Origin of the sequence: Streptomyces fumanus, from assembly GCF_014655295.1 — a bacterium.
Classification (GTDB): Bacteria; Actinomycetota; Actinomycetes; order Streptomycetales; family Streptomycetaceae; genus Streptomyces; species Streptomyces fumanus.
The window spans coordinates 335,610-391,633 of sequence record NZ_BNBI01000009.1; the positions used below are offsets into that span (position 1 = coordinate 335,610).

Sequence of the window (56,024 nt, forward strand, 5' to 3'; positions counted from 1 at the left end):
TTGACGCCCTTGGCCTTGTACGGGTCGGGCTTGCGCAGCTTGCGGATGTTCGCCGCGACCTCGCCGACCTTCTGCTTGTCGATGCCCTCGACCGAGAAACGGGTCGGGGTCTCCACCTTGAAGGTGATGCCCTCGGGGGCCTCGACGAGGATCGGGTGGCTGTAGCCGAGGGAGAACTCCAGGTTCGAACCCTTGGCGACCACGCGGTAACCGACACCGCTGATCTCGAGCTTCTTCACGTAACCCTGGGTCACGCCGGTGATCATGTTCGCCACCAGCGTGCGCGACAGGCCGTGCAGGGCCTTGCTCTGACGCTCGTCGTTGGGGCGGGTGACGTTCAGAACGCCGTCCTCACCCTTGGCGATCTCGATCGGCGCCACGACGGTGTGGGTCAGCGAGCCCTTGGGCCCCTTGACCGAGACCGTCCGGCCGTCGATGGTGACGTCCACGCCGGCGGGAACCGCGATGGGGAGCTTGCCGATGCGCGACATAGCTGTTTCCTCCGTTCCCTTCTGCTACCAGACGTAGGCGAGGACTTCCCCACCCACGCCCTTCTTGCCGGCCTGCTTGTCGGTGAGGAGCCCGTGCGACGTGGAGATGATCGCCACGCCGAGGCCGCCCAGCACCTTCGGCAGGTTGGTGGACTTCGCGTACACCCGGAGGCCGGGCTTGGAGATCCGCTTGATGCCCGCGATGGAGCGCTCACGGTTGGGGCCGAACTTCAGCTCCAGGACGAGGTTCTTGCCGACCTCGGCGTCCTCGACCTTCCAGCCCGTGATGAAGCCCTCCTGCTGGAGGATCTCCGCGATGTGAGACTTGATCTTCGAGTGCGGCATCGCCACGGAGTCGTGGTACGCCGAGTTCGCGTTCCGCAGACGCGTCAGCATGTCTGCGATCGGATCAGTCATGGTCATGAATTGGCCTTCGGCCTCTCTCGCCGGGGTTTCCTGGTGCGCCATCCCTCTCCCCGATCCGAGACGGGACGGGTGCGGCGCGGTGGACCTACGGCGTAGTAAGTCGTACGGGCGCGGCAGGCGCCCAACCCCACCAGCCTAAGCCATGCGGGGGTGGGCCTCCTGCCGTCCCATTGCTTACCGAGAGCCCTGGGAGTCCGGAACTACCGGATTACCAGGAGCTCTTGGTCACGCCCGGCAGCTCGCCACGGTGAGCCATCTCACGAAGGCACACGCGGCACAGGCCGAACTTGCGGTAGACGGAGTGCGGGCGGCCGCAGCGCTGGCAGCGGGTGTACGCGCGCACACCGAACTTGGGCTTGCGAGCAGCCTTGGCAATCAGAGCCTTCTTCGCCATCTCGCTCACGCCTCCTTGAACGGGAAGCCGAGGTGACGAAGGAGGGCGCGGCCCTCGTCGTCGTTGGTCGCCGTGGTGACCACGGTGATGTCCATACCCCGGACGCGGTCGATCTTGTCCTGGTCGATCTCGTGGAACATGACCTGCTCCGTGAGACCGAAGGTGTAGTTGCCCCGGCCGTCGAACTGCTTGGGGGACAGGCCGCGGAAGTCACGGATGCGCGGGAGCGCCAGCGACAGGGTGCGGTCCAGGAACTCCCACATGCGGTCGCCACGAAGGGTGACGTGGGCACCGATCGGCTGGCCCTCGCGCAGCTTGAACTGCGCGATGGACTTGCGGGCCTTGGTGACGGCCGGCTTCTGACCGGTGATCGTGGTGAGGTCGCGGATGGCGCCCTCGATCAGCTTGGAGTCGCGGGCGGCGTCGCCCACACCCATGTTGACCACGATCTTGACGAGGCCGGGGACCTGCATGACGTTCTCGTACTTGAACTCGTCACGCAGCTTGCCCGCGATCTCCTCGCGGTACTTCGTCTTCAGACGCGGAGTGGTGGTGGTAGCCATCAGATGTCCTCACCCGTCCGCTTGGCAACGCGGATCTTGTTGCCCTCTTCGTCGAAGCGGTAACCGACGCGGGTCACGACCTTCTGACCGTCCTTCTCCACGACGAGCTGAACGTTGCTCACGTGAATGGGGGCCTCGGTGGTGACGATGCCGCCGGCCTGCGAACCACGAGCCGTGGGACCGGCCTTGGTGTGCTTCTTGACCCGGTTGACACCCTCGACCAGGACCCGGTCCTCGCGGGGGAAGGCCGCGATGACCTTGCCCTGCTTGCCCTTGTCCTTACCGGTGATGACCTGGACCAGGTCGCCCTTCTTGATCTTCATGCTCACAGCACCTCCGGCGCGAGGGAGATGATCTTCATGAACTTCTTCTCGCGCAGCTCACGGCCGACCGGGCCGAAGATACGGGTGCCGCGAGGGTCGCCGTCGTTCTTCAGAATGACGGCGGCGTTCTCGTCGAAGCGGATGTACGAGCCGTCCGGACGGCGGCGCTCCTTGACGGTGCGAACGATGACCGCCTTGACGACGTCACCCTTCTTCACGTTGCCACCGGGGATCGCGTCCTTGACGGTGGCGACGATGACGTCACCGATACCCGCGTAGCGGCGACCGGAGCCACCGAGCACACGGATGCAGAGGATCTCCTTCGCACCCGTGTTGTCGGCGACACGCAGTCGCGACTCCTGCTGGATCACGTCTATCTCCTGATCGTCTGCCGGTTCCCCGGGGGCCGTTCGAGAACGGCCCCCGGAGCCTGGCGGAACTGACCTGCGGGGTTTGCCCCGCAGGAATTACTTGGCCTTCTCGAGGATCTCGACGACGCGCCAGCGCTTGGTCGCGGACAGCGGCCGGGTCTCCATCAGGAGGACGCGGTCGCCGACACCCGCGGCGTTCTGCTCGTCGTGCGCCTTGAGCTTGTTCGTACGGCGGATGACCTTGCCGTACAGGGCGTGCTTGACGCGGTCCTCGACGGCGACGACGACGGTCTTGTCCATCTTGTCGCTGACGACGTAACCCTCGCGCGTCTTGCGGAAGCCGCGCGCGTCAGTGTTCTGCTCAGTCACGTTGTTCTCGCTCATGCGTTCTCCACCGTTTCGATGCCCAGCTCGCGCTCGCGCATCAGGGTGTAGATCCGCGCGATGTCCTTACGGACGGCCTTCAGCCGGCCGTGGTTCTCGAGCTGACCGGTCGCCGCCTGGAAACGGAGGTTGAACAGCTCTTCCTTGGCCTCGCGGAGCTTGTTGAGCAGCTCCTCGTTGCCCAGCTCGCGCAGCTCGGACGCCTTGGTACCGGCCGACATCACGCTTCACCTGCCTCGCGCTTGACGATCTTGCACTTCATCGGCAGCTTGTGAGCCGCACGGGTCAGGGCCTCGCGCGCGATCTTCTCGTTGGGGTACGACAGCTCGAACATGACGCGTCCGGGCTTGACGTTGGCCACCCACCACTCCGGCGAACCCTTACCGGAACCCATGCGGGTCTCGGCGGGCTTCTTGGTGAGGGGGCGGTCCGGGTAGATGTTGATCCAGACCTTGCCGCCACGCTTGATGTGGCGGGTCATGGCGATACGAGCCGCCTCGATCTGTCGGTTCGTGACGTACGCCGGGGTCAGCGCCTGGATACCGTACTCGCCGAACGCGACCTGCGTGCCACCCTTGGCCATACCACTGCGCTTGGGGTGGTGCTGCTTGCGGTGCTTGACCCTACGGGGGATCAGCATGTCGGTCAGCCCTCCGTTCCGGTGCTCTCAGCCGGAGCGGCAGCGGCGGGCGCCTCGGCCTTGGGGGCCTCGGCGGCCGGAGCCGTCTGCTGCTGCGGCTTGCGCCCGCGACGCTCGCCACCGCGGCCACCACGGGCCGGGCGGTCGTTGCCACCACGGGCCGGGCGGTTGCCGGCACGGGCGGCGGCGTTCTCGGCGCGGACCTCGGCGATGTTCTTGACGTCGCCCTTGTAGATCCAGACCTTCACGCCGATGCGGCCGAAGGTCGTCTTGGCCTCGAAGAAGCCGTAGTCCACGTTCGCGCGGAGCGTGTGCAGGGGCACGCGGCCCTCGCGGTAGAACTCCGAGCGGGACATCTCGGCGCCGCCGAGGCGGCCACCGCACTGGATCTTGATGCCCTTGGCGCCGGCCTTCATGGCGGACTGCATGCTCTTGCGCATGGCCCGGCGGAAGGAGACGCGGGAGGAGAGCTGCTCGGCGACGGCCTGGGCCACGAGCTGAGCGTCGGTCTCCGGGTTCTTGACCTCGAGGATGTTGAGCTGGACCTGCTTGCCGGTCAGCTTCTCCAGGTCACCGCGGATGCGGTCGGCCTCGGCGCCGCGGCGGCCGATGACGATGCCCGGACGCGCCGTGTGGATGTCCACGCGGACACGGTCACGGGTGCGCTCGATCTCGACCTTGGAGATGCCGGCGCGCTCCATGCCGGACGTCATCATCCGGCGGATGGCGACGTCTTCCTTGACGTAGTCCTTGTACAGCTTGTCGGCGTACCAACGCGACTTGAAGTCGGTCGTGACACCGAGCCGGAACCCGTGCGGGTTTACCTTCTGGCCCATTACCGGGTTCCTTCCTTGCTGCTGACGACCACGGTGATGTGGCTGGTCCGCTTGCGGATCCGGTAGGCGCGGCCCTGGGCGCGCGGCCGGAACCGCTTCAGGGTCGGGCCCTCGTCGACGTACGCCTCGGAGACGTAGAGGCTGTCGACATCGGTGTGGTCGTAGTTGTGCGCGGCGTTGGCGATGGCGCTGTCGAGCACCTTGCCGACCGGCACGCTCGCGGCCTGCGGGGCGAAACGCAGGACCGCCTGAGCCTCCGTGGCGTCCATGCCACGGATGAGGTCCACCACGCGGCGGGCCTTCATGGGCGTGACGCGGATGTACCGCGCCTGGGCCCTGGCTTCCATGGTCGTCCTTCCAGTGTCTGTCATGGTCATTCCACCCCGCCTTAGCGGCGCTTCGACTTCCGGTCGTCCTTCACGTGACCCCGGAAGGTGCGCGTCGGCGAGAACTCGCCGAGCTTGTGGCCGACCATCGACTCGGTGACGAACACCGGAATGTGGGTCTTGCCGTTGTGCACCGCGATCGTGTGGCCGAGCATGGCCGGGACGATCATCGAGCGACGGGACCAGGTCTTGATGACGTTCTTGGTACCGGCTTCGTTCTGCGCGTCCACCTTCTTGATCAGGTGGTCGTCGACGAAGGGTCCCTTCTTCAAGCTACGAGGCATCTCAACCCGTCCTTAGCGCTTCTTGTTCGTCTTGCGGCGGCGGACGATGTACTTGTTCGACGCCTTCTTGGGCGAACGAGTACGGCCTTCCTTCTTGCCCCACGGGGACACGGGGTGGCGGCCACCGGAGGTCCGGCCCTCACCACCACCGTGCGGGTGGTCCACCGGGTTCATGACCACACCGCGGACGGTCGGGCGGACGCCCAGCCACCGCTTGCGGCCGGCCTTGCCCCAGTTGATGTTGCTCTGCTCGGCGTTTCCGACCTCGCCGACGGTGGCGCGGCAGCGCACGTCGACCAGGCGGATCTCACCGGAGGGCATGCGCAGGTGGGCGTAGACGCCCTCCTTCGCCAGCAACTGCACGGAGGCACCGGCGGAGCGGGCGAACTTGGCGCCGCCACCGGGGCGCAGCTCGATCGCGTGGATCGTGGTACCCACCGGGATGTTGCGCAGGGCCAGGTTGTTGCCCGGCTTGATGTCGGCCCCGGGGCCGTTCTCCACGGTGTCGCCCTGGTGCAGGTTGCGCGGGGCGAGGATGTAGCGCTTCTCGCCGTCGGCGTAGTGCAGCAGCGCGATGCGCGCGGTGCGGTTGGGGTCGTACTCGATGTGCGCGACCTTCGCCGGCACGCCGTCCTTGTCGTGACGACGGAAGTCGATCACGCGGTAGGCGCGCTTGTGTCCGCCACCCTGGTGGCGAACGGTCACACGACCGGCGTTGTTACGGCCGCCCTTGCTGTGCAGCGGGCGAACCAGCGACTTCTCCGGCGTGGACCGCGTGACCTCGACGAAGTCGGCGACGCTGGCGCCACGACGGCCAGGAGTCGTCGGCTTGTACTTGCGGATTCCCATTGTCTCTCAGTCCTCGGAAGTGATTTCCGAAATCTGGACGATCCCGACCGCTTACGCGGTCGGACCGCCGAAGATGTCGATACGGTCGCCCTCGGCAAGGGTCACGATCGCGCGCTTGGTGGCCGCGCGCTGGCCGAAGCCGGTGCGGGTGCGCTTGCGCTTGCCCTGGCGGTTGATCGTGTTGACCCCGGTGACCTTGACCGAGAAGACCGACTGCACGGCCTCCTTGATCTGGGTCTTGTTGGCCCGCGGGTCGACGATGAACGTGTACTTGTTCTCGTCGATGAGCGCGTAGCTCTTCTCGGACACGACCGGCTTCAGCAGCACGTCACGGGGGTCCGTGTACGCCTTGCTGGCCGGGGTGACGACGGTGTTCTTGCCCTCGGTGGCGTGGCGGCGGGCCTTCTTCAGGCGCGCTTCCTTGGCCTTCTTGGCAGCCTTCGAGGCGATAGCGGGGTGACGGATGGCCATCAGACCTCGCTCCCTTCGGTGTCGGTGGCCTTCGGGCCGGACACGAAGGACTCGAACGCGGCCTGGGTGAAGACCACGTCGTCCGAGACGAGAACGTCGTACGTGTTGAGCTGGCCCGGCTCCAGGATGTGGACCTGGGGCAGGTTGCGGGCGGACAGCCACGCGGCCTCGTCGGAGCGGTCGACGACCAGGAGCAGGTTCTTGCGCTCGCTGATCTTGCCGAACAGGCTCTTGGCGGCCTTGGTGGAGGGGGTCTCGCCCTCGACCACGCCGGAGACGACGTGGATGCGGTTGTGACGCGCCCGGTCGGTGAGGGCGTGCCGCAGGGCGGCGGCCTTCATCTTCTTCGGGGTCCGCTGCGAGTAGTCGCGCGGCACGGGACCGTGCACGACGCCACCACCGGCGAACTGCGGCGCGCGGGTCGAGCCCTGGCGGGCGCGACCGGTGCCCTTCTGGCGGTACGGCTTCTTGCCACCGCCGCGGACCTCGCCACGCGTCTTGGTCTTGTGGGTGCCCTGGCGGGCAGCGGCGAGCTGGGCGACGACGACCTGGTGGATCAGCGGGATGCTGACCTTCTCAACGCCGAAGATCTCCGCGGGGAGCTCGACGGTACCGGCCTTGTCGCCAGCCGGCGAAAGGATGTCAACAGTGCTCATCGGTTACCTCAGGCCCCCTTGGCCGCGGTGCGGACCAGGACGAGGCCGCCGTTCGGACCGGGAACCGCGCCCTTGATGAGCAGCAGACCCTTCTCCGCGTCAACGGCGTGGACGGTCAGGTTCTGGGTGGTGACCCGCTCGTTGCCCATGCGACCCGCCATGCGGAGGCCCTTGAACACGCGGCCCGGGGTGGCGCAGCCACCGATGGAGCCCGGCGAGCGGTGCTTGCGCTGGGTGCCGTGTCCGGCGCCGAGGCCACCGAAGTTGTGGCGCTTCATGACACCGGCGAAGCCCTTGCCCTTGCTCTTGCCGGTCACGTCGACCTTCACGCCGGCCTCGAACACCTCGGCGGTGACTTCCTGGCCCAGCGTGTACTCGGAGGCGTCCGACGTGCGGATCTCGACGAGGTGACGACGGGGGGTGACGTCGGCCTTGGCGAAGTGGCCCTTGAGGGGCTTGTTCACCTTGCGCGGGTCGATCTCGCCGAAGGCGATCTGGACGGACTCGTAGCCGTCGACGTCGTTCGTGCGGACCTGGGTGACGACATTGGGCCCGGCCTTGACGACGGTGACGGGAACAACGCGGTTGTTCTCGTCCCACACCTGCGTCATGCCGAGCTTCTCGCCCAGGATGCCCTTGATCTGCTTAGCCATCGTTCAGATCACCGGCCTCAGAGCTTGATCTCGATGTCGACACCGGCCGGGAGGTCGAGTCGCATCAGAGAGTCAACGGTCTTGGGGGTCGGGTCGAGGATGTCGATCAGGCGCTTGTGCGTGCGCATCTCGAAGTGCTCGCGCGAGTCCTTGTACTTGTGCGGCGACTTGATGACGCAGTACACGTTCTTCTCAGTGGGCAGCGGCACCGGGCCCGCGACCGACGCACCAGTACGGGTCACCGTCTCGACGATCTTCTTCGCCGAAGAGTCGATGACCTCGTGGTCGTAGGCCTTGAGCCGGATGCGGATCTTCTGTCCCGCCATGGCTACTTCGTAGTCCTGTCTCTTCTCACGCTCTGGAACCCGGAGTTTCCTGCCGTTCGCCTTCCGACCCACGCGGTCGGGCGTGTCGCGCTCCCGCTGACACAGATGTCCCTTGTTCGAACATCCCTGCGATGGGGAGTGCGGGCCCTTCCGGAACCGCGGACCAGGGGCGAAAGCCCACCGGGCGCCTGGCCGGTACCCCGCTCACGCTTCCCGGAAGATTCCCGTACGTCCGCCCCTGATGAGGAGCGACGAGTACTGTGGGACTCGCTTCCGGTCCCCCCGGCGGGAGGCGCGCAGCATCGGCACTCGACCGAGCAACCCCGCTAGTCTGCCATACGGGGCATGGCGGACGCCAATCGGGCGCTAGAGATTACCCCGGGGGTGACGTAGGTCAAACCATGGGCCGGCCGGCGCCGGTCGCACCCGTCAGCGGGGGGGCGCGGCGATCAGTCCGCCAGGGTCCAGACGTGCGAGTCCTGCGGCGGAGCCGGTCGAATCTCCCATTCCGAGAGATCCTCCACCGAATCGCCATGCGGAAGCCTTCCGTCCTTGGGCAGGAAGTACAGCCCATAGGCCCAGTACTCCGGCTCTTCATGACACATGATGTCCGGGTAGGGATCGATATCGGCCCCCTCATACGCCGCATTGATACGCGCCACAGCTTCGGCCCGGGAAATCCCGAACCGGGTGACCAACTCGTCCGCGATCTCCCTGAAGAACCGCAGCATTCCTTCGTCAAGCACCGTCAGGAATTCCTCTGTAGTTTTCACGGACCCAGCCTCCGTAGCAAAGAATCATCGAACAGTTGGGCGGCGCGTTCCGAGTAGAGCCCCATCTGATGCCCCTTGAACTCCCCCTCGGCGCCCTTCACGAAGGGTCCCGGGTTCATCACCATGGGCCCCTCGACCATCTCATAGCCGTGCATGTCCGCGCCGGTCCGGTCGCGGCGATGACGTCTGATGAAAGCAGCCAGCTCGTCACTCGGCCCGTCGAAGATCTTACTGTTGAGCTTGTCCAACTCGCTCTTCGGCACCCGGAAGTGCAGCACTGCGGGAATGTCGTTGTTTCTGCCCGCCAATCGGTGCGCCCACCTCAGAGCCTGCCTCGGGCTGTTCGTCACATAGAAACCCCCGAATCCGAAATCCATCGGCCTCGGCGAAATGACAGGGTTAATCCCGTTGGCGATGATGTTGTCCGCCGCGCTTCCATAGGTGCCGTGGTACAGATCCACCGTGCACGGCGCCTTCAGCCCCAGTGGGTCTTTCCACTGCAGTGGGTTTTTTACGTACGCGTGGTGATTCGGGGACGGTGTGCGGCCCAGCGGGTCGGGGCTCAGGTAGCGGGCCGTGGCGGGCTCGTAGTAGCGGTGGTGGTTGTAGTGGAGCCCGGTCTCCGCGTCGTAGTACTGGCCCGGGAACCGTAGCGGGCAGTCGACGGGGCGGTCGCGGGCCGCCTCCAGGGGGACGCCCCACAGGGTCGATGGCTGGGTCCAGACGGTGGTGCCGTCGGTGTCGAGCAGTTCGGTCGGTGTGCCCAGGAGGTCGGTGACGATGGCGTAGAAGCGTTCGTCGATCTCGTCCTGGGGGGTGTCCGGTCCGACGGGGCCGGTCGCGCGGACGCGCTGGCTGACGGGGGTCGGGCCGTCCGTCCAGTCCCAGGACGTGCTGACTGTGCCGTCCGTCTGCTCGGCGAGGTCGTCCTGGTCCCAGAAGTAGCGCGTCTGCTCGACGACGGTCGTGCCGTCGTCCGCCAGCAGTCGCTTCGCCACCCGCCGGCCGACCGGGTCGTAGACATAGCGCCAGTGGCGGCCGTCCGGGGTCAGGACGTCCGTGAGCTGGTCCTCCGCGTTCCAGGTGTAGCGCCACTCGCGTCTGCCGCCGGACAGCAGCCTGGTGATCCGCCGGACCACCCGTCCCTGGGCGTCGTGGTGGTAGCGCGTACGGCCGGCCCGCTCGATGAGGGTCCCCGAGTAGCTGCGCTCGCCGGGACCGGGGTCGTTCTCTCGTACGGGGGCCGAGGTCTCGAAGGCGACGAGGTTGCCGAGGATGTCGTACCGGTAGTCCTCGTCCCAGCCCGCCCCGCCTCGCGCGGCGGTCACCCGGCCGGCCCGGTCGAGGGCGAAGGTGCGCTCCCCGTGCCGGGAGTCCGTCACGGCCGTCAGGGCGCCGTCGGCCCGGTGCTGGAAGAGCTGCCGCCTGGTCTCCCCGGCCCGCGTGACGACGGTCTGCGTCGTGCGCAGCCGCTCCGCGTCCCACTCATGGGTCAGCCGCGCCGCAGCGCCGAGCGCCCGCTCGATCTCGCGGCCCGCCACGTCGTACTGGAAGTCGACCCGGTGCTCGCCGGCCCATTGCGCCATCGCGCGCCGGTCGAGTTCGTACGTCCAGCGGGTGACCGCGCCGCTGGGGGTCCGGCGGGCAGTGCGGCGTCCGGTGGGGTCGTACTCGGACCTGACCTCGTGCCCGTTCCACGCCTCCGCGAGCAGCCGGCCGGCCGGATCGTACTCGCGGGTGAGTTCGACGTCCGCGTTGCGGGCCCGGACGAGCCTGCCGAGCGGGTCGTACGCGTAGGCGGTGGTGCCGCCGGCCTTCATGGCGACGACGTTGCCGAGCACGTCGTGGCGGAGCCTGGTGGTCTGTCCGGCCCCGTTGGTGCGTTCGACCAACTGGCCCGCGGCGTCGTAGCGGTAGGTCAGCGTGCGGCCGTTGAAGTCCGTCTCGGAGACGAGCCGGCCGATGCCGTCGTACTCGTAGCTCCAGCGCTGCCCCGCGGCGTTGGTGACGCTTCTGAGCCGCAGTTCGGTGTCGTAGGCGAAGCGCTCCAGCGTCCCGTCCTCGTCCTCGCGCAGGGTGCAGAGGTCGAAGTGGGTGTTCTCGTATCTGGTGCGGCGGCCGTTCGAGGAGCGGTACTCCAAGGGGTTGCCCTCGGCGTCGTACGACCACTGCTCGACGGTCCCGTCGGGCAGGTGGCGCCACGCGATGCGGCCCTCCAGGGTCCAGCCGACGCGTGTGACCTGCCCGAAGGTGTCGGTGAGCGCGGTGATCCGGCCGAACGCGTCCCGCACGAAGGCGCTGGTCGCTCCCAGCGCGTCGGTGGTGCCGACGACGAGACCGGCCGCGTCGTTGACGAGGGTCTGCCGGCGGGTGCCCAGCGGATCGGTGACGCCGGTGACCGCGCCGCGTTCGTCGAAGGTGACGGACGTGGTCGCGCCCAGCGGGTCGACGACCGCGATCCGGTTGCCCCGGTCGTCGTAGACCGACTCCCAGGTGCTGCCGTCCGGCTGCGTCACCCTGGTGACCTGGCCGTGCTCGTCGTACTCCCGGCGGATGACGCCGCCGTCGGGGCGCGTGATCCCGGTGACGTTGCCGTGCCGGTCGTGGTGGTAGCGGGTGGTGCGGCCGAGTTGGTCCGTGAGCTCCACCAGTTGCCCGTCCGCGTCCCACCTCCGGGTGACCGTGTGTCCCAGCGGGTCCGTCTCCCGGACCGGCAGGAGGTCCTCGGTGAAGGTGTAGGCGATCGAGTGGCCGAGGGAGTCCGTGGCCACGGTGGTGCGGGTCTCGTCGTCGTAGGCGTAGGAGTAGGCCAGTACGCCGCTGTCTCCGCCGGTACGGACGCAGCGGCCGGTGTCGTCGTACGTGTAGCGGTACCAGTCACCGGTCCTGCTCCGCCAGCCGGTGATCCGCTGCGCCGCGTCGTAGCGGTAGCGCTGGGGCACGGCGGAGGAGTCGACGGCACCGGTGAGCCGGCCGGTCCCGTCGTACTCGTAGCCGACCAGTCGTGGCTGGTCGGGGGCGCTGAGCAGGGTCAGGGCGGTGATGCGGCCGGAGGCGGTGGTGACGCCGATCCGGTATCCGCCGTGGTGGACCAGCTCGCTCGGTGACCCGTCCGCCCGGTAGCGCACCTCGATGGAGTTGCCGTTGCGGTCGGTGACGCCGACGAGCGGGAGTTCCGCCTCCCGGCCGCCCGGGACCCGCCCGAAGCGCAGGGTCGTACGGCTCTCGGGCTGCCGCAGCAGGATGTCGGCGTCCGGTGAGCCGTCCCAGCTCAGCCGCCAGTCGGGGCCGAAGACCGGCCGCATCTGCGCACCGGGTTCCGGGATCGCGTAGTACAGCACGGTCCCGTCGGCCCCGATGAACCGGATGCCGTCCGTGTCGAGCAGCAGGCGCTGGTCCAGGGTGGAGGTCCAGCTCGCGCCGAACCAGCGGCCCGCCGTCACTCCGCTGCGGTGGCTTCGTTCCAGTACGAGGGGCAGTACGCCGGGCAGGGCCACGTCGGTGATCGACATGACCATCTGGCCGGTGGCCATGTCGATCGGGTCGCCGCAGGTGAAGAGGTTCTTCATCGACCGGCCCAGACCCTTCAGGCGCGGTCCCATCCCCCTCAGGCCCAGGGCCATGCCCTTGAGCCCGGTCCTGCCCAGGGCCTTGAGCCCCTTGGCCAGTCCCCCGAGCGTCGTCAGCCCCTTCATCCCGGGTACGCAGTCCAGTGCCGCCAGTCCCACGTCCCACAGGGACGCCTGGCCTCTGGAGTATTTGTGGAGGGTGTCGGCGAGGACCACCAGGGCCGCCACCAGGACGATCGCGCCGAGGATCGGGCCGCCGATGATCATCGCGATGATGCCGACGACGGCGACGACGACCTTGCAGACGGCGACAATGGTGTCCCAGTTGTCGGTGAACCAGTCGCCGGCCTCCTCCCACCAGGACCGGTTCCGGATGCCCGCGTCCGATGCCTCGTCGATCTTCGTCTTGGCCTCGCGGGCGGCCTCCTCGCGCATCTTCCGCGCGTCCTCGGCCATCTTCTTCGCCGCGGCCAGCGCGTCCTCGGCGTCGTCGACGGCCGACCGCGCCGTGGTGCGGGCGCTCTGGGCGTGCCGAACGTCGCGGGTCGCGGCACGCACCTTCGCCTCGTCCGGCTGGTCCGCGTCCGACCTGCGGCTGGAAGGGTCGTCCTGGTACTTGTCGGCTTCCTTCGTCGCCGCCGTCAGCCAGGAGTCGGCCGAGGAGAGCCGCCGTTGCGCGGCGGAGAGGTCCTCCCGGGCCTCCCGCGCCTTCCTGAGCGCCTTGTCCGCCAGTGCCTGGGCCCGCTCCAGCTTCGGCCAGTAGTCCGCCAGCGCGTCCCCGCACATCGTGTACGAGGTGTGCAGCTTCCTCAGGTTCTTCGGTACGCCGGAGAACTCGTCCTTGAAGACGGTGGCCGACTTGCCCGCCCACTCCGCCAGGGTGCCCTCCCCGGCCATCCCCTTGACCAGGCGCAGCGCGTCGGAGACGTCGTCGGCGAAGTCGTGCAGCGTCTTCGCCAGTTGGCGCACCCGGTCCGGGTCGCCGGGGGTCGGGTCCCGGTCCAGGTCGAGGACGTGCCAATCCGCCGGCCTGTGGCCCGCCATGCCGCAACCCCCGTATCACCAGCACCTGCCGTAGCCCCCGCGAATGTACAAGGCGCGTCAGGACCGCGAAAGGTGACCGGAGAGCGTCACCCCGTGAACCGGAACGTCGACGTGACCGCGTCGAAGAGGTCGAAGAAGGACTCCGCGAGGTCCAGGACCTGGCTGCTGCCCGCGACCAGGGCGACCTTGCCCTCCTGGCCGGGGACCGGGATGTACGTCTGCATCAGCACCGCGCGCACGGTCCGGCCGAGCGCGTCGCCGGGGACCGGCACGTCCTCGACGCCGTGGGTGCGGGCGGCCGGGCCGACGCCCGGGATGTCGACGGTCGTCACCTCGCGCCAGGAGTCGCCGGCCTTGCGCGCCTCCTTGACGGCGAGCCGCGCGGCGATGGCGGCGGGCTCGGTCGGCAGCGGGTCGCCGGCGGCGGTGCGGCCGCCGACCAGGGACACCGTCACCGAGCCGGTGACGGGCAGCGAACTGCCGAAGTTCTCCGCCATGCAGCCGCAGTACAGCGCCCCGGACCGCCACGCGTCGGCCGCCGCCTTCTGGAGGAAGGACACGTACGCGGCGCGGTGCGGGGCCAGCTCCGGGTGCCGGCGCACGCGCTCGGCCACCGTCCGCCGGATCGAGTCGTCGCGCGACTCGGGCCGTACGTCGAACTCCCACCAGGACTCCGGCACCTTGATCCGGAAGCCGTCGCGTTCGACGGTCGACGTCTCGGGGTAACGGGCCATGCCTCCGCGGCCTCCTCGTTCGCTGGGGCGGGTCCCGTCATGGTGTCACCGCCCGCCGCCGCGACCGCCACCGCCCGGTCACCGCACCCGGTCACCGCACCCGGTCACCGCGCCCGGTCACTCCGCCCGCGCGTTCCGCAGCCGCGCGAACGACGTGTCCAGGCCGGACTTCAGCAGCCGGGACACCGGACGCTCCACGCACCGGTGCACCAGCCAGCTCAGCAGGCAGAAACCGGCGATCACCGCCGCCACCAGCAGCCGCGGGTCCATGGTGTCCCGCAGGCGGCTGATCAGCGTGGTCCCGGCGACGTAGTGCAGCAGGTACAGCGGATACGTCAGCGCACCCGCCGTCACCAGCCACTTCCAGCGGATCCGGTCGGTGTACCCGAGCGCGACCGCCACCATGAAGAGCAGGAAGGCGGTGAAGATCACGACGCTGCCCCGCCAGCCGGAGACGTGCTCCACCTCGTCGATCCGCTCCCCCAGCTCCATCTGGCCCATCAGCCAGGCCAGCGCCAGGATCCCCCACAGCAGCAGGTCCTGCCCGAAGCGGTGCATCAGGTACAGGGCCAGACCGGCGATGAAGTACCAGGCGCCTTCCGGGTTGGCGACCAGCTCGAACAGCCGGAAGTGGGAGACCGGCGCGAGCATCGCCGCCGCGCCCCACACGCAGCAGAAGACCACCACCCTGCGGTACGTCAGCCCCATCGCCACCACGACCAGGAAGAGCAGATAGAACCGCAGCTCGGACCAGAGGGTCCAGTACACCCCGTCGACGTTCGGCACCGCCGAGCCGGACTGGAGCATGGTGAGGTTGAGCAGGATCTCGCGCAGCCTGAGCCGCTCCCACACACCGGGTACGGCGATCAGGACGGCCGTGGTGAACGCGATCGCGAACCAGTACGCCGGGTAGAGGCGTATCACCCGGGAGACGAAGAACTGCCTCGGTGTGCGCCCCCAGCAGGACATGCAGATCACGAAGCCGCTGATCACGAAGAAGATCTCCACGCCGATCCAGCCGTAGGACGCGAACCGGAAGACGGTCGGCATGATCTCCGACACCGGCCGGTCCCAGACGGCGTTCCCCGGCCGGTCCACCCGGCGCGTGCCCGCGTAGTGGTGCACCGCCACCATCAGGGCGGCGACCAGCCGGACGCCGTCGATCACGTACAGCCGGCGCCCGGTCCGCCGCCCGCCGGGCACGGCGGCGTGCCGCGCCCGCGCCGGAGAGCGCCGGTCGGGCACGGACACGGTCCTGGTCGCCGCCTTGGTCAGGGGCGGGAGCGGTTGTCTCATCCGTCCAGAGAAGAACACCGCTCACCATCGCGGTAGGGCCCCCGCCAAGCTGTACCGAAGATCTCGCACAGTGTTGGACAGGTGTTCACCCGCCGCCGGGGGGCGGGCGGGCAGCCGCTCCCGGGCATTGGTCCACACCAACCCCTTGCCCCAGCCCCGCCCCCGACGCAAGCTCCCCTCATGGAGCTGGAGTTGCGGCATCTCAGGACCGTCCGGGCCATCGCCGAGGCCGGGAGTCTCACCCGGGCGGCGACCGCCCTGGGCCTCGCGCAGCCCGCGCTGAGCGCACAGCTCAAGCGGATCGAACGGGCCCTCGGCGGCGTGCTGTTCGAACGCGGCCGGCACGGCGTACGGGCCACCCCGCTCGGCGAACTCGTCCTCGAACGCACCCGGGTCGTCCTGCCCGCCGTCACGGAGCTGCAGCGGGAGGCCGCCCGGTTCGCCCGGACCCCGCGCGGCCCCGGCCACCTGCGGCTCGGCGGCACCCACGGCCCGCTGCTCGGCGCCCTGCTCGTCCGGCTCGCGGACGCCGCCCCCGACGCCCGGGTGACCACCCGCACCTCCTGGTCCGAGCGGCGGCTGGCCGCCCTGCTCGCCGAGGGCCGCCTGGACTTCGCCCTCGCCGGGACCTGCGGGTCGGCCGCACCGCCCGGCGCGGACGGCCTGGTCTGGCGCGAGGTGGCCGTCGACCCGGTCTTCGTGATGCTGCCCGCGCGGCACCCGCTCTCCGACGCCACCGAGATCGGCCTCGGCGAGCTGGCCGGCGAGGACTGGGCGTGCGTGCCGGGCGACGGATGTTTCGGGGACTGCTTCACCGCGGCGTGCGCCCGCGCCGGGTTCACCCCGCGCCACCTGTACGAGACCGACCCCACCGCCCTGGTCCACCTGGTGCAGGCCGGGCGGGCGGCCGGGCTGTGCCGGGCGACCTTCCCGGCGACCGACGGGGTGGTGACCCGGCCGCTCACCGGTACGCCGCTGGCCTGGCGGCACCTGCTCGGTTGGCACGCCGGGAGCCGCCACGCCGACACCGCCGGCACCGTCCTGGCCGAGGCCCGCCTGGCGCACGCGGGCGTGGCGGCGCGCAGCGACAGCTACACCCGCTGGCCGGCGGCCCACCGGGTGCCATGACGCCGGTGGCCCGCATGGCGCACGCCGGCGCCGCCGCGCGCAGCGACAGCTACACCCGCTGGCCGGCGGCCCACCGGGTTCCATAACGCCGGTGGCCCGCATGGCGCACGCCGGCGCCGCCGCGCGCAGCGACAGCTACACCCGCTGGCCGGCGGCCCACCGGGTGCCATAACGCCGGGCAGGGGGCCGGCCGATGTCTTACCGGCGGCCGGCCGCCCTCCCTACGGTTTCGGCACTTCCCCACCGCACGTGGCCCCGCACGTGACCGAAACCGAGGAGATCCCCCATGCTCCACCGACGCACCAGAGCCGTCTGTGCCGCCACCGCGGCGACGGCCGCCCTGTTCGTGGCCGGGCTCAGCGGCTCCACGAACGCGGGTGCGACCCCCGCGGCCACCCCCGCCGCCTTCCGCTCCTCCCCCACCGGCGCCTCCCCCACCGCCGCTCAGACCCTGCGCACCGACGCCGCGCCCCCCGCCCTCCTGCGCGCCCTGCAACGCGACCTCGGCCTGGAGAGGGGGCAGGCCGAGCGGCGCCTGGCCAACGAGGCCGAGGCGGGCGCCACCGCCGGAAGACTGCGTCTCGCCCTCGGCGCCGACTACGCGGGCGCCTGGGTGCGCGGCGCCGAGTCCGGCGTGCTCACCGTGGCCACCACCGACGCCGCCGACGTCCCGGCCATCGAGGCACAGGGCGCGCGGGCCGCCGTCGTCCGCCACTCGCTGACCGACCTGGACGCCGCCAAGGCCCGCCTGGACCGGGCGGCGCGCGGCCGGGACACCGCCGACGCCCCGGTCCGCTACGTCGACGTGCCCAGCAACACAGTGGTCGTCCAGGCCGTCCGCCCCGCCGCGGCGCGCGCCCTGCTGAAGGCCGCCGGGCTCGACGCCTCCGTCGGCCGCGTCGAGACCACGGCCGAGCGGCCGAGGGCCCTGTACGACCTGCGGGGCGGCGAGGCGTACTACATCAACAACAGCAGCCGCTGCTCCATCGGCTTCCCCGTCACCCGGGGCACCCAGCAGGGCTTCGCCACCGCCGGTCACTGCGGCCAGGCCGGGGCGAGCACCACCGGCGCCAACCGGGTGGCGCAGGGCACCTTCCAGGGCTCGGTCTTCCCCGGCCGCGACATGGCGTGGGTGGCCACCAACGCCAACTGGACCGCCACGCCGTACGTCAGCGGCGCCGGCGGGCAGAACGTCCAGGTCACCGGGTCCACGCAGGCCACGGTCGGCGCCTCGGTGTGCCGGTCCGGCTCGACCACCGGCTGGCACTGCGGCACCGTCCAGCAGCTCAACACCAGCGTGACCTACCCCGAGGGCACCATCACCGGCGTCACCCGCACCTCGGTCTGCGCCGAGCCCGGCGACTCCGGCGGTTCCTTCATCTCCGGCAGCCAGGCGCAGGGCGTCACCTCGGGCGGCTCGGGCAACTGCACCAGCGGCGGCACCACGTACTTCCAGCCGATCAACCCGCTGCTCCAGAACTACGGCCTCACCCTGAAGACCACCACCGGCGGCCCCGGCGACCCCGGTGACCCGGGCGACCCCGGCACCCCCGGCGGCACCTGGGCGGTCGGCACCGTCTACCAGGCCGGTGACACCGTGACGTACGGCGGCGCGACCTACCGGTGCCTCCAGGCGCACCAGGCCCAGCCCGGCTGGGAGCCCCCGAACGTCCCCGCACTGTGGCAGCGGGCGTGAGCCCGCACCCCGTGACGGGAGCGCGGGGCGACCTCCCCCGTCCTGACGTACGGGCATGCCGCGCGGGTGACTTCCCCGCCCCCGCCCGCCCGGGCGTCAGGTGCGGGTGACCTCCCCGCACTCCTCGCGCCCGTCCCCCGTCAGCGGCCTGCTCCGGTCGTAGGGGTCGACGGTGGGGCCCGTCGCCGGTTCGCCGGTGGCGGGCCCTTCGGCGAACGAGGGGTGCAGATAGCCGTCGTACACCTCGCAGGCGGTGTTGCCGAAGTCGGAGAAGTACGCCTTCGGCAGCAGCTTCCCCTCGGTGACGTCCCAGCGGTCGGGGTCGGACACCGCGACGGTGAGGCTGCGCCGGACGACGGTCCGCGCGACCTCGTCGCCGCCCTCCGCGCGCACCAGGGGGTACACGAACGTGTAGTCGGCGCGCACCTCGGCCACCCCGGGCTCACCCGCGCGCACCGTCATCTCGCCGCGCACCTTGACCACGTCGCCGAGGACCCGCGCCCGGGCCGGGTCGAACCGGGTGAACAGCAGCAGCGGGTCGTCGGTGCGGTCCGGCGCGCGCAGCGACCGCTCCACCTTGGCCAGCAGCCCGGGGCTCTTCGGGTCCAGCAGGGCGATCGCCTTCTCCGGCCGGTCGCCGCGCAGCACGCCCGGGTCGAGGTTGGCGGCGACCAGGAACTCCTTCGTGCGGCGCAGCGCCCGCGCCACCTCCGTCTCGGTGACACCGGAGACCGCCCTGGCCGCCGGGGGCACGATGGCGTCCGCGCCCTCCGCCCAGCCGGCGGCGGGCGAGCCCCGGAACGGGTCGGCGCGGGTCGGCCCCTGGGCGGGCGCCGGGGACGCGCCGGTCTCCGCCGCGTCCCCGCGGAACCGGTCCAGCAGCAGCGAGGGGCGTACGGCGATCACGGCGACGAGCGCGGCGATCAGCACGCCGACCGCGGTGAGCAGCCCGCGCCGCCGGGTCCGGCCGCCCGTGCCGACCGGTACCGGAGGTCCCGGGCGCCACGCGGTCGGGGCGGGCTCCTCCTCGCGCAGCCGCCGGGCCACCATCCGGGCCCGCGCCGACGGCTCCTTCGGCGGCGTCCCGGTGCCCTCGGCCGCCTCCCGCAGGAACCGCTCCAGTTCCTCGTCGGATATCGCGGACCCCTCGGGTCCCTCGTCCGGGCGGTCGGCGGGCGGGACGCTACTCACGGCACTCACTCTCGCAGTCGTACGAACAGGCGATCGATGACGGGCACAAGTATCCCCGCCGGACACGGCGAAGGGGCCCGCACGACCGAAGTCGTACGGGCCCCTCAGGAGCCACTAGGTCACTTGGTGATCTTGGTGACCTGGCCGGCGCCCACGGTCCGGCCACCCTCGCGGATGGCGAACTTCAGGCCCTCCTCCATGGCGACGGGCTGGATGAGCTCCACCTTCATCTCGGTGTTGTCACCCGGCATGACCATCTCGGTGCCCTCGGGGAGGGTCACCACGCCGGTCACGTCCGTCGTACGGAAGTAGAACTGCGGGCGGTAGTTGTTGAAGAACGGCGTGTGGCGGCCACCCTCGTCCTTGGACAGGATGTAAGCCTGGGCCTCGAACTCCGTGTGCGGGGTGACGGTGCCCGGCTTGATGATGACCTGGCCGCGCTCGACGTCCTCGCGCTTGATGCCGCGGAGCAGCAGACCGACGTTCTCACCGGCCTGACCCTCGTCCAGCAGCTTACGGAACATTTCGATGCCCGTAACCGTGGTCTTGGTCTTCTCCTGCTTGATGCCGATGATCTCGACTTCCTCGTTCACCTTGAGGACACCGCGCTCGATACGGCCGGTGACGACCGTACCGCGACCGGTGATGGTGAAGACGTCCTCGATCGGCATGAGGAACGGCTTGTCGACGTCGCGCTCCGGCTCCGGGATCGACTCGTCGACGGCCTTCATCAGGTTGAGGACGGAGTCCACCCACTCCTTCTCGCCCTCGAGGGCCTTGAGAGCGGAGACCTTGACGACCGGGAGGTCGTCGCCGGGGAACTCGTACTCGGAGAGGAGCTCACGGACCTCGAGCTCGACGAGCTCCATGATCTCCTCGTCGTCCACCATGTCGGCCTTGTTCAGGGCGACGACGATGTACGGGACGCCGACCTGGCGGGCCAGGAGCACGTGCTCCTTGGTCTGCGGCATCGGGCCGTCGGTCGCGGCGACCACGAGGATGGCGCCGTCCATCTGCGCCGCACCCGTGATCATGTTCTTGATGTAGTCCGCGTGACCCGGGCAGTCGACGTGGGCGTAGTGACGCGCCTCGGTCTGGTACTCGACGTGCGCGATGGAGATGGTGATACCGCGCTGACGCTCTTCCGGCGCCTTGTCGATGTTGTCGAACGGGGTGGCCTCGTTCAGGTCCGGGTACGCGTCGTGCAGCACCTTGGTAATGGCGGCCGTGAGGGTCGTCTTACCGTGGTCGATGTGACCGATGGTGCCGATGTTGACGTGCGGCTTAGTCCGCTCGAACTTCGCCTTCGCCACTGGGGTCCTCCTGTGGAGTGGTTCTGGTACGCCTTACTTCATCGGCGCCAGGTGATCTTTGCTGTCAAAACCCGGGCCCGCGGGGCGATCCGCCGCGATCGCGGTGGTTCGCCCCTTGAGGCTCCGGAGTCAAGCCTACGGCGTGGACGCGAGGTCCGTTACTCGCCCTTGGCCTTCGCGATGATCTCCTCGGCGACGTTCCGCGGAACCTCGGCGTAGGAGTCGAACTGCATCGAGTAGCTCGCGCGACCCGACGTCTTGCTGCGGAGGTCTCCGACGTAGCCGAACATCTCCGACAGGGGCACGAGGCCCTTCACGACACGGGCACCCGCCCGCTCCTCCATGGCCTGGATCTGGCCACGGCGGGAGTTGATGTCGCCGATCACGTCACCCATGTAGTCCTCGGGCGTGGTGACCTCGACGGCCATCATCGGCTCCAGGAGCACGGGGGACGCCTTGCGCGCGGCCTCCTTGAAAGCCTGCGAACCGGCGATCTTGAAGGCCAGCTCCGAGGAGTCGACCTCGTGGTACGCACCGTCGAGCAGGGTCACGCGCACACCGGTCATCTCGTAACCGGCGAGGATGCCGAACTGCATGGCCTCCTGGCAGCCGGCGTCGACCGAAGGGATGTACTCCTTCGGGATGCGGCCACCGGTGACCTTGTTGACGAACTCGTAGGACGCGTCGCCACCCTCGATCGGCTCGACGGCGATGATGACGCGGCCGAACTGGCCCGTACCACCGGTCTGCTTCTTGTGGGTGTACTCGACCTTCTCGACGGCCTTGCGGATCGTCTCACGGTACGCGACCTGCGGCTTGCCGACGTTGGCCTCGACCTTGAACTCGCGCCGCATCCGGTCGACCAGCACCTCGAGGTGCAGCTCGCCCATACCGCCGATGACGGTCTGGCCGGTCTCCTCGTTGGTGGAGACCTGGAAGGAGGGGTCCTCCTCCGCGAGGCGCTGGATGGCGACACCCAGCTTCTCCTGGTCGCCCTTGGACTTGGGCTCGATCGCGACCTCGATGACCGGCGCCGGGAAGTCCATGGACTCCAGGATCACCGGGCTCTTCTCGTCGCACAGCGTCTCGCCGGTGGTGGTCTGCTTCAGACCCATCACGGCGACGATGTCGCCGGCGCCCACCGACTCGATCTCCTCACGCTTGTTGGCGTGCATGCGGTAGATCTTGCCGATGCGCTCCTTGCGGCCCTTGACGGAGTTCAGCACCGAGGTGCCGGACTCCAGGCGGCCGGAGTACACGCGGACGAAGGTGAGCTTGCCGAGGTGCGGGTCGCTCATGATCTTGAACGCCAGCGCGGACAGCGGCTCGTCGTCGGACGGCTTGCGCTTGACGACCTTCTCCGGGTCCTTGACGTCCTGGCCCTCGATGGCCTCGATGTCGACCGGCGACGGCAGGTAGCGCACGACCGCGTCGAGCAGGGGCTGGACGCCCTTGTTCTTGAACGCGGTGCCGCAGAAGACGGGGGTCACCGTGGTGCCCTCGCCCTTGCCGGAGGCGATGGTGATACGGCGGATCGCCGCGTAGAGCTGCTCCACGGAAGGCTCCTGGCCCTCCAGGTACAGCTCCATCATCTCCTCGTCGTTCTCGGCGACGGCCTCCAGCAGCTTGCCGCGGTACTCCTCGGCAGCCTCGGTGTGCGTCTCCGGGATGTCGACGATGTCGTACATCTCGCCCTTGGTCGCCTCGGCGGACCAGACGAACGCCTTCATCGTCACCAGGTCGACGACGCCCTTGAAGTCGGCCTCGGCACCGATCGGGAGCTGCATGACCAGCGGCTGCGCACCCAGGCGGTCGCTGATCATGTCGACGCAGCGGTGGAACTCGGCACCGGTGCGGTCCAGCTTGTTGACGAAGCAGATACGCGGAACGCCGTAGCGGTCCGCCTGACGCCACACCGTCTCGGACTGCGGCTCGACACCGGCGACGCCGTCGAACACCGTTACGGCGCCGTCGAGCACACGCAGGGAGCGCTCCACCTCGACGGTGAAGTCGACGTGCCCCGGGGTGTCGATGATGTTGATGGTGTGGTCGACGTCCTCCAGCGACCAGTGACAGGTGGTGGCAGCAGAGGTGATCGTGATGCCACGCTCCTGCTCCTGCTCCATCCAGTCCATGGTCGCGGCGCCGTCGTGGACCTCACCGATCTTGTACGACACACCGGTGTAGAACAGGATCCGCTCGGTGGTGGTCGTCTTGCCCGCGTCGATGTGGGCCATGATCCCGATGTTGCGGACCTTGGCCAGGTCAAGTGAAGTGGTAGCCATAAGGCTTCAGTCTTCTCTCGGTCTCGATGGGGGAAGCGACTACCAGCGGTAGTGCGCGAAGGCCTTGTTGGACTCGGCCATCTTGTGCGTGTCCTCGCGCTTCTTCACAGCGGCGCCCAGGCCGTTGCTGGCGTCGAGGAGCTCGTTGAGCAGCCGCTCGGTCATGGTCTTCTCGCGCCGGGCGCGGGAGTAACCGACGAGCCAGCGCAGCGCCAGGGTGTTGGCACGGCCGGGCTTGACCTCGACCGGGACCTGGTAGGTGGCGCCACCGACACGGCGGGACTTGACCTCGAGGGTCGGCTTGATGTTCTCCAGAGCGCGCTTGAGCGTGATGACCGGGTCGTTGCCGGTCTTCTCGCGCAGGCCCTCCATGGCGCCGTAGACGATGCGCTCGGCGGTGGAGCGCTTGCCGTTCAGCAGCACCTTGTTGATCAGGGAGGTCACCAGAGGAGAGCCGTAGACCGGGTCGATGATGACCGGGCGCTTCGGGGCGGGGCCCTTACGAGGCATTCTTACTTCTCCTTCTTGGCGCCGTAGCGGCTGCGGGCCTGCTTGCGGTTCTTGACACCCTGGGTGTCGAGCGAGCCGCGGATGATCTTGTAGCGAACACCCGGCAGGTCCTTCACACGGCCGCCGCGCACGAGCACGATGGAGTGCTCCTGCAGGTTGTGTCCCTCACCCGGAATGTAAGCGGTGACCTCGATCCCGCTGGTCAGACGCACACGCGCGACCTTACGCAGGGCCGAGTTCGGCTTCTTCGGGGTGGTCGTGAACACACGCGTGCAGACGCCGCGACGCTGAGGCGAGCCCTCGAGTGCCGGCGTCTTGTTCTTCTCGACCTTGTCCTGCCGGCCCTTGCGGACCAGCTGCTGGATCGTAGGCACTACTTCTCCGGTTTCTGTGTGCCGAATGGTGAAGCTAACCTGGAACGTCGCCGACCCACGCGGTCGGGTGTGTCGAATCCGGCAGACTCCCGCCGCGAGGCGAAAAGGGCACGGATCACGGTGGCCGCGCTCGGCTCCCGCACGGTTCAAGGCACGCACGAGCGCCAGGGCACACCCCAGGCACAAGGTCTGAGCGTACCTATCGCATTCGCTGTGGTCAAAACAACCAGGGGCGCCCCGCATCGCCATGCGGCCGAGGTCAAGACCCCACACCGCGGACGGGCTCCGCACGGCTCATCCGGACGCGGCCAGCCCCGCCACGACCAGCAGCACCACGAAGAGGGCCCACCCGGCGACCGACAGCCACCCCAGCACCAGCCCGGTCAGCGCCAGCCCGTCCCCGCGCTCCCCGCTGCGCCGGATCTCGGCCCGCGCCGAGTGCCCCAGCACGACCGCCGGAATCCCGGTGATCCCGCCGGTGACCACGGTGAGCGCCCCGCACACCACGGCCCCCACCGCCTTGCCGTTGGTGACCGGCGGCGGCGGCAGAAAGGCGGCCGGCACCCCCTGCCCGATCCCAGCCGGCCCCTGCGGCAGATCGGCGACCAGCACCGCCAGCTCTCCCACGGTCCGCGCCGCGTACGCCCGCGCGACCCGCTGGTCGAACTCCTCCTTCGCCAGCCGGCCCTCCCCGTATCCGGCCCGGAGCACGTCGACCGCCCGCTCCCGGTCGGCGTGCGAGGCGAGCATCGGCGTGACGGCGGGAGGTGGCCACGGCTGCGGGGTGCGCACCCCGGACTCGTGCCAGGCGTGCGGGTACGGGGAGTGCGGCGCATGGTCGCGCCGGTCCGGAAACGGCATGCCACCGGCTGACGGCTCGTCCTCGCCCCGCCCGGGCTGCCACGACGACTGCGACACGGGCTGCCTCCCGTCCCCGACACCTTCCCTCCATGATGCGGCACGAGGCGCGGGTCGACAGGGGCGTTCGAGAGACGTACCGGCCGGAAAACGCCGCTCGGTCCAGACCGGCCGTGCCGTCGACCGGTTGAGCGGCAGGGATGCGCGGAAAACCGCGGGAAAACCCAGGGGCGGGGGCGGGTCGGCGGGTCCGGGCGCGGTGTCGCGCTTCCACGCTACCGATGCTTGCGGCGTACCGCGCCGTCACGACCGGTTGCGCCGGGGCCGGGGCGTCCCGCTCTACTCCTCGCCGGGCCGCCCCGGTCGGTGCTGACGGGCGAGGCGCGGGATCGTGGGGGTGCGGGAGCGGGGGTTCTTGGGGGTGAAGACCGGGGGTTCGCCGCTCCGCGTCCTGTCCTCGCCCCGCTCGGCGGTCTCCGGGCCGGCGGTCTCCGGGCCGGCGGTCTCCGGACCGGCGGTGTCGGGATGAGCAGCGCCCGGGCCGGCCGGGGAACCCGTTCCAGCGGTCCCCGGGCCGGACTCCGCCGGATCGTGCGGGACCGTTTCTTCGGGCTCGTCGGGCGCACGCCGCCCGGCGGAGGAGGCCACCTCGGCGTGGCGGACCGCGGTTCCGCCGGTGGCCCCGGCTTCGGCCGCATCCCCGGCTTCGGTCGTGGCCCCGGCTTCGGTCGCATCCTCGGCATCGGTCGTGGCCCCGGCTCGGGCCGCATCCCCGGCTTCGGCTGTGCCCCCAGGGCCAGGCGCGGCTCCGGAGGCGGGCCCGGTCCCGTGGACGTCCTGCGGGGCAGGCCGGTCGACGCGGGGCGCGCGCGGCGGGTCGGCGCGGCTGCCCTGGTCGTCCCGGCCCGGCGGCGTCCGCTCCCGGCGGCGGAACGGGATGACCGCCGCCTGTCCAGGCGTGCGGCCGCTGCCGGTGCCGTCGCCGAGGCCCCCGACCGCCGTGGCCAGTTCGATGAGGGAGCGGTACTGCGTGACGGCATCCCGCCAGCCCTGGCCGTACGCCTCGAACTCGGCCCGTTCGCGTTCTTCGCGGGCCACGATCTCCAGTTCGCCGGGTTCGTAGCGCTCCAGCAGTGCGCCCACCGCGGCGAGCAACCGGGCCAGGTCGCCGGGGCGCTGGTCCGTTCCGTCCTGAGGGTCCACCGCACGGGTGTTCCGGGTCGGGGCCCCTGAGCCCTTCGCCTGCCGGGAGCCTTTCTCGCCCTCGACCATGCGCGGCTCTTTCTGACGTCCCCTTCGTTACCGCCGTACGCCGTCACCGGCATGGGCGCCCCGTCCCCCGCCCGAAGGCCGCCTCCGGGGACGGACTCGAACAGCTTAACGGTCTCGCCTTTTCGCAGCCCAGAACGTGTCTGCGCCCGCCGCGAGAAGCGCGCGGCGTTCAGCCGCGACGGCTGCGGCGGGCGGGGAGGTCGCGATCGGCGGGAGCCGGGAGGAACTGTCCGGCGACGCGCAGGAACATCTCCCGCTGCTCGGCCGGGATACCGAGGGCCGTGGCGGCCTCCTCCAGGGTGAGCTGTTGCCGCTCACCGCCGGACCGGTCGAGGCGGTCCGGGGACGACGGCAGCGGCAGGTCCTCCTCGGTGAGCCGCCCGGAGCGGATCAGCATCTCCCGCAGGGGGATGCCGAGCACATGGGCCAGCCGCCGCATGGTCTCCAGATCGGGCATGCTCTGGCGCTGGAGAAGCCGGGTGATGGCGGCGCGGTGCACCCCCGCCTCGTCGGCCAGGCGCGACTTGCCGCCGCCGCGCGGACTGTCGATGTCGTAGCCCCGCCGCCGGATCACCTCTTCGATCCAGACCGTGAACGCTTCCAGTTCGCTGACTGTCACGGATGCTCGCCTCCCTCCAGAGCGGGCCCCAGGCTACCGCGCTTGCGCGCACGGAATAATAAATTTTACGCACGCAATGTGGAGATTTCGTCGGCAGGATGCTTCGACCACCCGCTCCGCCACCCTGCGCCCCACCCTCCGTGTTCGGCCGGAACCCCACCGTCAGAATTTTCGTTGCGAGCTCGCACGCAATCTGTCAGTGTGCCGTGCGGCGGCTGTCCCTCCTTCCTCCTTCGCCGCCCGCCACTCGCGTTCCTCGGAGTTCTCATGGACCTCGTTCATCTCACCGCCCTCGACCACACCTGGACCGAGGCGGCCGCCTGCGCCGGACTGCCGCCCGAGGCGGTCTTCGCCCGCCGCCCCGCCCAAGCCGCCCCGGCCCTCGCCGCCTGCGCCCGGTGCCCGGTCGTGCGGCGCTGCGAGGAGACGGTGGCCCCGGCCGACACCTGGTTCGACGGCGTGTGCGCGGGCCGGCTGTGGCACAACGGCCGCCCGGTCGCCCTGGACCGGGGCAGGGGGCGGCGCCGTACGGCGGCGGCCTGAAGCCCGGACACCCGGCTCCCGCCCGCCCACCACCCGATCACCGCGAAACCCTCGCACCTCCCGCACGAGAAGGGCCACGCCATGACTGAGCGAACGTCCGCGCGAACCGCCGCCGCCCCGCGCCCGACCTCCGTACCGCGTGCCGCGCATGCGCGAGCCGACGGCGGCGACGGCACCGGCCCGGCCCGGGACGCGGCCCTGTGGGCGACGGCCCTGCGGCGCCACTTCCCCGACCTGCTCGACGAGTTGGCCCCCTCGGCGGGGAGCCGTCCGAGGGCGCAGCCGCACGTCCCCGGCCCCGCCGAGCGGGCCGCCCGGGCCGCGCTGCTGCGCGAGGAACGCGAGGAGGCGCTGCGCAACGAGCAGGAGCACGGCCTCGCCGTCCCCGGCCACGCGGCCGCTCCCGTGCGGCTGCACGTGTCGGACGCGGTGCGTGACATCACCGACGGCGTGACGGAACTGGAGGAGGCGCTGTACGACCGGCTCGGTCTGGGCCGCCCCCGCCGCGCCCCGGTCCCGGAACGCCTCGCCCGGATCGCCGGACTGCTCGGCCGAACAGCCGCCGACCCCGTGCTCGCCCGCCACGCGCGGGACGAACTGCGCCGCATGGCCCGCCGCTGCGCCCGCGCCCTGGGCGAGACCGAGACCATGGTCCGGCTGCCCGGCCGCTGCCCGTGGTGCGACTCCGTCTCCCTGCGCGCCTTCCCGGACCGGGACGCGGTGCTGTGCGTCAACCCCGGCTGCCGGTGCGGGAGTACGGACTGCGACTGCGCCACCGACCCGGCCTTCCGCCATCTCTGGGAGCGGGACGCGTGGGACGCGCTGCCGGACGCGCGTCCGGCGGGTGAGGCCCGGTGAACACCTCCCCGTACGCCGCCGGTGCCACGCTGGTGACCGGCGTCCTCGCCGCCCAGGAGGCCGGGGTCGCGCCGGCGACGATCCGCAAGTGGGTGCAGCTCGGCCACCTCGCCCCGGCCGGCCGCCAGGGCCGTACCCACCTCTACCGCCTGGAGGACGTCTTCGCCGCCGAGCGCGCCACCCGGCGCCGCGCGACCGGCGCCGGCTGAGCACACCGGCCACGGCAGGACAGCGCCCCCGGTTCCGTCTTTCGGAACCGGGGGCTTCCTCGTGTTCGGACGACGGCGGGCGGCGTCGGGGACCGGTGCCGCGCGGACCGGAGCGGGCCTGCGGGTCATCGGCGCGCGACAGTCACTCGGCGTGACGTCTACGTGAGTCATGGCGGCCGTACATCGGCCACCGAGGACATCGGTCAGCGCGGTTCCGCGGCTCTGGGGACCGACCGGGCCGCCACGGCCTCCTGCCAGCCCAGCGCGAACCCGCGCACTTCGGCGTCGTCGGCGATCCGCGCCCCGACCTCGCCCACGACGGCGGCCAGGGTGCGTCCGACCTCGCCGCTGTACCGACCGGCCTGCGCGGATTCCACCGCCACCGCGACGGCGGCGGCCGTCACGTCGGCGAGGCGCTCCCGCGGCCCCCCGGTCACCATGACCACTCACCGCCGGCAACCGGCCTCCGCCCGTTCATCGTCGTCAACGACCTCACCACCTTGTTCGAATATACGTTCGAAGCGATCCCCAGGGTAACGCAGAGTCGATGCGAACGCCCCGCATATGACAGGCCGTTGCGATCTTTCTCCACACCCGCGCCCGCGAAACCGATACGCGGACCCCACTCCCTTGTTTTGTTGCGCGCGCGCACGATCAGTGTCACAGTTGGTGCAGCGGCGGAGCTGTGCCCGCCAGTCGGGCAGCCATGCCGCCGCTCCCGCCGGGCCGGCGCGCCACGCGCCTCCCCCGCTCCCTCCGCGCGGCGCCCGCCCGGCGCCTTCCGGCCCGCAGTCCGCAGCCGGTGAGCCCATACCCCGTCCCGGCGCCCCGTGCGCCCCACCGTCCCGAGGTGAACCCGGCATGACCACACCCGTCCCGCCCCCGAGCGCCTTCATCGAAGTCGAGAGGCTGGTCGTCGAGATCCTGGAGGACGACCCGGGCCTGGCCACCGCGCTCGTCGCGGTCGAGCCGCCCGCGGACTTCGACGGCACCGCCGCCGCGGTGCTGGTCAACCGGCGCGGCGGCGCCTGGGTCGGCGAACTGCACGTCGACGAGCCGCTGATCGAGCTGGAGGTGTACGGGCCGGACAAGGCCACCGCGCACACCCTGGCCAACGCGGGCCGGCGCGCGCTGCTGGCCGCGGCGGGCCGCACCGTCGGCACGAACGTCATCACCGACGTCGTCGAACAGGACGGCCCGCGCTGGATGCCCGACTACCTGTACGCCGCGGCCAACCGCTACGTGTGCGTGCTCAAGGTCGCGGTCGACGTCTACTGACCCGCCCGCCCCCTCACCCGGGGGCCCCATCAGCCCGAAGGCCCCGTCATCCGACGGGGCCTTCGTCGTGCCCGGACGCCGTCACACAGGCCCGGGCACCCCTTCCCACCCTTCACAAGGAGATTGAGCATGGCAGGCACCAACACCTCCGAGATCCGTATCGCCGGCGCCGGACGCCTCTTCATCGCCGCCCCCGGGACGGCCATCCCGGAGACGTTCACCGACGCCGACACCGCCGGCGACTGGGGCACCGATTGGAAGGACCTCGGCTACACCTCCGGCGACGGCGTCACCTTCAGCAAGAAGGACAAGCTGGAGCCGGTCGACGTCTGGCAGGTCGTCAGCCCGGTGCACTTCGTCTACTCCGACCGGGACCTGACGCTGAAGTTCTCGCTGCTCCAGTTCAACGAGGAGACGCTGCCGTTCTTCATGGGCGGCGGCAGCATCGCCGGCGCGGGCGGCGCCACTTCCTCGGGCGTCTACAAGTACGACATCGCGGACCGTCCGTACGCCGACGCCCGCGCCCTCGGCCTGGAGTTCACCGACCGGTCGGGCAGCACGGCGGTGACGTACCGCTTCGGCATCCCGCGCGGCCAGGTCACCGCGGCCGACGACATCAAGCTGGCCCGCAAGGCCCCGGCGCAGCTCGGTATCACCTTCACCGCGATGGCCGCGCCGGACGGTTCGCCGCTGGCCAGCTTCGTGATGAAGGACAGCGCGTACGCCGCGGCCTGATCCACCGGCGGGCGGGGCGGCCGGCACCGCCCCGCCCGTCACCTCTCTCTTCACCTCCCACGCCACACACGAAGGAGCCTCTGTGTCCCGTTTCGATGTCAACGCGGCCCGCGCCCAGCGCCTCGAAGCCCTCGGCCGCACCTGGTCGTTCGAGCTCGACGGCGAGAGCTTCACCCTGCCCACGGAACTGTCCCGCGCGACCGCGAAGGCACTGCGCAAGCTCGACGACAACGACGTGGACGGGCTGCTCCGCCTGCTCATGGGCGAGCAGCAGTTCGCCCGCTTCGAGCAGTACGAGGTCACCATGCAGGACATCGCCGCCATCCTGGAGGCTTACGGCAAGGAGACCGGGCTCGGCCTGGGGGAAGGCTGAGCCTCGTCGGGTTCGTCGACGAACACGCCGAGGCCCTTGAAGCGGATCTGCTCCGGCACTACGGGGTGGATCTGCTCGACTGGCACCGCGAGCGCCTCTCCAGCCGGCGGCTCGCGGTGCTCATCAAGCACCTGCCACGGGACAGCGCCCTCAACCGCGACCTGCACGGCGAGGCCGCCGACTGGTCGGTGACGGACCATCTGCTGGCCGCCGCCGTGGACCATCTCGCGGCGGCCAACTGGATGTTCGCCTCCGTCAACTCGGAGGAGGGCGACCAGCCGGAACCGCCGGTGCCGGTGCCGCGCCCCGGGGATGCGTCGGAGGACGCGGACACGGACGAGACCGAGGGCGGGAACGAGGAGGGGAGCCGGTCCGCCGACCTGGCCGCGGACGAACACGCGGTCGGCGCGGCTGCGAACACGTCCGCTCCCCCGTCTCCGTCTCCGGCCGAACTGGCCCGGTTCTTCGGCTGAACCGACCCGCATCGGTCCGTGCCCCGGGGTTCAGCGGGGGTCCGGCGCCTCCGACCGTCCCCCGCGGCACCGGCCGCCCGCTTCCCGGGTCACCCGCACGACGTCCCCGGTCCCGCCCGGCGGTCTCAGGATCGCCGGGCAGGTCCAGCCGGGACACGTCCCTTACGGCTCGATCGCCTCGGTGCGCCGGCCGCACCACAGCCCAGCGGACAGACCGGAAGGCAGGCCGACATGGCGACTGGCACCAGCGACACCCCGCATCAGCCGATCGACACCTACGCCCGTCTCGCCCACCTCCTGCGCACCCCGGCCCCTGACAGCGAGACCCTGCTCGACCGGGTGTACGAGGAACTACTCATCCGCGAGTCACGCGCCTACGCGGCAGGCTGGTCGGACGCCTTGAGCGAGGCCCGACGCGCCGACCGGCGGTAACCCGACACCGCGTCGCTTTCCCGCCCCAGCCTCGAACGCTTCGACGGTTCCGGAAGTCGCCCAGCGTCCGCCCCTCCGCCTCGGCAGCTCAGTACCTCAGAGCGACAGAATCCACAGACAAAGCCCTGTGAGCGCCATACCGGCGACTATGTCAAGTGCCACGAGCTTCGGTCTCGGCACGGCATTGGAATCCGTCCGCCCGGAACTCCATATCGCGAAAGCGAAAAAGAAGAACACGCAAGCGACAGCAAAGACTCCCGTCGCCAAGAAAAAATACCAGACTCTCACACGCACTCCAATTATCAGTACAGGCGCAGCGAAGCTTACCGGTAGCGCGCAGCACGAACAAGAGCATGATCTTTCCGCCACGGGCCAACTATGACCCGTTTCATGTCCATTGACCGCATCATCAGGTTCGCTTGGCCGCCGAAAAGGAGCAACCCGTGGGACAACACACCACTGACGAGGTGTACGACAAGGTGGTCGACGTCGAGACAGCACTCGACACTCACCACAAGTCGGCGCTGACCACTAAGCACTTCGACTCCAAGGTCAAAGACCTCGAGGAGGCCATAAAGAAAGGACCGGAGAAGAAAGAAGAACCTCAGACCTGGAAAGATCTCGTCAAGGAGATGTCTCCGGTCAAAGAGTTTCTCGACGTCGCCAAAGGTGGCGACATAATAGCCAAGTTCCTTCTCGTCGCAACCGCCGTCACCGCCGGCGTCGGAATAATGGTCGGTCTCGCGGCATCAATCAAGAAACTGACTCTGGCCTGGACGGGACGAGAACGGCAAGGCTTCGTATTCGGTGCCCAGCGGCCGGAGGAAGAACGTCAACGGCAGTACTACGGCCGCCTCCCAGATGGACAAACCAGGGCGAACGGCAAACCGAAAAGGTGGGGACTGAAGCCGGAGGAGGCGGCCGCCGGCACCGGCGCCGCCCAGCCGGTCGCCCTTCCCTCGGAAGAGCGCATCACCGCCGTCACGGACGCGATGCGGGAACTCAACTCTCAGATCGGCACCTACCGCGACAAGGTCCGCGGCCTCGCCACCCCCCGCGCCATGCGCCAGATGGCCTCCGCCGCCAAGAAGCTGGAGAGCGCGGCGAAGAACCATCAGAACGTCAGCGGGCTCGCCAGCTCGATCGGCAACCTCAACCGGGAAATGCGTGAACTGGCCGCGACCGCGGGCTGACCACCGTCCAGGAGACAACACATGAGCCTCGTCAGTTCACTGAAGAAGGCGTCCGGCTCCCTTCAGGACTTCAAGCAGAAGGCCAGCGCCGCCGGAACCGCCGCCAAGAATCTGGGCACCGCCAGCCAGAAGGGCGCCGGACAGCTCAAGACCCTGAAGTCGGCGTCCCAAAGCACCGAGAAGGAGCTCAAGGACCTCAAATCCGCCGCCGACAAGGCCGAGAAGTCGGTCGCCAAGGCCGGGAAGACCGGTAGCACCGCCGGGAAGAACCTCGGCAAGTACGAGTCCGGGGCGAGCAAGGCGGCCAAGGGCCAGGACAAGATGAACAAGTCGATGAAGGGCAACTTCTTCGGCATGCTCATGGACCTGCTCATGCCGCTCATCCAGAAGGTCGTCGAGATGGCGACCAAGTCGAAGACCATGCAGAAGGTCCTCAAGACCGCCTTCGACGTCATCAAGTCCGTGATCAGCACCGTCATGAAGGCCATCGGGCCGATCATGAAGAACGCCGCGAAGCTGATCAAGTCGGTCTGGAACGGCATCAAGTCGGCGATCTCCAAGGTCGTCAAGGCCATCGCCACGGTCATCAAGACCTATGTCAACACCTGGAAAAAGGTCATCAGCACCGCGCTGAAGGCGATCAAGACCGTCGTCTCCAGCGTCTGGAAGGGCATCAAGGCCGTCATCTCCCCGGTCGTCAACTGGGTCAAGTCCGCGATCCCCAACGCCTTCCGCGCCGTCAAGGACAAGCTGTCCAGCATCTGGGGCGGGCTCAAGGGCATCGCCGGCCGCGCCTTCGACGGCATCAAGAGCGCGGTCAAGGGCCCGCTGAACTCGGTCATCGGCATCATCAACCGCGCGATCGGCGCCCTCAACGGCATCAAGGTCTCGATCCCCGGCTGGGTGCCCGGCGTCGGCGGCAAGACCTTCGGCGTCAGTCTGCCGAAGATCCCCATGCTCGCCACCGGCGGTGTCGTCATGCCCCGCTCCGGCGGCGTCCCGGCGATCCTCGCCGAGGCCGGTGAGGCGGAGGCCGTCCTGCCGCTGAGCAAGCTCGACCAGTTGCTGCGCCGGGCCGCCGGAGCCCGGACGTACGCCGCCGGGTCCGCCGGTGCGGACAGCGCGCTGTACATCGAGCACTATTACGCCGCCGAGACCAGCAGCCCCCGGCGGACCGCCCATGCCCTGGAGTTCCTGGCCAAGGCACGCGGATGACGGCCGCGAGCATACCGGCCGACCCGCTGCGCGGGTTCATGCCGGCGATCACCTCCCTGCGCTCCCGGACCGACCAGACCCGCACCGCCGTACGCACTCTCAGCAGCCGGATCAAGAACGCGGCCTCGGGCGCCGGTCTCGTCCGGTCCGCCGCCGCCCAGGCCGCCACCGCCACGCGCACCGTCAAGACGAACGCCGAGGCCGCCGCCCGCTCCCTCACCCGAGCAGGCCGCTCCGCCACCACCGCAGCCCCCCGCATCAAGGCCATGGCGACCAACGCCAAACGCTCCTCCACCGCCCTCGGCAAGCTCGGTTCCGCCGTCGGCGGGGTCCTCGCGATCGTCGGCGCCCTCATCGAGGCGTCCGGCGTCCTCGGCACCCTCCTAGGCACCTTCGGCACCGCCATGACCATCGGCTCCGGCGTCATGCTGGTGATCAACGCCCTCACCCGCGCCAACCCCATCGGCTTCGTCACCGGCCTCCTCCTCCCGGTCGCCGGCTGGCTCATCGACCTGGCGGTCAACTCCGAGACCGGGCAACGGCTGATGGAGCAGCTCGCCGCGCTGATCCTGACGTACGTCGAGGGCTATCTGACCGTCATGACGCCCCTGCTCAAGGCCATCGCGAGCGCGGTGAACACCTACGTCACCGCCTACCTCGGCGTCATCACCACCGCGCTCACCGCCATCGGCGCCCTGATCGGCACCGGCTTCGCCGTGCTCAGGGCGCTGACCACCGGGGACACCCGGGCGCTCAGCGGCAAGGTGTCGTCGATCTGGCGGGGCTTCAAGGACCGGGTCAGGCCGGTGCTGACCTGGATCACCCAGGACGTCCCCCGGATGTTCACCCGGATCAAGGACGCCACCTCCCGCACCCTCGGCGCCATCGGGCAGTTCATGACGACCGGTGCGCAGACCGTCGCCGGTGTGGTCAAGGGCCCGATCCAGGGCCTCATCGCCTTCGCCAACTGGGTCATCGACGGCCTCAACCACCTCAGCTTCAGCTTCTTCGGCAAGAAGTTCGGCGTCCATCTGTCGAAGATCCCGCAGCTCGCCGAGGGCGGCGTCGTCCTCCCGGCCGCGGCGCCCGGCGGCTCCAGCGTCCGGCCGCTCACCTCGCTCAGCCGCTTCCTGCCCGCGCCCTCCCGCGCCGCCACCACCGGGTCCGCCTTCCTCGCCGACCGCACCAGGGTCCGGATCTACGAGGAGCGCGAGGGCAGCAGCCCGCAGACCGTCGCGGAAGACCTCCTCTTCCTGCGCCGCGCCGCCTGAACGACGCCAGAAGCCACGCCCCGTCCACCAGCAACCCCAAGCGAGGTGACGGCCCACCATGGCCACAACCGTCACACCCGTCTCCGTCTCCGGCTCCGCCCCCGGCTCCGACGACACCCCCGGCTCCCTCATCACCCTCGACGGCCAGATCCAGTGGGGCAGCCTCCTCATGGGAACCGGCACCCCTTACCCCGTCGACCGCGCCGGCATCACCGGCTGGGACGACCTGCCCGAGCTGGACTTCGGTGACGTACTCCGGCCCGACCAGCACGGCGCCTGGCCCGGCGACCGCTGGGCGCAGACCCGGCTGATCGGCGCCACCGTCTGGCTCGCCCCGCCGGCCGGCACCGACCCGCTCGCCACCGCCGCGGCGTTCCGGGCCGCCACCGGCCCCGACGGCCAGGAACGCTGGCTGGCGGTCCGGCTGCTCGGCGAGACGCTGGCCGTGCGCGCCCGGGTCAGCCGCCGGGTCGTCCCGCAGGACCGCTCGTACGCCACCGCGGGCTTCGCCAAGGTCAGCCTCCAGTGGACCGCGACCGACCCGCGCCGCTACGCCCCCGCTCTGCACGAGGCGCTCACCGGTCTACCGGTCGCGGAACCCGGCCTGGTCTGGGAGGACCCGGCCGGTTCCGGGCTGTCCTGGCCGCTGGACTGGGGCGGTGCCGGCACCGCCGGTTCGATCTCCGCCGTCAACGCGGGCGGCGCCTCGGTCCGCCCGGTCGTCGAGTTCCGCGGCCCGGTGCAGCGGCCGTCGCTGACCCGGCTCTCCGACGGCCGGCAGCTCCAGTACGACCTGGCGCTCGGCCCCGGCGACCTCCTCACCGTCGACACCGAGGCCGGCACGGTCCTGCTCAACGGCACCGCCTCCCGGATCTACACCGCCACCCCGGACTCGTCCCCCGAGCAGTTGTTCACGCTCGAACCCGGCACCACCGACCTGGCGTTCCGCTCCGACGACGTCACCCCGTCCGCCGCGGCCTCGGTCACCGTCCGCTGGCGCGACGCCCACTGGTGATCACGCCCGCACCGCCACCCACCACCGGACACCGTGGAAAACCAAGAGAGGAACCCCCATGCCCCTGCGCACCGCATGGCTCGTCAACCGCACCGACGCCGAGAACGGCCAGTCCCGCGCCGACACCCGGCTCGCCCCCCTCGGCGCCGTCACCCCGGTCAGCGGGCTGGCCGGCCGCAGCGGACTGCTGCCGGGCTCCCCGGACGGCAAGTCGCTGACGTCGGCGTTCTACGTGTTCAGCTCCACCGCCGGGATGACCGCGACGATCGCCCCGGGCCGGGCCGTCGTCCAGGGCTCCCAGACCGCCGGGGCGTACCCGGTCGTCCTCACCGACTACACCAGCGTCACCCTCGCCGACGGTGACGCCAACAACGCGCGGACCGACCTGGTCGTCCTGCGGGTCTACGACGCCCAGTTCGACAACTCCGGCCGCACCGAGGCGGTCCTGGAGGTCCTGAGCGGCCCCACCGACGGCACCCGCGCGCTCCCCCAGGTCCCCGAGGCGTCGCTGCCGCTGGCGAGCGTGCTGGTCCCGGCGGGTTCCTCGGTCGGCACCGGCGGCATCGACTGGGCCACCGCCGTCACCGACCTGCGCACCACGACCGTCGGCGTTGGCGGCATCCTCCCGCTGTACGGCAACACCGCCGAGTCCGGCGCCTACCCGGGGCAGTACCGCGACATCAGTTCCGCGCTCCAGCGGTGGGACGGCAGCCAGTGGGTGAGCTACCCGGCCCAGCTCGGCGGCATCGCCCCCACGGGCCGGATCTCCACCGGGTCCTACGTCGGCCAGTACCGGGACAACAACGGGCGGCTGGAGCGCTGGAACGGCACCGCCTGGACGCCGGCGATGCCCAGCCCGGTCTTCGCGTACAACAACGCCGGCGGCTACTGCAAGACGACCACCTGGTCGGAGGCGCTGACCGGGACCACCGGGCCGACGGTCACCGCGACCTTCACCGCGCCGATCTCCGGGAGCGTCCTGGTCACCGTCGGCTTCCAGGGCCAGCCGTCGGTGGAGGGCGGCTGGGGCCGGATGTCCGTCAACATCCGCAAGGGCGGGGTCCTGGTCACCGGCCTGGGCGCCGCCGAGACCCGGTCGGCCATCGTGACCAACCGCGGCAACCAGTCGGTGACCACCACCTTCCCGGTCACCGGGCTGACCGCGGGCGCCACGTACACGGCCGTCTCGGCGTACTCGTCCAGCGCGACGACCAACAACCACTGGTTCGACAACCGGTTCGTCCGCGTCGACCCGATGCTCTGAGGAGCGCCGCGTGACGAGTTCCCCCCGTACCGCCTACGTCCCGCTCACCCCGGTCTACCGGGCCGTCTTCTGCGATCTGCGCACCGATCAGGTGATCGACGTGCTGCCGCTGACGGACACCAAGTTCGACGACTACATCGGCAAGTCCGGTTCGCTGTCGGCCACCGTCCCGCTGCCGAACGCCGCGCTGGCCCGCCGGGCCCGCGCCGCGCTGGTACCCGGCCGGACCGCGGTGTGGCTGGAGCGGGACGGTGACATCTGGTGGGGCGGGGTGCTGTGGACCTGCACCCCGTCCAGCGACGAACGCGGCCGGATGCAGGCCGCGTTCCAGGCCGGCACCTTCGACTCCTACCTCGACCACCGCATCCTGTCCGGGCCGCAGTCCTTCACCGCGCTGGACCAGTTCGAGATAGCCCGGATGCTGGTGGAGCACGCCCAGGACCAGCCGGGCGGCGACATCGGCATCCAGCTCGGGCACGAGATGTCCGGGGTGGTGCGGGACGTCTCCTACTCCTACTCCTCGCTCAGCCGGATCCGGGAACTCCTCGACTCCCTCGCCCAGATGGCGGACGGATTCGAGTGGCGGGTGCACTGCTACCGGGATCCCGAGGGACGCCGGACCAAGCGGCTCCAGCTCGGGCATCCGAGGATCACCGCGAGCGCCTCGGACATCGTCCTGGACCACCCGGGCCAGGTCATCACCTACAGCCTGCCGGCCGACTCCACCGTGCAGGCCGACGTGTGGGTGGCCCGCGGCGACTCGCCCAACAGCGACCAGTCGGAGGAGTCGCAGCCGCTCACCGTGTCCGTCGAGGCCCCCGAGGACCTGGCGGACGGCTGGCCCCGGCTGGAGTCCACCTCGGACCACAGCGGGGTCACCGACGAGGCGACGCTGCGCTCGCTGGCCCGGGCACAGCTCGCCGAGCAGCGGATGCCCGAGGTCATCCCGGAGATCACCGTCAAGCTGGACGGCCGGATCACCCCGGCGCTGCTCGGCGCCGGCGTCCGGCTGCGGCTGCGCGACCTGTGGCACCAGGACCCGCGGGACGAGCGGTACCGGGTCGTCGGCATCGCTGTGGAACCGCCGCAGCGCGGCAAGGCCGAGACCGCCACCCTCTACCTGGAAGGCGTGTGATCCATGGCGACCATCCCCACCGACCTCCTCGACCGCATCCGGGACATCGAGCGCCGCATCCGCGAGCTGATGGCCTCGGCCAACAGCAGCCCGCCGATGAACCAGGTCGGCACCGGTGACATCGTCGTCGGCGATCAGGGCCGCGTCCGGGCCAGGACCTCGCTCGGCGACGACCTGTTCGTGGTCGGCCGGGTGCAGCCGGACCGGGACACCGACGCCAAGCGGTACCAGCAGGGGCTGGAGCTGCGCCGCGACGACGGCTCGATGGCCCTGTCGCTGATCACCGCCGACCCGGTGAACAGCCCCGTCCAGCAGTTGCGGGTCCTCGACCACCAGGGCAACACGCTTCTGGCGACCGACGCGTCCCGCGGCGGCCTGGCCCGGCCCTACTTGGCGTTCCCGCTGCCCGTGCCGGTGAACACCGCCCGCTGGGAGTCGACCGGCGCCACCGACTGGACCACCCTGTACGCCGGTCCCGGCATCGCCCAGCACCCGCGCGTCCAGTGCGAGGTCGCGGTCTCGGGCAGCGTCGGCGCCGCCGTACGGCTGCTGGTGGACGGCATCCCGGTCGCCGCCGAACAGACCGTCACCGGCACCGCGACGCTCTACGCCGCCTTCACCGGGGACGTCGCCGCCGCCTTCGGCGACCCGGTCTCCTTCGAGATCCAGGCCAAGGTCGCGACGGCCGGCGACACGGTCGCCTGCGTCCCGCGGGCGCTGTACGGCATCCAGTCCTGAAGCCCCCTCCCACGAAGCAACGGAGTCCTCGTGCTGCCCGAATCCATCCCCACCGTCCGGCTCACCGCCCAGTACCTCGCCCTCGACGGCCGCCCGCTCGGCGGCACCGTCGAGTTCGCGCCGCCGTCCCTGCTCACCCACTCGGACGCCGATGTCTTCGTCGGCGGCCCGACGACGGCGAGCCTCGACGCCGAGGGCCGCCTCGACGTGACGCTGCCCGCCACCGACGCCGACGGGTGGAACCCGCTGGCCTGGACGTACACGGTCACCGAGCGTCTGAACGGCCTGTCCAGGACCCGTACCTACCGCATCGCCCTGGCCCAGTCCGTGCCCGAGGTGGACCTCGCCGACCTCGCGCCCGCCGACCCGGCCGGCCCCCAGTACGTGACCGTGCCCGGCCCGCAGGGCCCCCAGGGCGAACCGGGGCCGCAGGGTCCGGCCGGTCCGGTCCGCTCGGTCAACGGCCACACCGAGGCCGACATCATCCTGACCGCCTCCGAGGTCGGCGCCCTCCCCGCCGCGGCGGCCGGCCAGCCGAGCGGAGTCGCCCAGCTCGACGCCACCGGCAAGGTGCCGCTCACCCAGCTCCCCGACGGCACCGGCGACGGCGTCACCTCGGTCAACGGCCGGACCGGCGCGGTCACCCTGGCCGCCGCCGACCTCGGGGCGCTCACCCCGGCCGCGGCCGACGCCCGCTACCTGGCCATCGACGGGGCGCCGGTGCTCTCCGTCAACGGGCAGACCGGCGCGGTCACCCTGACCGCCTCCGGTCTCGGGGCGGTCCCCGCCGACCAGGCCGTCCTGCTCACCGGCACCCAGACCGTCGCGGGTGCCAAGACCTTCTCCACCGTCCCCGCCGTCACCGCCGACCCGGCCACCGACAACCAGTTGGTGCGCCGGTCGTACGTCGACACCCGGGCCTCCTCGGGCGTGTGGACCCCGGCCGCGCTGGGCTTCAAGGCGTGGGCGTTCGACCCGGCGGCATCCTCCCCGTCCACCGCCCAGTACTGCATCAACGGCAACGTGTACCTCATCGGGGTGCCGCTGACCACGGCCGGCACCATCAACAACGTCTGCTTCTACGTGGCCGGTTACGCCGGCACCGGTCTCGCCGCCACCTCCTTCGCCGGGCTCTACGACAGCGCGGGCAAGCGGGTCGGCGTCACCGGCACGCTGAACACGCTGATCACCGCGACCGAGGGCACCACGTTCGTCCTGAAGCTGACCACCGCCTACGCCGCCGCCGCCGGCAACTACTGGGTCGCGCTGCTGATCAACGGCCCCGACCCGCGGACCAACGGCCCCGGCTTCATGGTCGGCGCCAGCATGGGCAGCTTCCCGGGCGGCAGCGCCCGGATGCCCGGCGCCTTCGTCCGGCACGGCCGCCTGCCCACCACCGGCCTGACCGCGCTGCCCACCTCGTTCACCCCGTCCACGATCGTGGCCGACGCCAACGCGATCTGGGCCGCCGTCTCCTGACCCCTCCCCGTCCGGCCTTCCTGTGAAGGAGTACCACCATGGCCACCCCTCTGCCCGCCGACGCCCTGGTCACCGCGCTGACCGCCGAGGGCGTCACCGTCGTCGAACACGGCGACTGGCGCACCCACAACCGCAACAGCGTCGGGGCCTGGGGCCCGGTCAACGGCGTGATGGTGCACCACACCGTCACCTCCGGCACCGACGCCTCCGTCGACCTCTGCTACGACGGCACCAGCGAGCTGCCCGGCCCGCTCTGCCACGGCGTCATCGCCAAGGACGGCACGGTCCACCTGGTCGGCAACGGCCGCGCCAACCACGCCGGCAGCGGCGACGCCGACGTACTCGACGCCGTCGTCGCCGAGACCGCGCTGCCCGCGCCGAACAGCGACGACGTCGACGGCAACACCCGCTTCTACGGCTTCGAGTGCGTCAACCTCGGCGACGGCTCCGACCCGTGGCCCGAAGCCCAGTTGAAGGCCATCTCCCGGGTCTGCGCCGCACTCTGCCGGGCCCACGGCTGGAGCGCCGCCTCCGTCATCGGCCACCTGGAGTGGACCATCCGCAAGATCGACCCCAAGGGCTTCTCGATGGCGTCGATGCGCGATCGGGTCGCCGCCCTGCTCGCCGCCGCGCCGGGCGGCAGCGCCACGCGCTACCAGCCGTTCCCCGGCGACGCCTTCTTCAAGTCCGCCCCCAACTCCACCATCGTCGCCGCGATGGGCGGCCGGCTCGTCGCCCAGGGCTGCTCCGCCTACGAGGAGGGCCCCGGTCCGCAGTGGAGCGAGGCGGACCGCGCCTCGTACGCGCTGTGGCAGCGGAAGCTCGGGTACACCGGGGCCGACGCCGACGGCTGGCCGGGCGCCACCTCGTGGAACGCCCTGAAGGTCCCGTACACCGCCTGATCCACCCCTCCCGCCCCGCCGCCGCTCCGCCCCGGGCGGCGGCGGGGCGCTCCCGTCCGCCCCACCCCGGAGCAGCCATGTCCACACCCCTGTCCGCCACCGCCCTGGTCAGCGCCCTGACCGCCGAGGGCGTCACCGTCGTCGAGCACACCGGCTGGCGCACCCACAACCGCAACGGCAAGGGCGCCTGGGGCCCGGTCAACGGCGTGATGATCCACCACACCGTCACCTCCGGCACCGCGGCCACCGTCAGCCTCTGCTACAACGGCCGCCCGGACCTGCCCGGTCCGCTCTGCCACGGCGTCATCGCCAAGGACGGCACGGTCCACCTGGTCGGCAACGGCCGCGCCAACCACGCCGGCAGCGGCGACGCCGACGTCCTGGCCGCCGTCATCGCCGAGCGCGCTGCCCTGCCCGCCCCGAACCAGCGGAACACGGACGGCAACACCCGCTTCTACGGCTTCGAGTGCGTCAACCTCGGCGACGGCCGGGACCCCTGGCCCGAGGCCCAGCTCGACGCCATCGCCCGCACCGCGGCCGCGATCTGCCGGGCGCACGGCTGGAGCGCGGCCTCCGTCATCGGCCACAAGGAGTGGACCAGCACCAAGATCGACCCGCGCGGCGTCACGATGTCGTCCCTGCGCGCCCGGGTCGAAACCCTCCTCGGCGAGAAGCCGGCCACGACCACCCCGCGGTACCAGCCCTTCCCGGGCGCCGCCTGGTTCAAGAACAAGCCGAAGTCGCCGATCGTCACGGCGATGGGCAAGCGCCTGGTCGCCGAGGGCTGCTCCGCCTACGCCGAGGGCCCCGGCCCGCGGTGGACCGACGCGGACCGCGACAGCTACGCCAAGTGGCAGCGCAAGCTCGGCTACACCGGCGCGGACGCCGACGGCTGGCCGGGCGCCACCTCGTGGGCGGCGCTCAAGGTGCCGTACACCGGCGGAAAGTGAGCCGCATGAGCGACGACACCACCCGACGGACCCTGCGCACGGTCGTCCAGACCGCCGTGGCCCTGTGCGTCCTGCTGCCGTCACTGATCGACGCGGCCGGGCTGCCCCGCAGTCTGCCGTGGGTCGCCGGAGCCCTGGCCGTGTCCGGCGCGGTGACCCGGGTGATGGCGATGCCGGCCGTGCAGTCCCGCCTCCCCGCCTGGCTGCGCACGGAGGCACCCGAACGGAACCCGAACGAGAAGAGCACGACATGAGCGACGATCAAGCCACCGTGGCCGTCGAACTGGAGCGCCTGCGCGGCACGGTGGAAGCGGGCTTCGCCCGGGTCGACGGCTCCCTCGCCCTGCTGGTCCAGCGCAGCGACCAGAGCGACAAGCAGCTCGCCGACCATGAACAACGACTGGACGCCCTGGAACGCTCCCGCTGGCCGCTGGCAAGCATCGGCGTCCTGGCCACCCTGGCCACGACGGCGCTCGCCGCCCTGCAGTTGACCACCCGCTGAAACCCGTACACACGCCGAAGGGCGGCCACCCCACCAGGGGTGACCGCCCTTCAGCAGACCCGGACCTTACTGGTTGTACGGACCGTAGTCGTAGTCCTCCAGCGGCACCGCCTGGCCGGAGCCCGTGCCGAACGGCGAGTAGTCGATGTCGTCGTAGCCGACGGCCGAGTACATCGCCGCCTTGGCCTCCTCGGTCGGCTCGACCCGGATGTTGCGGTAACGGGACAGGCCCGTACCGGCCGGGATGAGCTTACCGATGATGACGTTCTCCTTGAGGCCGATGAGGCTGTCGGACTTGGCGTTGATCGCCGCGTCCGTCAGGACTCGGGTCGTCTCCTGGAAGGAGGCGGCCGACAGCCAGGATTCCGTCGCCAGCGATGCCTTGGTGATACCCATGAGCTGCGGACGACCCGAGGCCGGGTGACCGCCCTCCTGGACCACACGCCGGTTCTCGGTCTCGAACTTCGAGCGCTCGACCAGCTCGCCGGGCAGCAGCTCGGCGTCGCCGGACTCGATGATCGTCACACGGCGCAGCATCTGCCGGATGATGATCTCGATGTGCTTGTCGTGGATCGACACACCCTGCGAGTTGTAGACCTTCTGGACCTCGCCGACCAGGTGGACCTGGACGGCCCGCTGGCCCAGGATGCGCAGCACGTCGTGCGGGTTGGTGGCACCCACGGTGAGCTTCTGGCCCACCTCGACGTGGTCGCCCTCGCCCACCAGCAGACGGGCGCGCTTGGAGATCGGGTAGGCCGTCTCGTCGCTGCCGTCGTCCGGCGTGATGACGATCTTCTTGGTCTTCTCGGTCTCCTCGATCCGCACCCGGCCGCTGGCCTCGGAGATCGGGGCGACACCCTTCGGGGTACGCGCCTCGAACAGCTCGACGACACGCGGCAGACCCTGCGTGATGTCGTCACCGGCCACACCACCGGTGTGGAAGGTACGCATCGTGAGCTGGGTGCCGGGCTCACCGATGGACTGGGCGGCGATGATGCCGACCGCCTCACCGATGTCGACCAGCTTGCCGGTGGCCAGCGAGCGGCCGTAGCACATGGCGCAGGTGCCGACGGCGGACTCGCAGGTCAGGACCGAGCGGGTCTTGACCTCCTCGACGCCGTGCTTGACCAGCTCGTCGATGAGCACGTCGCCGAGGTCGGTACCGGCCGGGGCCAGCACCTTGCCGTCGACCACGATGTCCTCGGCGAGGCAGCGGGCGTACACCGACGTCTCGACGTTCTCCGCCTTGAGCAGGGTGCCCTCGGCGTTGCGGTCGGCGATCCTGAGGCGCAGGCCGCGGTCGGTGCCGCAGTCCTCCTCGCGGATGATGACGTCCTGGGAGACGTCCACCAGACGACGGGTGAGGTAACCCGAGTCGGCGGTCCGCAGGGCGGTGTCCGCCAGACCCTTACGGGCACCGTGCGTGGAGATGAAGTACTCCAGCACGGACAGACCCTCACGGAACGACGCCTTGATGGGCCGCGGGATGGTCTCGTTCTTGGCGTTGGACACCAGACCGCGCATACCGGCGATCTGCCGCATCTGCATCATGTTCCCTCGGGCGCCCGAGTTCACCATCATGAAGATCGGGTTGGTCTTCGGGAAGTTGTCGTTCATCGCCTCGGCGACCTCGTTGGTCGCCTTGGTCCAGATCGCGATGAGCTCCTGCGTGCGCTCGTCCTTGGTGATCAGACCGCGCTCGTACTGCTTCTGGACCTTCTCGTCCTGCGCCTCGTAGCCCTTGACGATCTCCTTCTTCGCCTCGGGAACGACGACGTCGGAGATGGCCACGGTGACACCGGAGCGGGTCGCCCAGAAGAAGCCGGACGCCTTCAGGTTGTCGAGCGTCGCCGCCACGATGACCTTCGGGTAACGCTCGGCGAGGTCGTTGACGATCTCGGAGAGCTGCTTCTTGCCGACCTCGTAGTCGACGAACGGGTAGTCCTCGGGCAGCAGCTCGTTGAAGAGCGCCCGGCCCAGCGTGGTGCGCAGGGTGAACGGGTCGCCCTGCTGCCACTCGCCGGTGCCGCCCTCGGTCTCCGCGCCCTCCTCGGGCGCCGGCGGGGTCCAGCCGCGCGGCGGGATGGTGCCCACCGGGAAGCGGATGTCGACCTTCGCCTGGAGCGACAGCTCGCCCGCGTCGAACGCCATGATGGCCTCGGCGACGGACGCGAACGCCCGGCCCTCGCCCTTGACGTCCCGGCCCTCGCCGTCGGTGGTGAGGAAGAACAGACCGAGGACCATGTCCTGGGTCGGCATCGTCACCGGACGGCCGTCGGCCGGCTTGAGGATGTTGTTCGAGGACAGCATGAGGATGCGGGCCTCGGCCTGCGCCTCCGCGGAGAGCGGCAGGTGGACGGCCATCTGGTCACCGTCGAAGTCCGCGTTGAACGCGGTGCACACGAGCGGGTGGATCTGGATGGCCTTGCCCTCGACGAGCTGCGGCTCGAACGCCTGGATGCCGAGGCGGTGCAGGGTGGGCGCGCGGTTCAGCAGCACCGGGTGCTCCGCGATGACCTCTTCCAGCACGTCGTACACGACCGTGCGGCCGCGCTCGACCATGCGCTTGGCGCTCTTGATGTTCTGCGCGTGGTTGAGGTCCACCAGCCGCTTCATCACGAACGGCTTGAACAGCTCCAGCGCCATCGCCTTCGGCAGACCGCACTGGTGCAGCTTGAGCTGCGGACCGACGACGATCACGGAACGCGCGGAGTAGTCCACGCGCTTGCCGAGCAGGTTCTGGCGGAAGCGGCCCTGCTTGCCCTTGAGCATGTCGGACAGCGACTTCAGCGGACGGTTGCCGGGGCCCGTGACCGGGCGGCCGCGGCGGCCGTTGTCGAAGAGCGCGTCGACGGCCTCCTGGAGCATGCGCTTCTCGTTGTTCACGATGATCTCGGGCGCGCCGAGGTCGAGAAGCCGCTTCAGGCGGTTGTTGCGGTTGATGACGCGGCGGTACAGGTCGTTGAGGTCGGAGGTGGCGAAGCGGCCACCGTCGAGCTGCACCATCGGACGCAGGTCCGGCGGGATGACCGGCACGCAGTCCAGCACCATGCCCTTGGGGCTGTTGCTGGTCTGCAGGAACGCGGAGACGACCTTGAGGCGCTTGAGCGCGCGGGTCTTCTTCTGGCCCTTGCCGGTACGGATGATCTCGCGGAGCTTCTCGGCCTCTTCCTCCAGGTCGAAGGACTCCAGGCGCTTCTGCAGCGCCGCGGCGCCCATCGAGCCGTCGAAGTAGGTGCCGAAGCGGTCGCGCAGCTCGCGGTAGAGCAGCTCGTCGCCCTCCAGGTCCTGGACCTTGAGGTTCTTGAACCGGTTCCACACCTCGTCGAGGCGGTCGATCTCGCGCTGGGCGCGGTCGCGGAGCTGCTTCATCTCGCGCTCGGCGCCCTCGCGCACCTTGCGGCGCACATCGGCCTTGGCGCCCTCGGCCTCCAGCTCGGCCAGGTCGGTCTCGAGCTTCTTGGCCCGGGCCTCCAGGTCGGCGTCGCGGCGCTGCTCGATCTGCTGGCGCTCGACGGAGACGTGCGCCTCCAGCGAGGGCAGGTCGCGGGTGCGGCGCTCCTCGTCCACGTACGTGATCATGTACGCGGCGAAGTAGATGACCTTCTCCAGGTCCTTCGGGGCGAGGTCGAGCAGGTAGCCCAGCCGCGACGGGACGCCCTTGAAGTACCAGATGTGCGTGACGGGGGCGGCCAGCTCGATGTGGCCCATCCGCTCACGGCGCACCTTGGCGCGCGTGACCTCGACGCCACAGCGCTCGCAGATGATGCCCTTGAAGCGGACGCGCTTGTACTTGCCGCAGTAGCACTCCCAGTCCCGGGTGGGGCCGAAGATCTTCTCGCAGAAGAGTCCGTCCTTCTCCGGCTTGAGGGTGCGGTAGTTGATGGTCTCGGGCTTCTTGACCTCGCCGTGGCTCCACTGACGGATGTCGTCAGCGGTGGCCAGGCCGATCCGGAGCTCATCGAAGAAGTTGACGTCGAGCACTATGCGTCAATCCCTCTCAGGGTTGTAAGTCTTGGGGTCTGATACGGGGGTCCTGGGGCCGGCGGGCCTTGATCGCTCAAGGCCCGCCGGACTCCCGTCAGACCTCTTCGACGCTGCTCGGCTCGCGCCGGGACAGGTCGATGCCGAGCTCCTCCGCCGCGCGGAAGACGTCCTCGTCGGTGTCGCGCATCTCGATGGACATGCCGTCCGAGGACAGCACCTCCACGTTGAGGCACAGGGACTGCATCTCCTTGATGAGCACCTTGAAGGACTCGGGGATGCCGGGCTCAGGGATGTTCTCGCCCTTGACGATGGCCTCGTAGACCTTCACGCGGCCGGTGACGTCGTCGGACTTGATGGTCAGCAGCTCCTGGAGGGCGTACGCGGCGCCGTACGCCTCCAGCGCCCACACCTCCATCTCACCGAAGCGCTGGCCACCGAACTGGGCCTTACCACCCAGCGGCTGCTGGGTGATCATCGAGTACGGACCGGTCGAACGGGCGTGCAGCTTGTCGTCGACCAGGTGGTGCAGCTTGAGGATGTACATGTAGCCGACCGAGATCGGGTCCGGGAACGGCTCACCGCTGCGGCCGTCGAACAGCCGCGCCTTGCCGGTCGGGAGCACCATGCGCTCGCCGTCCCGGTTGGGGATGGTGTGCTGGAGCAGACCGGCCAGCTCGTCCTCGCGCGCACCGTCGAAGACCGGGGTGGCGACATTGGTCCCGGGCTCGACCTTGTCGGCGCCGATCGCCTGGAGGCGCTGCGCCCACTCCTCCGCGAGGCCGGAGACGTCCCAGCCGCGGCTGGCGAGCCAGCCGAGGTGGATCTCCAGGACCTGTCCCGGGTTCATGCGGGACGGGACACCCAGCGGGTTGAGGATGATGTCGACCGGGGTGCCGTCCTCCAGGAACGGCATGTCCTCGATCGGCAGGATCTTGGAGATGACGCCCTTGTTGCCGTGGCGGCCGGCGAGCTTGTCACCGTCGGTGATCTTGCGCTTCTGCGCGACGTACACGCGCACGAGCTGGTTGACACCGGGGGGAAGCTCGTCGCCCTCCTCGCGGTCGAAGACGCGGACGCCGATGACCTTGCCGGTCTCGCCGTGCGGCACCTTCAGCGAGGTGTCACGGACCTCACGGGCCTTCTCGCCGAAGATCGCGCGCAGCAGGCGCTCCTCGGGGGTCAGCTCGGTCTCGCCCTTGGGGGTCACCTTGCCGACGAGGATGTCGCCGGCGATGACCTCGGCGCCGATGCGGATGATGCCGCGCTCGTCGAGGTCGGCGAGGACCTCCTCGGAGACGTTCGGGATGTCCCGGGTGATCTCCTCGGGGCCGAGCTTGGTGTCACGGGCGTCGACCTCGTGCTCCTCGATGTGGATCGAGGAGAGGACGTCGTCCTGGACGAGGCGCTGCGACAGGATGATCGCGTCCTCGTAGTTGTGACCCTCCCACGGCATGAACGCGACCAGCAGGTTCTTGCCGAGCGCCATCTCGCCGTTCTCGGTGGCGGGGCCGTCGGCGAGGACCTGGCCGGTGATGATCCGGTCGCCCTCGTTGACGATGACCTTCTGGTTGACCGAGGTGCCCTGGTTGGAGCGGGCGAACTTGGCCAGGCGGTACGTGATGTACGTGCCGTCGTCGTTGGCGGTGGTGATGTAGTCCGCGGAGACCTCCTGGACCACACCCGGCTTCTCGGCCTTGACCACGTCACCGGCGTCGACCGCGGAGCGGTACTCCATGCCGGTGCCGACCAGCGGCGACTCGCTCTTGATGAGCGGCACGGCCTGGCGCATCATGTTCGCGCCCATGAGCGCGCGGTTGGCGTCGTCGTGCTCCAGGAAGGGGATCATGGCGGTCGCGACCGACACCATCTGGCGCGGCGAGACGTCCATGTAGTCCACGTCCTCGGGGCCGACGTAGTCGACCTCGCCGCCCTTGCGGCGGACCAGCACCCGGGCCTCGGCGAACCGCATGTCGTCGCCGAGCGTGGCGTTGGCCTGCGCGATGACGAAGCGGTCCTCCTCGTCGGCGGTCAGGTAGTCGACCTCGTCGGTGACCTGGCCGTCGATGACCTTACGGTACGGGGTCTCGACGAAACCGAACGCGTTGACCCGGCCGTAGGAGGCGAGCGAGCCGATCAGACCGATGTTCGGGCCTTCGGGCGTCTCGATCGGGCACATGCGGCCGTAGTGCGAGGGGTGCACGTCACGGACCTCGAAGCCGGCCCGCTCACGGGAGAGACCACCCGGGCCAAGAGCCGACAGACGGCGCTTGTGGGTGAGACCCGACAGCGGGTTGTTCTGGTCCATGAACTGCGAGAGCTGGCTGGTGCCGAAGAACTCCTTGATGGAGGCGACGACCGGCCGGATGTTGATCAGGGTCTGCGGCGTGATCGCCTCGACGTCCTGGGTGGTCATCCGCTCCCGGACCACGCGCTCCATCCGCGCCAGACCCGTACGGACCTGGTTCTGGATCAGCTCGCCGACGCTGCGCAGACGGCGGTTGCCGAAGTGGTCGATGTCGTCGGTCTCGACGACGATCGTCTGGCCGTTGTCCGCGGTCGTCTCGGTCTCGCCGGCGTGCAGCTTCACCAGGTACTTGATCGTCGAGATGATGTCCTCGACGGTCAGGATGCCGGCGTCCAGCGGGGCGTCGGCGCCCAGCTTCTTGTTGACCTTGTAGCGGCCGACCTTGGCCAGGTCGTAGCGCTTGGGGTTGAAGTAGAGGTTCTCCAGCAGCGTCTGGGCGGCCTCGCGGGTCGGCGGCTCACCCGGGCGCAGCTTGCGGTAGATGTCGAGCAGCGCGTCGTCCTGGCCCTGGGTGTGGTCCTTCTCCAGGGTGGCGCGCATCGACTCGTACTCGCCGAACTCCTCCAGGATCTGCTCGGTGGTCCAGCCGAGCGCCTTGAGCAGGACGGTGACGGACTGCTTGCGCTTGCGGTCGATGCGGACACCGACCATGTCGCGCTTGTCGATCTCCATCTCCAGCCAGGCACCCCGGGACGGGATGATCTTGGCGGAGAAGATGTCCTTGTCGGACGTCTTGTCGATGGAGGAGTCGAAGTAGACGCCGGGGGAACGGACGAGCTGCGACACCACGACACGCTCGGTGCCGTTGATGACGAAGGTGCCCTTGTTGGTCATGAGCGGGAAGTCGCCCATGAAGACCGTCTGGGACTTGATCTCGCCGGTCTCGTTGTTGGTGAACTCGGCCGTGACGAAGAGCGGGGCGGCGTACGTGAAGTCGCGCTCCTTGCACTCGTCGATGGAGTTCTTCGGCGGCTCGAAGCGGTGGTCGCGGAAGGTCAGCGACATCGACCCGGAGAAGTCCTCGATCGGGGAGATCTCCTCGAAGATCTCCTCCAGACCGGACTTGGTGGGGACGTCCTGACCGTTCTCCAGGGCCTCCTCGACGCGAGCCTTCCACGCGTCGTTGCCGAGCAGCCAGTCGAAGCTCTCGGTTTGCAGCGCGAGAAGGTTCGGAACCTCGAGGGGCTCCTTGATCTTTGCAAAGGAGATGCGCAGCGGGGCGGTGCTGGCAGCGTTGTTCGTATTCGCGGTCGAGGCGTTGCGCGAGGCGGCCAAGAGGGGGTCCTTCCGAGGGCTCGGACTCACTACGCGCGTACCGGTCCCCCTCCTGTGCACGGGGACAGGGTTCCCGTTTCCGGCCGTTCGGCCAGTTCAGGGACTCCGGTCATCGATGCTCAGGCGAGGGCATGCCCCTGGTGACGGGCAGGGAGCAGCTAACAGGCAGCGCAAAGGGTCAGTGTAGCCACTTGGCACACTGATGTCCAGTCCCGCTCTGTAGAGCGCCTCACTACCCTCACTGTTCTCAACGTCTGCGGCATGCCTGCCCTCAACGCACGTTGATACTGCCCTCTTCGCCGCCGATCCATGCCTCGGAACCCGGATCGTTGTGACGACGCGTCCTGAGAATTGCGCGCTGCGTGCGGTTCGTCAAGGCCCCCCTGACCCGAACCGGGACGCTCGGAGACACGACGAAGATCACCATACCCCGCGCGAACACCGGTGCAAGGCAACCGTGGCCGCACCCCCCGGAACGCCGAAGAGCGACCACCCGGATGGATGATCGCTCCTCGGTGCGTCCGCGTTACAGCCCTCGCGGGCCGTTCTCCGCGGACGCGAAGGTGTTACTTGACCTCGACGGAGGCGCCGGCGCCCTCGAGGGCCTCCTTGGCCTTGTCCGCGGCCTCCTTGTTGACCTTCTCCAGGACCGGCTTCGGGGTGCCGTCGACCAGGTCCTTGGCCTCCTTCAGGCCGAGGGAGGTCAGCTCGCGCACGACCTTGATGACCTGGATCTTCTTGTCACCGGCGCCGGTGAGGACGACGTCGAACTCGTCCTTCTCCTCGACGGCCTCGGCGGCGCCGCCGCCACCCTGGCCCTGGACCACGACCGGCGCGGCAGCGGCGGCGGTGACGTCGAACTTCTCCTCGAACGCCTTCACGAACTCGGAGAGCTCGATGAGGGTCATCTCTTCGAACTGCGCGAGCAGGTCTTCCTGGCTGAGCTTCGCCATGATGGCGGTCCTTCCACTAAATCGGCAGGTGCCGGATGTACTGGGTGAGGCGGGCGTACGTCGGGCCCGCTGCGACCCTCGCCGCTAGGCGGCGTGAGTCAGAAAGCGAGCCGAATTACTCGGCACCGCCCTGCTCGTCCTGCTTGGCACGGAGCGCGTCCACGGTGCGGACGAGCTTCGACGGCAGCGCCTGGAAGACAGAGGCAGCCTGGGACTGCTTGCCCTTCATGGCACCGGCCAGCTTGGAGAGCAGAACCTCGCGGGACTCGAGGTCCGCAAGCTTCTTGATCTCGTCGGCGGACAGCGCCTTGCCGTCAAGGACACCGCCCTTGATGACGAGATTGGGGTTGTCCTTGGCGAAGTCGCGCAGACCCTTCGCCGACTCCACCGGGTCACCGGTGATGAAGGCGACAGCCGTCGGACCATTGAACTGGTCGTCCAGCGTCGTGATCCCGGCCTCGTTGGCCGCAATCTTGGTCAGCGTGTTCTTCACCACGGCGTACTGGGCGTTCTCACCGAGCGACCGGCGCAGCGTCTTGAGCTGCGCCACGGTGAGACCGCGGTACTCGGTCAGCACGGCGGCGTTGGAGCTGCGGAACTTGTCCGTCAGCTCGGCAACCGCGGCAGCCTTGTCGGGCCTCGCCATAGAGCCTCGGCCTCCTTCCGGGTGATTCGGACCGCGCGGACCCGAAGGAGGACTGGGGAAAACGAAACGCCCCGGCGCAGGCGCACGGGGCGTAGCTCGACCGGAATCCATCCGCGCACGGGGCGCGCACTCCGGGAGCTTCTCCAATGTCACCTGCGCGGGTCGTCCGCAGTTCAGCGGATCCTTCGGCCACCGCGCCCTCTCTCGAGCGCACGGCAACGACCAGCGGTCTTTGGCTTCTGTGGAAGCGTACGGGACCGGGGCGGTGTCAAGCAAATCCGCCCGGTCCGGTGGTTTCCGCGCGGTCAGGACGGCCCGGCCCCGCCGGTCTCCTGGCCGAGGAGGTCCTCGAAGTCGGCCGTGTCGGCGGCCGGGGGCCGTTCGGCGGCGGCGCGGGCGCCGTAGTCGCCGTAGTACGCGGTCTGGGTCAGCCGCCCCGACTCGGTGCTGCCCCGCTCGACCTTCTTGACCAGCAGGTCCTGGTCGTTGACCCAGATGTCGACGGTCTGGGTGCCGGGGCCGTCGACGGTGCCGGAGTAGTGCGTGGTGCGCTGGCCGCGGGTGGTCTCCACGCCGACCTTGCGCACGTCCTCGGCGGTCAGCAGCAGCTTGACGGACTGCTGGGGGGTGCTGGTGCGCATCTGCTCGGCGAACCCGGCGCCCGCTCCCCCGAGGCTCTCCAGGTCCGCGTAGTCGTACCGGATCCAGTGCCGGCCGCCCAGCTTGCCGGCGAAGGCGTCGCCGATGCGCGCGTAGTACGCGTCGGGCAGGTAGCGGGCCTCCATGGAGGTGGTGCCGAGCTCGCGCATGGTCTCGGCGGTGGTGCCGCCGGTGTAGGTGATGGTGAGGGTGCCGGTGAGGCCGTCGTCCCGCCAGCCGAGGGTGCCGGCCGCCTCGATGGACAGTTCCCGGCCCATCACCGTGGTGGACGTGATCCGCGCCGACCCGGCCCGGTCGACGGCCCGCTCGACGGCGCGCAGGGCCCGCTCGGCCGGTGACGGGGTCCGGGCGGGCGGCTCCTCGCCCGAGCAGGCGGTGGCGCCCAGCAGTACGGCGGTCAGCGCCATCCCCGAGACCCTGCGACGCGGTGTCGTGCCGGTCATGTCCCACCCACCCCTGTCGGTTCCGTGCCCGCACGCTAACCCAGGGTCCGGGCTGTCGTACCCGGCCGGGAACGGGGACGGGCCCCGCACCTGGGCAGGTGCGGGGCCCGTGGAACCGCTGGGGGGCGAGCCGGGGGCTCAGACCGCCGCCGGGTCCTCCTCGACGAGGAGGTTGCGGGTGCGGTTGGAGTCGACCGGGATGCCGGGGCCCATCGTGGTGCTGATGGCGGCCTTCTTGATGTAGCGGCCCTTGGCGGCGGACGGCTTCAGACGGAGGATCTCCTCCAGGGCCGCGCCGTAGTTCTCCACCAGCTTGGTGTCGTCGAACGACGTCTTGCCGATGATGAAGTGCAGGTTGGCGTGCTTGTCGACGCGGAACTCGATCTTGCCGCCCTTGATCTCGGTCACGGCCTTGGCCACGTCCGGGGTCACGGTGCCCGTCTTCGGGTTCGGCATCAGACCACGCGGGCCGAGGACGCGGCCGAGGCGGCCGACCTTGCCCATGAGGTCCGGGGTGGCGACGACGGCGTCGAAGTCCAGACGGCCCTTCGACACCTCGTCGATCAGTTCGTCGGCGCCGACGATGTCGGCGCCCGCGGCACGCGCGGCCTCGGCACGGTCGCCGGTCGCGAAGACCAGGACCCGGGCGGTCTTGCCGGTGCCGTGCGGGAGGTTCACGGTGCCACGGACCATCTGGTCGGCCTTGCGCGGGTCGACACCCAGGCGGAAGGCGACCTCGACGGTGCCGTCGAACTTGGTCGTGGAGGTCTCCTTGGCGAGACGGACGGCCTCGAGCGGGGCGTAGAGCTTGTCCCGGTCGACCTTGGCGTCCGCAGCGCGGAGAGACTTGCTGCGCTTGCTCACTACTGCTCCTGTTGGCTTCTTAGGAGTTGTGGTCCGGACCGAGCAGGCCCTGCCACTACTGCTGGCTTACGAGGGTGAGGGTCAGCCCTCGACCGTGACGCCCATGGAACGGGCGGTGCCGGCGATGATCTTCTCGGCGGCGTCCAGGTCGTTGGCGTTGAGGTCGGGCATCTTGGTGGTGGCGATCTCGCGGACCTGGTCGCGGGTGATCTTCGCGACCTTGGTCTTGTGCGGCTCGCCGGAGCCCTTCTCCACGCCCGCGGCCTTGAGGATCATCTTGGCGGCCGGCGGCGTCTTGGTGATGAAGGTGAAGGAGCGGTCCTCGTAGACCGTGATCTCCACCGGGATGACCCAGCCGCGCTGCGACTCGGTCGCGGCGTTGTACGCCTTGCAGAACTCCATGATGTTCACGCCGTGCTGACCCAGCGCGGGGCCGACCGGCGGGGCCGGGTTGGCGGCACCGGCCTGGATCTGGAGCTTGATGAGCCCCGTGACCTTCTTCTTCTTGGGAGGCATGGCTCTCCGGGTCCTTTCGATTCGGGTCCTGCCCGCATCCGGGGGACGACCCGGACCCAGGCATACCGCACAACGATAACGGGTATGGATGTGCGGCTGAAAACCGAGCAGGTCAGACGACTGCCAGGGCAGCCGTCCGACCTGCTCGGACGCGGTGTTTCCGAAGAAGCTAGTTCTTCTGGATCTGGTCGAAGCTCAGCTCGACCGGGGTCTCGCGGCCGAAGATCTCGACGAGGCCCTTGACCTTCTTCGAGTCGGCGTTGATCTCGTTGATGGTGGCCTGGAGCGTGGCGAACGGGCCGTCGGTGACGGTGACCGAGTCGCCGACCTCGAAGTCCAGCACCTGGACCTCGACCTTGCGCTGCGGCGCCGGCTTGCCCTCGGCCTCGGCGGCCTCGCGGGCGGCCTTCTCCTCGGCCTCCGGGGCGAGCATCTTGACGATCTCGTCCAGGGTCAGCGGGTACGGGTCGTAGGCGTTGCCCACGAAGCCGGTGACGCCGGGGGTGTTGCGGACGACGCCCCAGGACTCGTTGGTCAGGTCCATGCGGACCAGGACGTAGCCCGGCAGCTTGTTCTGGCGGATCGTCTTGCGGTCGCCGTTCTTGATCTGGACGACCTCTTCCTGCGGCACCTCGGCCTGGAAGATGTAGTCCTCGACGTTGAGCGAGACGGCGCGCTGCTCCAGGTTGGTCTTCACGCGGTTCTCGTAGCCGGCGTAGGTGTGGATGACGTACCACTCGCCGGGCAGGACGCGCAGTTCCTGGCGGAGCTTCTCGACCGGGTCGATGTCGGGCTCGTCCGTGGCCTCTTCTTCTTCGGCCTCGGACTCGGCCTCGGCGTCCTCGGACTCCGTGTCCTCGGAGCCGGCGCTCTCCTCGACGTCGGCCTCGGCGGCCTCGTCGGTCTCGGCAGCCTCGACCTCGGCGGAGGTCTCGGTGTCCTCGCGGTCCGCGCCCTCGACGGCGTCGAGCTGGTCCTCGGCGGACTCGGCCCCTTCGCCGCGAGGCTCGACGGCGTCGTTCACGTTCGGGTCAGACACGGTGGCTGCTTCTTCCTGGATACATAGGGGTGGAACACGCGAAAGGAGCGCCGGGT

Annotated in this window: 61 protein-coding genes (1 of these 61 only partly in view); 23 read left to right on the plus strand and 38 right to left on the minus strand. The window is 70.0% G+C overall.

All coding sequences use genetic code 11. From position 1 onward, the window contains the following. From rplF to IE316_RS21735, 21 genes are all read right to left on the minus strand, one after another. A protein-coding gene (rplF, locus tag IE316_RS21635; protein ID WP_190206084.1) for a 50S ribosomal protein L6 crosses the window boundary here: on the minus strand, positions 1-491 show its 5' portion. Its footprint begins 49 nt before the window's first position; only the first 491 of its 540 coding nucleotides appear in the window; its start codon is at positions 489-491; its stop codon lies beyond the left edge, outside the window. 24 nt (positions 492-515) lie between these two features. Further along, entirely contained in the window at positions 516-914 is a 399-nt protein-coding gene (gene rpsH, locus IE316_RS21640) for a 30S ribosomal protein S8 (RefSeq protein ID WP_004984520.1), read from the minus strand. Between the two features lie 211 nt (positions 915-1,125). Next, on the minus strand, positions 1,126-1,311 hold the full coding sequence (locus tag IE316_RS21645) for a type Z 30S ribosomal protein S14 (RefSeq protein ID WP_003956452.1): 186 nt from the start codon (positions 1,309-1,311) through the stop codon (positions 1,126-1,128). 5 nt (positions 1,312-1,316) lie between these two features. After that, positions 1,317-1,874 carry a 50S ribosomal protein L5 gene (rplE, locus tag IE316_RS21650; protein WP_079308657.1) on the minus strand — a complete coding sequence of 186 codons (558 nt, stop codon included), beginning with the start codon at positions 1,872-1,874 and terminating at the stop codon, positions 1,317-1,319. Further along, positions 1,874-2,197 carry a 50S ribosomal protein L24 gene (rplX, locus tag IE316_RS21655; protein WP_190206085.1) on the minus strand — a complete coding sequence of 108 codons (324 nt, stop codon included), beginning with the start codon at positions 2,195-2,197 and terminating at the stop codon, positions 1,874-1,876. The genes rplE and rplX overlap by 1 nt, the downstream gene beginning before the upstream one ends. Before the next feature lie 2 nt (positions 2,198-2,199). Beyond that, positions 2,200-2,568: a 50S ribosomal protein L14 gene (rplN, locus tag IE316_RS21660; RefSeq protein ID WP_003998823.1), complete on the minus strand. Its 369-nt coding sequence runs from the start codon at positions 2,566-2,568 to the stop codon at positions 2,200-2,202. A gap of 96 nt (positions 2,569-2,664) precedes the next feature. Beyond that, positions 2,665-2,952 (minus strand): 30S ribosomal protein S17, encoded by a 288-nt coding sequence (rpsQ, locus tag IE316_RS21665; RefSeq protein WP_190206086.1) that lies wholly within the window; start codon positions 2,950-2,952, stop codon positions 2,665-2,667. After that, positions 2,949-3,173, minus strand: a complete 225-nt coding sequence (rpmC, locus tag IE316_RS21670) for a 50S ribosomal protein L29 (protein WP_059079052.1) — start codon at positions 3,171-3,173, stop codon at positions 2,949-2,951. The genes rpsQ and rpmC overlap by 4 nt, the downstream gene beginning before the upstream one ends. Further along, on the minus strand, positions 3,173-3,592 hold the full coding sequence (rplP, locus tag IE316_RS21675) for a 50S ribosomal protein L16 (protein WP_190206087.1): 420 nt from the start codon (positions 3,590-3,592) through the stop codon (positions 3,173-3,175). Before rplP ends, rpmC begins: the two co-directional genes overlap by 1 nt. Before the next feature lie 5 nt (positions 3,593-3,597). After that, positions 3,598-4,428, minus strand: a complete 831-nt coding sequence (gene rpsC / locus IE316_RS21680) for a 30S ribosomal protein S3 (protein WP_190206088.1) — start codon at positions 4,426-4,428, stop codon at positions 3,598-3,600. Next, positions 4,428-4,775, minus strand: coding sequence for a 50S ribosomal protein L22 (gene rplV / locus IE316_RS21685; protein WP_159668538.1), 348 nt, complete (start codon positions 4,773-4,775; stop codon positions 4,428-4,430). Before rplV ends, rpsC begins: the two co-directional genes overlap by 1 nt. 41 nt (positions 4,776-4,816) lie before the next feature. Continuing rightward, positions 4,817-5,098 (minus strand): 30S ribosomal protein S19, encoded by a 282-nt coding sequence (gene rpsS / locus IE316_RS21690; protein WP_010036728.1) that lies wholly within the window; start codon positions 5,096-5,098, stop codon positions 4,817-4,819. 12 nt (positions 5,099-5,110) lie between these two features. After that, the gene (gene rplB, locus IE316_RS21695) at positions 5,111-5,947 is read right to left on the minus strand and encodes a 50S ribosomal protein L2 (RefSeq protein ID WP_190206089.1); all 837 of its coding nucleotides are present in this window, start codon (positions 5,945-5,947) and stop codon (positions 5,111-5,113) included. Positions 5,948-5,998: 51 nt separating this feature from the next. Further along, complete coding sequence (gene rplW, locus IE316_RS21700) at positions 5,999-6,418, minus strand: 50S ribosomal protein L23 (protein ID WP_190206090.1); 420 nt, start codon at positions 6,416-6,418, stop codon at positions 5,999-6,001. Further along, positions 6,418-7,074, minus strand: a complete 657-nt coding sequence (rplD, locus tag IE316_RS21705; protein WP_190206091.1) for a 50S ribosomal protein L4 — start codon at positions 7,072-7,074, stop codon at positions 6,418-6,420. The genes rplW and rplD overlap by 1 nt, the downstream gene beginning before the upstream one ends. Positions 7,075-7,082: 8 nt before the next feature. After that, entirely contained in the window at positions 7,083-7,727 is a 645-nt protein-coding gene (gene rplC / locus IE316_RS21710) for a 50S ribosomal protein L3 (protein ID WP_004984533.1), read from the minus strand. Positions 7,728-7,744: 17 nt separating this feature from the next. Continuing rightward, a complete protein-coding gene (gene rpsJ / locus IE316_RS21715) occupies positions 7,745-8,053 on the minus strand; it encodes a 30S ribosomal protein S10 (protein WP_003948644.1) in 309 nt (102 codons plus the stop codon). A gap of 449 nt (positions 8,054-8,502) precedes the next feature. Further along, positions 8,503-8,826, minus strand: a complete 324-nt coding sequence (locus IE316_RS21720; RefSeq protein WP_190206092.1) for a hypothetical protein — start codon at positions 8,824-8,826, stop codon at positions 8,503-8,505. Beyond that, positions 8,823-13,439 (minus strand): DUF6531 domain-containing protein, encoded by a 4,617-nt coding sequence (locus IE316_RS36285; protein ID WP_190206093.1) that lies wholly within the window; start codon positions 13,437-13,439, stop codon positions 8,823-8,825. Before IE316_RS36285 ends, IE316_RS21720 begins: the two co-directional genes overlap by 4 nt. 86 nt (positions 13,440-13,525) lie before the next feature. Further along, positions 13,526-14,173: a hypothetical protein gene (locus IE316_RS21730; protein WP_190206094.1), complete on the minus strand. Its 648-nt coding sequence runs from the start codon at positions 14,171-14,173 to the stop codon at positions 13,526-13,528. A gap of 117 nt (positions 14,174-14,290) precedes the next feature. After that, positions 14,291-15,469, minus strand: a complete 1,179-nt coding sequence (locus IE316_RS21735) for an acyltransferase family protein (protein ID WP_190206095.1) — start codon at positions 15,467-15,469, stop codon at positions 14,291-14,293. A 180-nt stretch (positions 15,470-15,649) separates the two neighbouring features. Between IE316_RS21735 and IE316_RS21740 the strand changes: the two genes are divergently transcribed. Continuing rightward, positions 15,650-16,597 carry a LysR family transcriptional regulator gene (locus tag IE316_RS21740; RefSeq protein ID WP_190206096.1) on the plus strand — a complete coding sequence of 316 codons (948 nt, stop codon included), beginning with the start codon at positions 15,650-15,652 and terminating at the stop codon, positions 16,595-16,597. A 286-nt stretch (positions 16,598-16,883) separates the two neighbouring features. Continuing rightward, positions 16,884-18,293, plus strand: coding sequence for a carbohydrate-binding protein (locus IE316_RS21745; RefSeq protein ID WP_190206097.1), 1,410 nt, complete (start codon positions 16,884-16,886; stop codon positions 18,291-18,293). 96 nt (positions 18,294-18,389) lie between these two features. Here IE316_RS21745 and IE316_RS21750 read toward each other — a convergent pair whose 3' ends face one another. The 8 genes from IE316_RS21750 to IE316_RS21785 all read right to left on the minus strand — a co-directional run bounded on the left by IE316_RS21750 (position 18,390) and on the right by IE316_RS21785 (position 26,715). Beyond that, positions 18,390-19,484 carry a hypothetical protein gene (locus tag IE316_RS21750; RefSeq protein WP_190206098.1) on the minus strand — a complete coding sequence of 365 codons (1,095 nt, stop codon included), beginning with the start codon at positions 19,482-19,484 and terminating at the stop codon, positions 18,390-18,392. Between the two features lie 119 nt (positions 19,485-19,603). Continuing rightward, positions 19,604-20,797 carry an elongation factor Tu gene (tuf, locus tag IE316_RS21755; protein ID WP_190206099.1) on the minus strand — a complete coding sequence of 398 codons (1,194 nt, stop codon included), beginning with the start codon at positions 20,795-20,797 and terminating at the stop codon, positions 19,604-19,606. Positions 20,798-20,955: 158 nt separating this feature from the next. After that, positions 20,956-23,082, minus strand: a complete 2,127-nt coding sequence (fusA, locus tag IE316_RS21760) for an elongation factor G (RefSeq protein ID WP_190206100.1) — start codon at positions 23,080-23,082, stop codon at positions 20,956-20,958. A gap of 39 nt (positions 23,083-23,121) precedes the next feature. Then, entirely contained in the window at positions 23,122-23,592 is a 471-nt protein-coding gene (rpsG, locus tag IE316_RS21765; protein WP_003998848.1) for a 30S ribosomal protein S7, read from the minus strand. A 2-nt stretch (positions 23,593-23,594) separates the two neighbouring features. Further along, the gene (gene rpsL, locus IE316_RS21770) at positions 23,595-23,966 is read right to left on the minus strand and encodes a 30S ribosomal protein S12 (RefSeq protein WP_003948652.1); all 372 of its coding nucleotides are present in this window, start codon (positions 23,964-23,966) and stop codon (positions 23,595-23,597) included. A 294-nt stretch (positions 23,967-24,260) separates the two neighbouring features. Beyond that, the gene (locus IE316_RS21775; protein WP_190206101.1) at positions 24,261-24,827 is read right to left on the minus strand and encodes a DUF1707 and DUF4190 domain-containing protein; all 567 of its coding nucleotides are present in this window, start codon (positions 24,825-24,827) and stop codon (positions 24,261-24,263) included. Positions 24,828-25,163: 336 nt separating this feature from the next. Continuing rightward, complete coding sequence (locus tag IE316_RS21780; RefSeq protein WP_190206102.1) at positions 25,164-26,027, minus strand: hypothetical protein; 864 nt, start codon at positions 26,025-26,027, stop codon at positions 25,164-25,166. A gap of 238 nt (positions 26,028-26,265) precedes the next feature. Then, positions 26,266-26,715, minus strand: a complete 450-nt coding sequence (locus tag IE316_RS21785; protein ID WP_190206103.1) for a helix-turn-helix transcriptional regulator — start codon at positions 26,713-26,715, stop codon at positions 26,266-26,268. Positions 26,716-26,982: 267 nt separating this feature from the next. Here IE316_RS21785 and IE316_RS21790 point away from each other — a divergent pair, with 267 nt between their 5' ends. From IE316_RS21790 to IE316_RS21800, 3 genes are all read left to right on the plus strand, one after another. Then, positions 26,983-27,258 (plus strand): WhiB family transcriptional regulator, encoded by a 276-nt coding sequence (locus tag IE316_RS21790; RefSeq protein WP_190206104.1) that lies wholly within the window; start codon positions 26,983-26,985, stop codon positions 27,256-27,258. Between the two features lie 81 nt (positions 27,259-27,339). Continuing rightward, positions 27,340-28,116 carry a hypothetical protein gene (locus IE316_RS21795; protein ID WP_229910507.1) on the plus strand — a complete coding sequence of 259 codons (777 nt, stop codon included), beginning with the start codon at positions 27,340-27,342 and terminating at the stop codon, positions 28,114-28,116. After that, a complete protein-coding gene (locus IE316_RS21800; RefSeq protein WP_190206105.1) occupies positions 28,113-28,325 on the plus strand; it encodes a MerR family transcriptional regulator in 213 nt (70 codons plus the stop codon). The genes IE316_RS21795 and IE316_RS21800 overlap by 4 nt, the downstream gene beginning before the upstream one ends. 203 nt (positions 28,326-28,528) lie before the next feature. On the opposite strand, the gene IE316_RS21805 is transcribed toward IE316_RS21800, so the two are convergent. Beyond that, positions 28,529-28,765: a hypothetical protein gene (locus tag IE316_RS21805; protein ID WP_190206106.1), complete on the minus strand. Its 237-nt coding sequence runs from the start codon at positions 28,763-28,765 to the stop codon at positions 28,529-28,531. A gap of 421 nt (positions 28,766-29,186) precedes the next feature. Between IE316_RS21805 and IE316_RS21810 the strand changes: the two genes are divergently transcribed. The 18 genes from IE316_RS21810 (at position 29,187) to IE316_RS21895 (ending at position 43,280) form a co-directional block, all read left to right on the plus strand. Next, complete coding sequence (locus IE316_RS21810; RefSeq protein ID WP_190206107.1) at positions 29,187-29,603, plus strand: hypothetical protein; 417 nt, start codon at positions 29,187-29,189, stop codon at positions 29,601-29,603. Between the two features lie 129 nt (positions 29,604-29,732). Beyond that, on the plus strand, positions 29,733-30,338 hold the full coding sequence (locus IE316_RS21815; RefSeq protein WP_190206108.1) for a phage tail tube protein: 606 nt from the start codon (positions 29,733-29,735) through the stop codon (positions 30,336-30,338). Positions 30,339-30,420: 82 nt separating this feature from the next. Then, on the plus strand, positions 30,421-30,711 hold the full coding sequence (locus tag IE316_RS21820; protein ID WP_190206109.1) for a hypothetical protein: 291 nt from the start codon (positions 30,421-30,423) through the stop codon (positions 30,709-30,711). 65 nt (positions 30,712-30,776) lie between these two features. After that, positions 30,777-31,184 (plus strand): hypothetical protein, encoded by a 408-nt coding sequence (locus IE316_RS21825; protein ID WP_190206110.1) that lies wholly within the window; start codon positions 30,777-30,779, stop codon positions 31,182-31,184. A 231-nt stretch (positions 31,185-31,415) separates the two neighbouring features. Continuing rightward, on the plus strand, positions 31,416-31,616 hold the full coding sequence (locus IE316_RS21830; protein WP_190206111.1) for a hypothetical protein: 201 nt from the start codon (positions 31,416-31,418) through the stop codon (positions 31,614-31,616). Between the two features lie 127 nt (positions 31,617-31,743). Then, entirely contained in the window at positions 31,744-31,998 is a 255-nt protein-coding gene (locus tag IE316_RS21835; protein WP_190206112.1) for a hypothetical protein, read from the plus strand. A 61-nt stretch (positions 31,999-32,059) separates the two neighbouring features. Further along, positions 32,060-32,809, plus strand: coding sequence for a hypothetical protein (locus tag IE316_RS21840; protein WP_190206113.1), 750 nt, complete (start codon positions 32,060-32,062; stop codon positions 32,807-32,809). A 21-nt stretch (positions 32,810-32,830) separates the two neighbouring features. Next, entirely contained in the window at positions 32,831-34,024 is a 1,194-nt protein-coding gene (locus IE316_RS21845) for a phage tail protein (RefSeq protein ID WP_190206114.1), read from the plus strand. Then, positions 34,021-35,295: a phage tail tape measure protein gene (locus IE316_RS21850; protein ID WP_190206115.1), complete on the plus strand. Its 1,275-nt coding sequence runs from the start codon at positions 34,021-34,023 to the stop codon at positions 35,293-35,295. The genes IE316_RS21845 and IE316_RS21850 overlap by 4 nt, the downstream gene beginning before the upstream one ends. 58 nt (positions 35,296-35,353) lie before the next feature. Continuing rightward, positions 35,354-36,310, plus strand: coding sequence for a phage distal tail protein (locus tag IE316_RS21855; RefSeq protein ID WP_190206116.1), 957 nt, complete (start codon positions 35,354-35,356; stop codon positions 36,308-36,310). Between the two features lie 58 nt (positions 36,311-36,368). Next, positions 36,369-37,574, plus strand: coding sequence for a hypothetical protein (locus tag IE316_RS21860; protein WP_190206117.1), 1,206 nt, complete (start codon positions 36,369-36,371; stop codon positions 37,572-37,574). Between the two features lie 10 nt (positions 37,575-37,584). Beyond that, a complete protein-coding gene (locus tag IE316_RS21865) occupies positions 37,585-38,709 on the plus strand; it encodes a hypothetical protein (RefSeq protein ID WP_190206118.1) in 1,125 nt (374 codons plus the stop codon). Between the two features lie 3 nt (positions 38,710-38,712). Beyond that, complete coding sequence (locus tag IE316_RS21870; RefSeq protein WP_190206119.1) at positions 38,713-39,447, plus strand: hypothetical protein; 735 nt, start codon at positions 38,713-38,715, stop codon at positions 39,445-39,447. A 30-nt stretch (positions 39,448-39,477) separates the two neighbouring features. Continuing rightward, entirely contained in the window at positions 39,478-40,926 is a 1,449-nt protein-coding gene (locus IE316_RS21875) for a phage tail protein (protein WP_190206120.1), read from the plus strand. Between the two features lie 38 nt (positions 40,927-40,964). Next, complete coding sequence (locus IE316_RS21880) at positions 40,965-41,828, plus strand: peptidoglycan-binding protein (RefSeq protein ID WP_190206121.1); 864 nt, start codon at positions 40,965-40,967, stop codon at positions 41,826-41,828. A gap of 77 nt (positions 41,829-41,905) precedes the next feature. Then, positions 41,906-42,778 carry a peptidoglycan-binding protein gene (locus IE316_RS21885; protein WP_190206122.1) on the plus strand — a complete coding sequence of 291 codons (873 nt, stop codon included), beginning with the start codon at positions 41,906-41,908 and terminating at the stop codon, positions 42,776-42,778. 5 nt (positions 42,779-42,783) lie between these two features. Then, positions 42,784-43,032, plus strand: a complete 249-nt coding sequence (locus IE316_RS21890; protein ID WP_190206123.1) for a hypothetical protein — start codon at positions 42,784-42,786, stop codon at positions 43,030-43,032. Beyond that, positions 43,029-43,280: a hypothetical protein gene (locus IE316_RS21895; protein WP_190206124.1), complete on the plus strand. Its 252-nt coding sequence runs from the start codon at positions 43,029-43,031 to the stop codon at positions 43,278-43,280. Before IE316_RS21890 ends, IE316_RS21895 begins: the two co-directional genes overlap by 4 nt. A 66-nt stretch (positions 43,281-43,346) precedes the next feature. Here IE316_RS21895 and IE316_RS21900 read toward each other — a convergent pair whose 3' ends face one another. The 8 genes from IE316_RS21900 to nusG all read right to left on the minus strand — a co-directional run bounded on the left by IE316_RS21900 (position 43,347) and on the right by nusG (position 55,968). Continuing rightward, positions 43,347-47,264, minus strand: coding sequence for a DNA-directed RNA polymerase subunit beta' (locus IE316_RS21900; protein WP_190206125.1), 3,918 nt, complete (start codon positions 47,262-47,264; stop codon positions 43,347-43,349). Positions 47,265-47,361: 97 nt separating this feature from the next. Next, a complete protein-coding gene (rpoB, locus tag IE316_RS21905) occupies positions 47,362-50,847 on the minus strand; it encodes a DNA-directed RNA polymerase subunit beta (protein WP_190206126.1) in 3,486 nt (1,161 codons plus the stop codon). Positions 50,848-51,413: 566 nt separating this feature from the next. Continuing rightward, the gene (gene rplL, locus IE316_RS21910) at positions 51,414-51,800 is read right to left on the minus strand and encodes a 50S ribosomal protein L7/L12 (RefSeq protein WP_190206127.1); all 387 of its coding nucleotides are present in this window, start codon (positions 51,798-51,800) and stop codon (positions 51,414-51,416) included. 115 nt (positions 51,801-51,915) lie between these two features. After that, positions 51,916-52,446, minus strand: coding sequence for a 50S ribosomal protein L10 (gene rplJ, locus IE316_RS21915; RefSeq protein ID WP_190206128.1), 531 nt, complete (start codon positions 52,444-52,446; stop codon positions 51,916-51,918). A 305-nt stretch (positions 52,447-52,751) separates the two neighbouring features. After that, positions 52,752-53,549, minus strand: coding sequence for an SCO4651 family lipoprotein (locus IE316_RS21920; protein WP_190206129.1), 798 nt, complete (start codon positions 53,547-53,549; stop codon positions 52,752-52,754). A 138-nt stretch (positions 53,550-53,687) separates the two neighbouring features. Next, positions 53,688-54,413, minus strand: a complete 726-nt coding sequence (gene rplA / locus IE316_RS21925; protein WP_190206130.1) for a 50S ribosomal protein L1 — start codon at positions 54,411-54,413, stop codon at positions 53,688-53,690. 81 nt (positions 54,414-54,494) lie between these two features. After that, positions 54,495-54,929 carry a 50S ribosomal protein L11 gene (gene rplK, locus IE316_RS21930; protein WP_006130605.1) on the minus strand — a complete coding sequence of 145 codons (435 nt, stop codon included), beginning with the start codon at positions 54,927-54,929 and terminating at the stop codon, positions 54,495-54,497. Positions 54,930-55,098: 169 nt separating this feature from the next. Next, positions 55,099-55,968: a transcription termination/antitermination protein NusG gene (gene nusG / locus IE316_RS21935; protein ID WP_190206131.1), complete on the minus strand. Its 870-nt coding sequence runs from the start codon at positions 55,966-55,968 to the stop codon at positions 55,099-55,101. Positions 55,969-56,024: the final 56 nt, after the last annotated feature.

Bases quoted from the DNA above. Each gene is read 5' to 3' on its own strand.
- rpsH (WP_004984520.1), bottom strand. From the start codon at position 914: ATGACCATGACTGATCCGATCGCAGACATGCTGACGCGTCTGCGGAAC.
- IE316_RS21645 (WP_003956452.1), bottom strand. From the start codon at position 1,311: ATGGCGAAGAAGGCTCTGATTGCCAAGGCTGCTCGCAAGCCCAAGTTC.
- rplE (WP_079308657.1), bottom strand. From the start codon at position 1,874: ATGGCTACCACCACCACTCCGCGTCTGAAGACGAAGTACCGCGAGGAG.
- rplX (WP_190206085.1), bottom strand. From the start codon at position 2,197: ATGAAGATCAAGAAGGGCGACCTGGTCCAGGTCATCACCGGTAAGGAC.
- rpsQ (WP_190206086.1), bottom strand. From the start codon at position 2,952: ATGAGCGAGAACAACGTGACTGAGCAGAACACTGACGCGCGCGGCTTC.
- rpmC (WP_059079052.1), bottom strand. From the start codon at position 3,173: ATGTCGGCCGGTACCAAGGCGTCCGAGCTGCGCGAGCTGGGCAACGAG.
- rplP (WP_190206087.1), bottom strand. From the start codon at position 3,592: ATGCTGATCCCCCGTAGGGTCAAGCACCGCAAGCAGCACCACCCCAAG.
- rpsC (WP_190206088.1), bottom strand. From the start codon at position 4,428: ATGGGCCAGAAGGTAAACCCGCACGGGTTCCGGCTCGGTGTCACGACC.
- rplV (WP_159668538.1), bottom strand. From the start codon at position 4,775: ATGGAAGCCAGGGCCCAGGCGCGGTACATCCGCGTCACGCCCATGAAG.
- rpsS (WP_010036728.1), bottom strand. From the start codon at position 5,098: ATGCCTCGTAGCTTGAAGAAGGGACCCTTCGTCGACGACCACCTGATC.
- rplB (WP_190206089.1), bottom strand. From the start codon at position 5,947: ATGGGAATCCGCAAGTACAAGCCGACGACTCCTGGCCGTCGTGGCGCC.
- rplW (WP_190206090.1), bottom strand. From the start codon at position 6,418: ATGGCCATCCGTCACCCCGCTATCGCCTCGAAGGCTGCCAAGAAGGCC.
- rplD (WP_190206091.1), bottom strand. From the start codon at position 7,074: ATGAGCACTGTTGACATCCTTTCGCCGGCTGGCGACAAGGCCGGTACC.
- rplC (WP_004984533.1), bottom strand. From the start codon at position 7,727: ATGGCTAAGCAGATCAAGGGCATCCTGGGCGAGAAGCTCGGCATGACG.
- rpsJ (WP_003948644.1), bottom strand. From the start codon at position 8,053: ATGGCGGGACAGAAGATCCGCATCCGGCTCAAGGCCTACGACCACGAG.
- IE316_RS36285 (WP_190206093.1), bottom strand. From the start codon at position 13,439: ATGGCGGGCCACAGGCCGGCGGATTGGCACGTCCTCGACCTGGACCGG.
- IE316_RS21730 (WP_190206094.1), bottom strand. From the start codon at position 14,173: ATGGCCCGTTACCCCGAGACGTCGACCGTCGAACGCGACGGCTTCCGG.
- IE316_RS21735 (WP_190206095.1), bottom strand. From the start codon at position 15,469: ATGAGACAACCGCTCCCGCCCCTGACCAAGGCGGCGACCAGGACCGTG.
- IE316_RS21740 (WP_190206096.1), top strand. From the start codon at position 15,650: ATGGAGCTGGAGTTGCGGCATCTCAGGACCGTCCGGGCCATCGCCGAG.
- IE316_RS21745 (WP_190206097.1), top strand. From the start codon at position 16,884: ATGCTCCACCGACGCACCAGAGCCGTCTGTGCCGCCACCGCGGCGACG.
- fusA (WP_190206100.1), bottom strand. From the start codon at position 23,082: ATGGCTACCACTTCACTTGACCTGGCCAAGGTCCGCAACATCGGGATC.
- rpsG (WP_003998848.1), bottom strand. From the start codon at position 23,592: ATGCCTCGTAAGGGCCCCGCCCCGAAGCGCCCGGTCATCATCGACCCG.
- IE316_RS21775 (WP_190206101.1), bottom strand. From the start codon at position 24,827: ATGCCGTTTCCGGACCGGCGCGACCATGCGCCGCACTCCCCGTACCCG.
- IE316_RS21790 (WP_190206104.1), top strand. From the start codon at position 26,983: ATGGACCTCGTTCATCTCACCGCCCTCGACCACACCTGGACCGAGGCG.
- IE316_RS21795 (WP_229910507.1), top strand. From the start codon at position 27,340: ATGACTGAGCGAACGTCCGCGCGAACCGCCGCCGCCCCGCGCCCGACC.
- IE316_RS21805 (WP_190206106.1), bottom strand. From the start codon at position 28,765: ATGGTGACCGGGGGGCCGCGGGAGCGCCTCGCCGACGTGACGGCCGCC.
- IE316_RS21810 (WP_190206107.1), top strand. From the start codon at position 29,187: ATGACCACACCCGTCCCGCCCCCGAGCGCCTTCATCGAAGTCGAGAGG.
- IE316_RS21815 (WP_190206108.1), top strand. From the start codon at position 29,733: ATGGCAGGCACCAACACCTCCGAGATCCGTATCGCCGGCGCCGGACGC.
- IE316_RS21830 (WP_190206111.1), top strand. From the start codon at position 31,416: ATGGCGACTGGCACCAGCGACACCCCGCATCAGCCGATCGACACCTAC.
- IE316_RS21845 (WP_190206114.1), top strand. From the start codon at position 32,831: ATGAGCCTCGTCAGTTCACTGAAGAAGGCGTCCGGCTCCCTTCAGGAC.
- IE316_RS21850 (WP_190206115.1), top strand. From the start codon at position 34,021: ATGACGGCCGCGAGCATACCGGCCGACCCGCTGCGCGGGTTCATGCCG.
- IE316_RS21855 (WP_190206116.1), top strand. From the start codon at position 35,354: ATGGCCACAACCGTCACACCCGTCTCCGTCTCCGGCTCCGCCCCCGGC.
- IE316_RS21860 (WP_190206117.1), top strand. From the start codon at position 36,369: ATGCCCCTGCGCACCGCATGGCTCGTCAACCGCACCGACGCCGAGAAC.
- IE316_RS21870 (WP_190206119.1), top strand. From the start codon at position 38,713: ATGGCGACCATCCCCACCGACCTCCTCGACCGCATCCGGGACATCGAG.
- IE316_RS21880 (WP_190206121.1), top strand. From the start codon at position 40,965: ATGGCCACCCCTCTGCCCGCCGACGCCCTGGTCACCGCGCTGACCGCC.
- IE316_RS21885 (WP_190206122.1), top strand. From the start codon at position 41,906: ATGTCCACACCCCTGTCCGCCACCGCCCTGGTCAGCGCCCTGACCGCC.
- IE316_RS21890 (WP_190206123.1), top strand. From the start codon at position 42,784: ATGAGCGACGACACCACCCGACGGACCCTGCGCACGGTCGTCCAGACC.
- IE316_RS21895 (WP_190206124.1), top strand. From the start codon at position 43,029: ATGAGCGACGATCAAGCCACCGTGGCCGTCGAACTGGAGCGCCTGCGC.
- rplL (WP_190206127.1), bottom strand. From the start codon at position 51,800: ATGGCGAAGCTCAGCCAGGAAGACCTGCTCGCGCAGTTCGAAGAGATG.
- rplJ (WP_190206128.1), bottom strand. From the start codon at position 52,446: ATGGCGAGGCCCGACAAGGCTGCCGCGGTTGCCGAGCTGACGGACAAG.
- IE316_RS21920 (WP_190206129.1), bottom strand. From the start codon at position 53,549: ATGACCGGCACGACACCGCGTCGCAGGGTCTCGGGGATGGCGCTGACC.
- rplK (WP_006130605.1), bottom strand. From the start codon at position 54,929: ATGCCTCCCAAGAAGAAGAAGGTCACGGGGCTCATCAAGCTCCAGATC.